The organism is Acetobacterium wieringae (assembly GCF_026646375.1).
In the GTDB taxonomy this organism is placed as follows: domain Bacteria; phylum Bacillota; class Clostridia; order Eubacteriales; family Eubacteriaceae; genus Acetobacterium; species Acetobacterium wieringae_A.
On sequence record NZ_JAIPPU010000018.1, the window covers coordinates 1 to 57,671 of the forward strand.

The following is a 57,671-nucleotide window of genomic DNA, read 5'->3' on the forward strand; positions in this document are numbered from 1 at the left end:
TATATTCGATAAACTTCTTCTTGTCTTTTGAAATTCGCTTAACTTAATGACATTGTCTCTTTGAGGTGGTTTTTTTCTAAGCTGATTGTACTTTCATTTTGAGGGTATAATGGGAATAGAATAATAGAGAGGTGAATAAAAATGGTATTTAAAGAGAGGGTTATTAGCTGGCTTAACTGGATTAAAACAACGGTTATGGAGAATAAACTTAGAACCGGGGCTTTACTTTGCACACTGTTGGCGTTGGCAGGTTTTTTCTTGCCATTTATGAGTGCAAAAATGAGTGCTTCTGTCACCGGAATCATGAATAATACCCTGGAAATCATTAGTCCGGAGTATGACATGATCAATTTTTCTCTAAGTGACTTTGTATTCCAGGAGCCCATTGACGCATTTGAGGTTTATGGGGTGCCCCTCGGAAATATCAAAGTATTGGATCAGTCGGTGCTTGATATTTTAAGAAGTCCACTGCCTGATAAAGGATATATCAGTCGTGTAAATGAAGCTTTAGCAAGTCCGGCATTGGACTATTTGGTCGATCCTCAGGTTCAACAGATTGTGATAACCAATTTTAATAATGGCGAGACGATCAATGGGATTCTCAAAGATTTATGGAGTGTTATCCAAAGTGCCCGAAACATTGCCAGCCAGGTTAATGATATCACCATTCAGGCCCGGCAGTCCATGGATCAGGTCAATGCGACCATGGCCACCATTGATTCATATAAGGCCACTGCGAATGGCGTAATCTTGATTCTTTTCCTCGTTGTCATTGGTTTAATGGCATTGATTCTGTATAGACGGGCCAGTATTAAACTATCAATTTTTATATCCGGGGTTCTTTCGGTATTATTTTTAGGTGCTGGGATTGGTACGGCGGTTGCTAATAATCGGATTAATGAACAGCTCAGTAGTTTGGCCAGTCAGATAAATAATGGTATGATGGAGGCCTTGAGAGCGATATTAGTTGGAACTTTTGGTGATGTGGGGTCATTTATCGCAAATTACATCAGTAGTCAGGCAAATTTTGTGGCCATGGCATTTACCTTGCAGTTAGAGGTCGGGTATTGGATTATTCTTCTGGGATTGTTGGGAGCTTTGGTACTATTGATCGTGCTCGCTCGAAAAGAACGGATGATCACAGATGAAATGGAAATAGTCCTTGATGAATTGGCATTGGCGGTAAAAATTGATGAAGCCATCGAAGACCAGAATGCTGAGCAGGCAATAGCCTTGTTAAATGAAACAACTGAATAGGATACGGTACAGATAATGAAGGATGAAGCATAAATTAATTACCGGTAAAAAACAAGGATGATCCGAAAATCATCCTTGTTTTTTATTCGACTAATTGTGAGATCTTAATACTTTTGGTATGTTCGATGGGTTCCCAGATTTCAATCGGTTTGATAAAACATAAAACATTAATGGGAATCCAGGAAGCCAGATATAACCAGAAAGAAAAAACTGAAACATTATTAATCTGACGAATTTTTTTACCTTCCAGCCATAATACCATGGCGGTAAAGATCACGCTGAAGATGACACCTCCAACTGAAAACAGGATGGCAAAGGTTAAAGCGTTGGACCAGACAGAGGTGGTGACAAACAGCATACCCAGAATGATAAATGAACAAATGGTATAGATGCAGGTCAACACCTGCATAAAGGGCGAAACCAGAAACATCAGCATATCCAGGGCACAGCGGTTTTTATCTTTGACTACCGCATCGATGAGCTCTTGGGAATACTGGTTAAAACATTGAATGGTACCAGTCGACCAACGCTTGCGTTGGGACCAGGATTGATCAAAGGAAATCGGGTGCTCGTCATAGGTAATGGCTTCAGGTACCCAGGCAACGCGGTAACCCTTAATAATGCACTGGGTGGTAAATTCAATATCTTCAGTCAGACTGAACGTTTTGAATCCTTCTTTTTTGATGACGTCCGCATGCATCATAAATCCGGTGCCATTTAAGGTGGCTGACCAGCCCAGTTTGTGACGGGCCAGATTCATAAAGCGGTTCAAGGTCCAGTAAAACACTGACTGACAACCAGAAATCCAGGAATCATCCGGGTTCTTGCTGTCCCGGTAGCCTTGGGCAATTTTTTCGCCTGATTCAAGAACATTATTCATGGTCGAAACAAAGTGTTTATCGACCAGATTATCAGCATCGAAAATGCAGAAAGCGTCATAGATATCATTTTCGGTGAAAATATAATCAAAAAACTGGGAAAGGGCAGCTCCTTTTGATTTGACTTCTGCTGTACAGGTCATGATTTTAGCACCATGTTCAAGGGCGACTTCCCTGGTATTGTCAGTGCAATTATTGGGAATCACATAGACATCCATCAGTTCTTTGGGATAATCCTGTTGGTGAAGACTTTCAATGAGGTTTCCAATCACCGCAGCCTCATTTCGGGCGGCAACCACTACAGCAATGCGGTTTTTGGGAGGGGAGAGGGTATATTTATTGTGTTTGGTATAGCCAAATAAGCCAATTCCGAGATAATAGATACCATAAATAAAAAACGGGATACCTAAAATAAATAACAGAGTAAAAATTTGTGAAACCATCTCTCTTTAATTTCTCCTTTATATTATGTTACATCGATTGTTTTGAGAATCGAAAATAAGTTGTGTTGTTCGATTCAAATAACTACTTGATATAGTATAAATGCTTTTTTATCATGACACAACCACCAGGAATGGTTATTCATGGTGGTTGTGTGAGTTTATGTTCGTCGCATTTAAGTTGTCTCATTTTAACATGAAACAGACTTTTTATCAAGGATGGGGAGTACTTCCTGAAAACGAGATCATCAATATTTTAAGGTTATTCAAAGGTTTGTATCGGTTATTCGGCTTGTATATCCTCTAAATTATCTTTGATCAGTCGAGTACGGGGCATTTCATTTTTATGCATATTGGCATAATAGCCCCAAACCATTAACAATCCAATTGGCCAAAGCAGAAGGCACCACAGTAACAACCACCATTTAGAGTAATAAAAGGGTTTTTTTTCTGAGTTATCATCGGGTATGTTTTCTTCCATCATATCTAATTTATCATCTAACATTGTCACATCCTCCTTTAATTTCTTTTATTAACGTGTAAATACCCAAAAACTGAAATAAACAACATACAAAATAAAATCAAAGGGTTCATTTTTAATTCATATTGATTGGTTAAAATGCCGATACTCAATAAATTCAGTAAGTGGAGGGTCGACGTGAAAAAAGGAAGTATAAAGAAGATCGTGATTGGTAGTATCATTGGGGTGTTGACGATTGGAGGAGGATTTCTGGGCTATCAGGTGCTGGCAGACTCGGCAACGACTCCATACACGGAAACTGTCGTTACAGTGGGTACGATTATCAATGATAACCGTTTTACAGGCGTAATTGAGAGTCAGTCCCGGGAAGCGATTGTCGCAACCAGTGCCTTGGAAATAAGTGATCTATATGTTAGCGAAGGCGAGCTGATCACAGAAGAAACGGATCTTTATGAACCAGTCACTGGTGATATTGTCACATCATCTGTGGCCGGGGAAGTCGCTGAGATTTTTTATGAAGTTGATGATACGGTGGCAGCCGGGGAGAAAATTATGGACATCGTTGATTTTAATAACCTTCAGGTCAGCATCAAGGTCGATGAGTATCAGTTGTCAACCCTGAGCGTTGGGGCTCCGGTCACCATTAATATTGACAGCATCGGGCGTAGTGTTCCAGGTACTGTCAGTGAAATCAGCCGGGAAGCCAAAAATGAAAATGGCGTGGCTTATTTTACTGCAATTGTAGATTTTCAAGGGGATCCGCAAATTCGCATTGGCATGAATGCCGAGGTGGTCATTGTCAAGGAGCAGGTCGAAAACGCCGTGATGGTTCCGGTGACGGCCATTTTATTTGGGGATGATAAAGTGACTTATGTTCTGGTCAAGAGCGAGTCAAAGGAGCCCGAGCAGCGCCTGGTAACCACCGGGATTACCGATGGTATTCAGATTCAAATCATCACCGGTTTAAACGAGAATGAGGTGGTTTGTGTGCCCGTCCTCGACACTGTCGAGACAGCAACTTTCCAGCGGCCACAAACCGGGGGTGAACTATAATGCCGGAAAAAATATTGGAAATGAAGAACCTGGTTAAAACCTATCGGATGGGAGACGAGGAGCAGGTGGTGTTAAAAGGTATTGATCTGGAAATCAATCGCGGCGATTTTTTATCGGTACTGGGCCCATCAGGCTCGGGCAAATCCACCTTGATGAACATTATCGGTTGCCTGGATGTGCCCACCAGTGGTAGCTATTATCTGTCCGGAGAACGGATTGAGGATCTGCCAGAGACGGTACTTTCCCATATCCGCAACCGGGAAATTGGCTTTATCTTTCAGCAGTTCCAACTACTGCCCCGGTTATCAGCTCAGAAAAATGTCGAGTTGCCACTGATTTATGCCGGTGTCCCGGAGAAAGAACGACAGCTTCGCAGTGCCGATATTTTAAAACGGGTGGGACTGGCCGAAAAAATGAAAAACCGGCCCAATCAGTTATCTGGGGGTCAGCAGCAGCGGGTGGCCATTGCCCGGGCGCTGGTTACTGAACCGACAATTTTGCTGGCCGATGAACCCACCGGTGCCCTGGATCAACAGACCGGTCATCAGATTATGGAACTGTTTAAAGAACTGTATCAGGAAGGAAAAACGATTGTGATGATTACCCATGATGCCGATGTTGCTAAAAATGGCAGCCGGATTGTGCGGATTGTTGATGGTAATCTCAGCGAGGGGGTATACAATGCTTAAGGAAAGTATTAAAATGGCTTTAGAAAATATCATCAGCAATAAAATGCGCTCTTTTCTCACTATGCTGGGGATTATTATCGGGGTGGGATCGGTGATTGCCCTGATTACCATTGTTTCGGGGGCGACCAGCACTGTCACCGATCAGGTGGCCTCGATGGGGGCCAATACAGTGACCATTCAGGTTCAGGGAACACCGTTGAAACACGGACTGACCCAAGGAGATGTCAATAAAATTGCGGAGCTTTCAAATATCGAAGGAATTGCCCCAACCATTTCCGGGCAAACGACGGTGGCTTTCGACGGCAACTCCATGGATGAGATCAGCCTCCAGGGAAAAAATGATGTTTACTTTGAAAATACCGAGGATGTCATTTCGGCCGGGCGAATCATCAATCCGATTGATACTGAAAACAAAAGCCGGGTGGCTTTAATCGGAAATGATATTGCCAACGAACTCTATGTGGGGGAAAACCCCATTGGACAGGAAATAAAAATCGGTGGTATTACCTACCAGGTCATTGGAATCTTACAGGAATCGGACAGCTTTGCCCAGGCGAATACCAATAAGGCAGTGATGATACCCTACACCACTGCCATGGGGGTCGTTGGTGCCAAATACATAAACAGTCTAACTGTTTATGTTGCGGATGAGGCCCAGGCAGATACAACCACCCGGCAAATCGAAGGGGTTTTGACCAAAGCTTTTAACGGTGATGATGATGGTTACTCGATTGTCAACATGCAGAGTATTTTGGAGACCATCGAAGAAATGACCAGTATTCTATCGATGATGCTGGGTGGCATCGCCTCAATATCGCTGGTCGTCGGGGGGATCGGAATTATGAACATGATGTTGGTTTCGGTCACTGAACGAACCAGTGAAATCGGCTTGCGCAAGGCCCTGGGTGCAGAGCCGAAGCAAATTCAGCTCCAGTTTCTGATTGAATCAGTGGTACTTTGTCTGATTGGTGGTATCATCGGCTTTGGGCTGGGGGTCATTCTGGCCTGGGTCGTAGCGAATCTGATTGGAACCAGTTTTGCTTTGACGGCATCCACCGTTTTACTGGCAATCGGCTTTTCTGCTGTCATCGGTGTTGTTTTTGGCTTCATGCCAGCCCGCAAGGCGTCCCGACTGAACCCGATTGATGCCCTGCGCAGTATTTAGGAGAAAAACAGGAGAAGGAAATGTTTCGTATTTTGATTTGCGAGGATGACAACCATATTCGCCGACTGTTTCGGGATGTTCTGGAAAAAGAAGGTTATTCAGTGTTTGAAGCGATTGATGGAGTTATGGCGTTGGAGCAGCTGGAAAAAAACCACATTGATCTGTTAATCACCGATGTGATGATGCCCCACATGGATGGTCATGCCTTAACCAAAACCCTGCGGGACGGTGGCCTGGAGCTGCCGATCCTGATGATCACCGCCCGGGAAAGCATCGATGATAAGAAATCTGGTTTTAAAGCCGGAACCGATGATTATATGGTTAAGCCGGTGGACATGGATGAAATGCTGCTGCGGGTCTTTGCCTTGTTACGGCGAGCCAAAATTGCCAATGAACAGCGGCTGGTGGTGGGAAAAACAGTTCTGGATTATGAAGCCTTGACCTTGAACATCGGAGATGAAACCATCACCCTCCCCAAAAAAGAGTTTCTGCTGCTGTTTAAATTATTGTCGGCTCCGAACCGGATTTTCACCCGGGCACAGATTATGGATGAAATCTGGGGCTATGAAAGCGAAAGTGATCACCGTACGGTGGATGTTCATATCAAGCGGTTACGGGAAAAACTGGAACACAACCGGGATTTTGAAATTATCACCGTGAAGGGCCTAGGTTATAAGTCCTGGGTTTTATAGTTGAGATTAAGGAGTTATATGAAAAACAGGATTTTTCATTCAATCTATACAAAATTTCTGGTGACCTTTTTAGGGGTGCTTTTCTTCTCCTCAAGTCTTACCTTTGGCTTGATTTATTGGTCGCAACTGGGCAATATTCTCGAACAGCTCCGGGTGGAACTGGTCAATCAGGCTCAGGCGGTTCAGGTCCTGAAGCAGGAAAAGCTGGAGGATGATGTCATTGTTAATTTATATAGCCAGGGCATTGTGGTGTCCCGGATTGTTGCCAGTTTGGATGAAGTGGGGGTAACCTTAACTGACGAGGAGCAAAAAAAAATCGAGGCCGGGGAGATCGTTTTTCTCAATACCCACCAGGCGCAGGATTTACCAATGGCATTGGGGAAACTGACGGATGGTTATGTGGTCAGTCGGCCGAATCTGGAAAAAAATCAGGTCACAGGCTTTATGGAGCTCCAACGCGCCACCATGCTGGTAACTATATTAATTGGGTCGGTGCTGATTGTTATTGCCGTCGCAATGATTGCCAGACCGATTAAAGCGGTCTCCGAAGCCACCAAAAAAGTGGCGAATGGTGACTTTGATATCAGGTTAACGGTTAGAGGGAAGGATGAACTGGCAGTGTTGGCGCAAAATTTTAATATCATGACAGCTGCGCTTTCCCGCAATGACTATATTCATCGGGATTTTGTCAGCAATGTGTCTCATGAATTCAAAACCCCGATCGCTTCGATCAAGGGATTTGGCAAGCTGTTAAAAGATCCCAATCTTTCAGAAACCCAGAGGCAGGAATATATTGATATTATTGTCGACGAAAGTGACCGGCTATGGAAACTATCAGCTAATGTGTTGAAACTCTCGGAGCTGGAGAATGGCGTTCTGGGTTTAAAAAAAGAAGCCTTTGCCCTGGATGAAGCCATCCGGCGGGTGATCTTGCTGCTGCAGGAAAAGTGGGAAGCAAAAAATATTGAGTTGGATATCCTGTTGGATGAAACAATCTACCAGGGTGATCCGGAGCTGATGGCTCAGGTTATTATCAATCTGTTAACCAATGCCATCAACCATAGTCCTACAGCTGGTCGGATCAGCATTGAACTGCACAAAACTGCCAAAGAAGTGGTGATTGAAATAGCCGATACCGGAAAGGGTATCGCTAAGGAAGATCAGCAAAAAATATTTGATCGCTTTTATAAGGCCGATCAATCCCGGAGTACTCCTGGCACCGGTCTGGGACTCACCATTTCCCAGCGGATTGTGACGCTTCACGGGGGCACCATTGGGGTGGAGAGTGAACCGGGAAAAGGCAGCCGTTTTTTTGTCAGATTGCCCCGATAAACTGTTTAAATAAGCCAGTCATCGATACTTGAGTAGACGTTCCAACGGCTCTGCGGTTGAAACAGTTTACTTAGAGGTCTAAGACTGGCTTTTCTTCGTCGTCAGGAGCAGCAAAAACGTCAGAATAACAGCTCTTTTTAAGATGAACAGGGATTTAGTAATAAATTTTATTGAAGTTAACAAAAAAATAATATATCATGAAATTAGTTTTATTCAGATTACAATAAAGGATGTTCACTGATATGACACTCTATGATTCGCTGTTTCTTTTATATTCCATTGGACTGGTTATTTCAATCATCTGCATTATTGGTGTGGCGCTTCAAAAACCGTCCGATGAGCAGAAGCTGATGCTCCTGATTGCTTTTTTTGCGTTTTTGATATCGCTGGGATATTGGTTGGGGATTCAGGCCAATTCGGCCGAAGCTATCATCATTGCTTATAAACTGATGTATTTGGGTGGCTGTAGTCTTTATTTTTTGTTTGTTCTGTTTTTTGTCCGTTATTATAAGATTAAGGCTCCTATCCTTTTTTTTCCGCTCTTTGGCATGCTTTGTATGTTGCTGATTGGGGGAACTCTGACCATGGATCTACACCACTTGTTTTATCAGAGCTATATCTTTGTTTACAAAACCGGTGTGCCGGTGCTGATAAAAGAATACGGAATCCTTCATACCATCTATATGATCATGGAAGCAGCTGTGGTCGTGGGGCTGATTGTGGTGGTGATCGATCAAAGTCGCAAACGGAAAGATAAAAAAAGGTGGGAGCCATTATTATTGGTGGCGGTGCCGTTAATTCCCGCAGCCATTCATCTGAGTAAATTATATCTGCCGATTCAAATTGATATGGCAGCCATTGGTATTTTGATTTCCGAACTGTTGTTGATTGTGCTGATCTATCGACTCAAGATTTATGATATCAACGATACGGCAAAACAATTGATCATTGATTCGATGGATGATGCCATTATCGTGGTTGATCACAATTACCGGTATAAGGAAGTCAATGAACAGGCTATTGTATTGTTTCCGGATTTTGCCAAAGCTAAAAAGGACACCGGTCTGGCAGAGATCTCTCCGGATCTCGATCAGATCCTCAGAACGCAAGAAACCGGCTTACTCTATCGTGAAAATCGGATTTATGAACCTCGGATTAGAACGATTCGCCGTAATACTCAGAGCAGAGGATATGTGATCTGGTATCAGGATGTCACAGAAGCGGAAAAACGCAAAGAACTGATCCTTAATTACCAACAGGATCTAGAACAGGAAGTGGTGCAGAAAACCGCTCAAATCAAGGAGATTCAGGAACAGATCATCATCAGTTTTGCCAATATTATCGAAATCCGGGATACCATTACCGGGGAACATGTCCGCCGAACTAGTCTTTATGCCGAAAAAATTGCGGCAGTACTGCTTCAAAATGGCGACTATCCGGAGACGGTTAATCAGCAGTTTATCCGGTTGCTTTATGCGGCGGCACCGCTGCATGATGTGGGAAAAATTATGGTTTCTGACAGTATCTTGAACAAGCCGGGAAAACTGACGGAAGCAGAATGGATACTGATGAAAAAACATGCCGAAAATGGCCAGAAGATTTTAGAAAATGCCCTGGCGAAAATTGAGGATGTTGATTATTATAAGATGGTTTGCGAGGTTGCCAGGTATCATCATGAACGCTGGATTGGCAGTGGCTACCCGGAAGCCTTATCTGGCGAAGCGATTCCCCTAAGCGCACGAATTATGGCCATTGCCGATGTCTTTGATGCCCTGACGTCAGCCCGACCCTATAAAGAGATCTATGATTTTGATACTGCCTTTGATATTATCAAAAACGAACGGGGCCTGCAATTTGATCCGATTCTTGTTGATGCCTTTTTATCGATTCGGGATGAAATTGAAGCGATTGCGATTGATCAGGATAACTAAAAAACGTTATATTAAAACAGGGAGCTGTTTGGATCGGTATATCGATCCGGACAGCTCCCTGTTATTTGAAAGAATCGGTAGCGATGAATTAACTGAGTAGCGGACTCGTTGCCAATAAGTCTTCGGCCAATTCGTTTTCCAGTTCTTCAGCTTTTTCAAACTGGGAGTTGTAAAGATTGGCGTAAAAGCCATTTTCTGCCAGCAGACCTTCATGGTTGCCCTGTTCCACAATATCGCCTTCATTCATAACCAGAATCAGGTCGGCATTTTTAATGGTTGACAAGCGATGGGCGATGACAAAGCTGGTTCGTCCTTCCATCAGGTTATCCATGGCTTTCTGGATCAGCACTTCGGTACGGGTATCCACCGAGCTGGTGGCTTCATCGAGAATCAGGATTTTAGGATCTGCCAAAATGGCCCGGGCAATGGTCAAAAGCTGTTTCTGACCCTGGGAAACATTACTGGCTTCTTCGTTTAAGCACATGTTATAGCCATCTGGTAGGGTGTGGACAAAATAATCCACCTGGGCGGCTTTGGCAGCAGCTTCAACCTCGGCATCAGTAGCCTCGAGACGGCCATATTTGATATTGTCCCGGATGCTGGCATTGTATAGCCAGGTATCCTGGAGGACCATTCCAAAGAGGCTGCGCAGATCACCCCGGCTGAAGTCCTTGATATTGTGGCCATCAACCAGGATAGACCCGGATTCGACATCGTAAAAACGCATCAATAGTTTGACAATGGTGGTTTTGCCAGCGCCGGTAGGGCCAACAATGGCGACCTTCTGGCCCTCTTTAATGTGGGCTGAAAAGTCTTTGATAACCGGTTTGTCGGGATGATAACCAAAGTTCACGTGGTCGAAGTCGACCCGGCCGGAAACGCCTGCCAGATCAAAAGCCGTAGCGTTTTCTTCCACTTCTTCCGCTTCGTCCAGAAAGGCGAAGACCCGTTCGGCGGCAGCGGTGGTTTGCTGCAGAATGTTTGAAATATTGGCAATCTGCATAATCGGCTGGGTAAACTGGCGGACATATTGGATAAAAGCCTGGATATCACCAACGCTGAGACGTCCATTGACGGCCAGATAACCGCCAAGAATACAAACCGCCACATAGCCCAGGTTACCAATAAAATTCATCATCGGCATCATCAGTCCGGATAAAAACTGGGACTTCCAGGCTGAGCTGTAAAGGGTGGTGTTATAGTGATCAAAGGTTTCAAACGAAGCTTCTTCGCCGTTAAACGCCTTAACCACGTTGTGACCACCGTACATTTCTTCGACATGGCCGTTAATGTGGCCCAGATAGGTTTGCTGTTCACTGAAATGTGGCTGGGACTTTTTAACAATGTTGACCACCACCACAAATGAAATTGGCACAATCAACAGTGCTACTATGGTCATTTGCCAGCTGATTGAAAACATCATAATCAGAATACCCGCTAGGGTAGCCACTGAGGTAATGATTTGGGTGACGCTCTGGTTCAGGGTCTGATTGACCGTTTCAATATCGTTGGTTAGAAAAGAAAGCACTTCGCCATAGCTAGTTTTGTCAAAGTATTTAAAAGGCAGACGATTAATTTTGGCAAAAATATTGCGTCGCAGTTCATAGGTGACTTTCATCGAGATGCCCGTCATGATATAGCCCTGAATATAGGAAAACAGCGCTGCAATGACGTAGAGGCCAAGGAGCAGTAGCAGAATCTGGCTGATGTAGCCAAAGTCGATGCCCTTGCCATTATCGGCAATCAGATTCATAACCCCTTCAAAAAGAGCGGTGGTGGCATTTCCAAGGATTTTTGGTCCGACAATCATAAAGACAGTTGAGGCAACGGCGAAGATCAGCACAAAGAAGAGTCTGATTTTATAGACCGACAGATAACGGGCCAGTTTTTTAAGGCTACCTTTAAAATCTTTGGCTTTTTCGCCGGGCATCATGCCAGCGGGGCCACCGGGACCTCGGCCCATTCCGCCGCCCATATTACCTCGTTTGGGTATTTTAATGTTTTTTTGATCGCTCATATGTTTAGTTCCTCCTCTGATAATTGTGAGGATGCAATTTCCTGGTAGGTGGCACAGCTTTTTAAGAGTTCATGATGGGTTCCCTTGCCAACGATTCGGCCATGATCCAGAACGATAATCTGTTCCGCTTGCATAATCGTGTTGATTCGTTGGGCGACAATCAGTACGGTACTGTTGCCGGTATATTCTTTTAAAGCCCGGCGTAGCGCCACATCGGTTTTATAATCCAAAGCCGAAAAGCTGTCGTCAAAAATATAGATATCCGGTTTACGGACCAGTGCCCGGGCAATCGAGAGCCGTTGCTTCTGACCGCCGGAAACATTGCTGCCACCCTGGGCGATTTCCCGCTCGAAACCATCAGGACTGCCTTCGATAAAGTCGGCGGCCTGTGCAACTTGAGCAGCAAGGGCCAGATCGTCATCACTGGCATTTTGATTGCCATAGCGCAGATTGGAAGCGATCGTGCCCGAAAAAAGCACCCCTTTTTGAGGAATGTAACCAATTTTTTCCCGCAGATCATGTTGGGTAACCTCCCGGATGTCAAGACCATCGATTTTGATCACACCCGCAGTCACATCAAAGAAGCGGGGGATCAGATTGATCAGGGTTGATTTACCCGACCCGGTGGAGCCAATAAAGGCTGTGGTTTCGCCGGGATTCGCAATAAAGCTGATATCATGAAGGACATCTTCCTCGGCACCTTCGTAGCGGAACGAGACGTGGTCAAATTCGAGGGTAGTCTGGGCCTTCAGCGGCAATTCTTTGGGGGTAACCGGATCGACAATGCTGGGTTTGACCGCCAGCACTTCCTGAATCCGATCACCGGAAACAGCTGCCCGGGGAATCATGATAAACATCATCGACATCATCAGGAAGGAGAAGATAATTTGCATGGTGTACTGCATAAAGGCCATCATATCACCAACCTGCATGGCGGCATCGGCGATTTGTTGGGCACCGACCCAGACAACCAGAAGGGTCACACCATTCATGATAAACATCATGGTTGGCATCATAAAGACCATCACCCGGTTGACAAAAAGATTATTGGCAGTAGTATCCTTATTAACCTGATCAAAGCGGTTTTCTTCAAATTTCTGGTTACCGAAAGCCCGGATGACCATCAAACCGGTCAGGCTTTCCCGGGTGACCAGATTCAATTTATCAACCAGTTTCTGAATCAGTTTGAAACGGGGCATGGCAACGGTAAAAACGACCCCAATCAGGAGCATAATCGCCACAACGGCGACAACGATAATCCAACCCATTGAGGTGGTTCGACGCAGTGCCATAATAATCCCGCCAATGGCCAAAATCGGTGAATAGATGAGAATCCGGATACCCATAATCAGCATCGTCTGGATTTGGGTGATGTCATTGGTGTTTCGGGTGATGAGTGAGGCGGTCGAGAATTTATCAAATTCGGTATTAGAGAAGCACTGGACTTTTCGAAAAACATCCCGGCGGAGATTTTGGGAAACCCCGGCTGCGGTGCGGGCCGAAAAGAAGCCGATTAAAATTGATGCCAGAGCGGCAATTAGCGATAACAGCAGCATCAGCGCACCGATTTTTAAGATATAAAGGTTTTGTATGGCACCAACATCAACACCAAGTTCGATATAGAATTGTTTGGTGAATTGAACGGCGGTCTGGATCTGCATCGATTCTGGAGTTTGGGCAGCCTGTTCCCGGGCCTCGTCAAAAGTGGCAGGAGGCAATTTAGTGAGCATCGGCAGAGCTCCATAAATCTGAGTAAAATCCAGATCAGTCATGCTTTCGGTGGCGCTGGCATCGGTCGCTCCGGTATCCAGAGAACGCATGTAATTAATAAAGGTCCAGGTAGCTTCGCCAAAAATCGGGTCTAGCGTAGCAAACGTTTCTGCAGCAGGATCGGTCAGCACATAGATGCTTTCGGTTGCCAGTGCGGGAAATTTTGCCAGGGTGCTCTCATAATTGGGATTACTGGTATCCTCCGGGCTCATCAGCAGATAATTATCGGCCACTGTTTGCTGATCATCCTCGGTCATGAAGGTTGTCATCAGCGCATAGCCGTCTTCACTGATGGCTTCCGGTGTGGCATGCTCGATCCCGTTTTGCTGGATGCCGACATTGACAATATCAGACATAAAGTTTGGCAGATTCAGATCGGATATTGCTTGCACAAAAAGCAGCACCAGGGTAATGAAAAGCACCCCCAGATAGGGTTTTAAATAACGTGAAAGCTTGATCATGTTGTTTTCCTTTCGGCTTTTTCATTTTGATTCTGGTCACCTTGTTTTCGATCAATCTGATCAAAGGCGACCGTTAACTTGTCTAACAAAAGTACCAGGGCGCGGGTATCTTCTTCGCCCAGCAGGGTGGCGGCTTCGTCATAGATTTGGAAGCAGGATTTTGATACATCGGTTTCCAGCTGACGCCCAGCATCAGTGAGATTAACGTAAACCAGACGGCGATCCTTGCTGGAGGCGATCCGCTGTACATAGCCATGTTTTTCCAGAGTAGAAATGGTTTGAGAAACACCGGGCATGGAAATGGCGGTTTCCCGACTGAGCTGGGAAATTTTCACCCCAGGGGCCAGTGGAAGCTTGTTGTTCAGAGCGGTGTTCTGTTCCTCATCATACATTTTTTTAAGGGTTTTTAGCATAAAAAACTCATGGGGTTTGAGATCCTGCATAAATTCTTTATGAATCCGCCCCATACTTGATTTTTTAATACGATGAAATGCCTTAAAAAGTTCGTGTCCATTAAAATTCAATGATAACTCCTTTCGCAGATTAATGATTAATTGAAATAACAGTTAATCACCATAATAGTTAATTTAGTTAAGTAAACATATTATAAACAAAGTTCAGAATTATGCAAGGCAAAAAACTTTTGAAAAGCATTAACACCAAAAATTATGCTATAATAGTTCAGTAACTTAAGGAAAATTAAGATAAGGAGCAGATAATTTGAACACAACCAAGAAAAAAGAAGCATTTAAAGAGACGTTAAAGTTTGCCTTCATTCAAACTGTGCCGGTACTTTTCGGCTATGTTTTCATGGGGATCGCCTTTGGCATCCTGCTGGAAAAAGCGGGATACAATTTCATCTGGGCATTCTTTATCAGTCTGATTATATACGCCGGTTCAATGCAATTTGTGTTGATTGGATTACTGGGTGGCGGGATGGGTTTATTGTCGCTGATTGTCCTGACTCTGTCGGTTCAGAGCCGTCATATATTTTATGGATTATCTTTTATTGAGAAATTCAAGGCGATGGGAAAATGGGGCTGGTATATGATTTTTTCGTTGACCGATGAAACCTATTCGCTGCTTTGTGGCATGAACATTCCCAAGGAACTGAATGAGAAACAGGTGTTTTTTACTGTGGCGGCCCTGGATCAGAGCTACTGGATTATTGGCTGTACCCTTGGGGCAGTTATCGGCAGCTTTATCGGCTTTGATACCACCGGCATTGATTTTGCCATGACTGCCCTGTTTGTGGTAATTTTTATTGAGCAGTGGTATAGTTATCAATCTCATCTGCCGGCGCTGCTTGGGACGGTTTGCGGGGTGGTATCGCTGTTTATCTTTGGGCCCGGCGCTTTTATTCTGCCAGCGCTGATTGCGGCAGTATGCTTGTTGTTGATTTTTAAAAACAGCATAAAAATTGGGGAGAATCAGGAGGTGTGTCAATGAGTTTGGAATTTCTAACACCACTATTAGTAATTTTGGTGGTGGCTGCCTGCACCTTCCTGACCCGCTTTCTGCCCTTTGCCCTGTTTGGCGGGGGGAAGGAGGTGCCAGCCCTGGTTAAAACGCTGGGCGATCTGCTGCCGCCGGCGGTTATTGCTATTCTGGTGGTTTATTGTTTGAAAGGAGTTAGTGTGATGGTGGCACCACATGGTTTTCCCGAGTTTATAGCAGTTGCCATTGTGGCGCTGTTGCACATTTGGAAGCGTAATAATCTGCTTAGTATCGGCGGGGGAACGCTGGTCTACATGGTGTTGATCCAAATGGTGTTTGTATAGATAGTCACCAGAATCAAAGCAGATGATAAGAGGTAGAAATGTTTAAAATTGGTGAGTTTTTCAAGCTAACCCAGGTATCGATTCGGATGCTCCGTTATTATGACGAAAACAACTTGTTAAAACCGGCGAAGACGGATCCAAATACGGGCTATCGTCTGTATTCGGGGAAATAAATTCCGCAGCTACAAAAGATTGTTTTCTCGCGAGATATCGGATATACTGTTTGGCACCGTTCGTATTTGGGGGGAGGAAATCTTTATTGAACTGGAAGAGGCTTATCGTGAAGGACTCGACGGGTTCTCGCACATCAATGTTTTCTGGTGGTTCAGTGAGTTTGATACTGAAGCAGCCCGGAAGGTTCTTTCCGGCCCTCAGCCCTATAAACAGTCGCCGGCGGTGATGGGCGTATTTGCCACCCGCTCACCGATTCGGCCCAATCCCATTGCCTTGACTCCGGTTTCAGTGCTGGAAATTGACTACCACAAAGGGATCATCCGGATTCCTTACATTGATGCCAACGATGGAACCCCGGTGCTGGATCTCAAACCCTATACTCCTAGTCTGGATCGGATTGAGAATCCCGGAGTGCCGCATTGGTGTGCACATTGGCCCAAAAGTGTGGAAGCATCTGGTGATTTTGATTGGGCAGCGGAGTTTAATTTTTAAGTTCAGAACGAAGCTAAGCTGGCAATTAAAAATTTTATCTTAATCCCCTGATCACTAAACATTTTTTCATGTTCGGTTTCAATATTATCCGGATAGTCTGAAGCGTGAAGATCATTTATCAAAGTTGTGATGGTAAAGCCAGCGGATTCAAAATACTTGATGGAATCCCGGAATAAATCATCACTGTCAGTTTTAAAATAAATCGCGCCATTTTCAGCTAAGAGTTTTTTATACTTTTCCAGTTGTTTAGTGTGCGTCAGCCGCTTTTTATGAAAGCGGCGGCGGGGCCAGGGATTACAGAAATTAATGTAAATCCGCTCGACCCCATCCTCGGGGGCAAGGATCATGTCGATCCGTTCAATGTCCCAGGACATAATCTGGACATTGTCAATGGCCTGATTCGTGTCAACGTAGGCTGCCTGGATGTTGCGTTTTGTCAAACCCAGCACCGCATCAATCAGATCAATGGCCAGATAGTTGAACTCCGGATGGCGGCTGGCCAGCGCCGAGATAAAGGTTCCTTTACCGCAGCCCAATTCAATATGAAGGGGCTGCTTTTTTTTAAACAGTAGTTGCCATTGGCCGCGATGAACCGGCGGTGTGGCCTGAAAAAAGCCACAGGCTTCAAGTTCCGGGCGGGCCCAGGGTTTTGGTCGTAGATGCATTGGTTACTCCTTTGGTAAATTCTTTATAGATAATTGCGAAACTGCCGTGAGCTTTGCGTCCAGTTTCGTACGAAACAATTGTTACACTGTACGGCGGACAGTTCTCTGAACTGTTCGCCTACACGTTACAAAATTGTTTGTGGAAACTGCACTCAAAGCAACCATTGTTCGGTGTTTTTTCATTTCGCAATGTATAAATTGTTGTTATAGTTCGATAATTTTTGTCGCTACATGGTCAATGAAGGATCGGTCATGCTCCACAAAAATCATCGTTGGCGGGGTTTGTAGCAAAAGCTCTTCAATCTGCACCCGGGAGAGGACGTCGATATAATTAAGCGGTTCGTCCCATAAATATAAGTGGGCTGACTGACAAAGGCTGCGGGCTAAATAGACCTTCTTTTTTTGACCTTCACTAAAGGTAGATAGATTTTTCTCAAATTGCTCCCGGTTAAATCCCAGCTTTCGCAAAATGGTTTTAAAGAGACTTTCGTCAATTTCTTCACTGTGGCAGAAATGACGGAGATCACCGGTTGGCAAGTCAGTGTCCTGGGGAATATGCGATAGCTGCAGCTGGCTGCCCAGCGTCAGATTGCCGGAAAAGCTGATTGGCTCGCCCAGTATCAGCTTAAGTAAACTGGATTTTCCCGAACCATTCGGGCCAACAATGGCAATCCGGTCGCCCTGGTTGATTGTAAAACTTAAATCTTTCAGAATCGGGCGGTCATCATAGTAAAGAGACAGGTGGTTGGCTGAAATCAGCCGGTCTTTTTGGTAAGTTCGTGGTCGGATCTTGAGACTGTCGTTCCAGTCAATATTTTTCATTAACTTTTCTTTTGACTCAATATTTTTTTGCTGACGCTTTTCCAGCGATTTGGAGCGTTTCATCATTTTTGCTGACTGATGACCAATATGGCCCCGATCAGGGCGAAGACCGGAAATCCGTTGACCGTTTTTAGACTTCTCAACGGCATTTGACCAATTTTCGGTGCGTTTGGCAGCGGATTTTAATTGGACGATTTCCTGTTTCAGTTTCTTAGTCTGATTGCATTCAAACTGATCCTGACGTTGTTTATTAAGAAGCCAGGTGGAATAGTTGCCTTTCTGAATCTCAATGTTCATTTTGTTAATTGATAAGACGTGATCGACACAATTATCCAGGAAGGTGCGGTCGTGTGAAACCAGAATAAAACCCGGTTTTTTTTTCAAATACTGACTGACAACTCGTCGACCTTCCAGATCGAGATGATTGGTTGGCTCATCAATTAACAGAAATTGATTTGGTTTTAAAAACAAGGCGGCCAGTAAGATCTTGGTTTGCTCGCCCCGGCTCAAGGTGCTAAATGGCCGATCCAGTAGCTCTGGACCCAGGTTCAGTAGCGACAATTCCCGCTGTAGTTCCCAGAGCGGATAATCAGGATAAATCCCATCGACAAGAGTGCGAGTCAGTTGGGAAGGGTTCTTGATCGCAAAAGGAAAATACTCAAAATCGACCGTTGTGGCGATCACGCCGGTATAGTCATAAAGACCCATCAGAAGGTTTAAAAAGGTCGTTTTGCCGCGGCCGTTGCGGCCGATAAAGCCCAGCTTCCAGTTTGTGTCGATGGTAAAGGAAACATCTTCAAAAATATTTTCACAACTGTTTTCGTAGTTAAAGCTTAAATGTGATATGGAAATTTGTGACATCATTGTACCTCTCTTGCCAAGCCGGATAATAACAGCTTGGACAATAAAAAACCGCAAGAAAACTATCCTGCGGCTCAATGATTGACAGCACAAAAAATCCATAGATAAGGAGTTGATGGTGCTAGAGAGGCAGTGCTTTTCTTGTAATTTTCTTGCTTAAGCGCACCAAAACAAGCGGTTTAACCGCGGGCTTTGAAAACACTTTCCAATTGTTGGTTAGCAAGATAAATTACGCATCCTCTTAACTCCTTTTTGTATTTTGATTATAGTCTAACATTTTTCTAAAAAGAATTCAATCCCAAACCGTGCGATTAGCCTTTAATGCCGGATTTAATTAGGGTGTTAAAAACGAAACCTGTTCTTCTGCCGGGGGATAAACCTTCAGCTTTTCCTTAATTGGTTTGCTATAGCTATTGGACAGACCAAAGGCCTGGCGCAGGGGATTGAGTCGGCCATAAAGCTCGTCCTTATATGCTTTAGGAGCACCGCCTTTTTTGTACAGGTTCCAGAGGGTGTCGTATTTTTCGGAATAACTGGTTTTAATAAAGTCAAAAAACGCTGGTTTGGTGGCTCCCCGCAGATACAGAGCGCCAGGCAGTACATAATCGATACCGGCATCCTGGCCAGCAGCAAACAAAGCAGACAGGGTTTCAGAATCATCGGTCAGCGTGGGAATAATCGGCATCAGATGGTGACCGACAGAGGCATTGGTTTTTCGAAATTGTTTGAGCATCGCAAAACGGGCAGAACTGGAGACAGCGCCGGGCTCGATTTTTTTCCGGACGGCTTCATCTAAAGTTGTCACCGTGGCGGCCACATTAATATAGGTAATCCGGGACAATTCATCAATCAGGTCATAATCCCGGAGCACCAGATCCGATTTGGTGGAGATAATGGCCGGGGTCTTATATTTGATCAGCAACTTTAGTATTTCCGGCATCAGCTGATACTGGGCTTCCGCTGGCTGATAGCTGTCAGTAACGCCACCAATATTGATGATTTCCCGTTTCCAGTTTGGCGAGGCGAGTTGTCTTTCCAGCACTTCGACGATATTGGTTTTGACCGAAATAGTGGTTGTGAAATCGGAAAAACCGCTAAAACCATGGGTTCCCATCGCATAGCAGTAACGGCAACCATGGCTGCAGCCCCGATAAATATTTAAATCCCAGCCATAGGGAATTTTTCGCTTTAATTCATGCAGAGCCGTTGTACAGGTGATCGGGTAATACGTTGGCATAGCAGCCTCCTTATGATTTCTTTATCCTTACTTAAGTATATGTCATAAAAGTTTAGGGTGTCCATAAGAATTTGTGGTAAAATTATTTACTGTTTGGCATAAATCACTGGATAATAAATGCAGATGTTTAAAATAAAGGGTAATAAAGAAAAGAGATCATACAAGGGGGCAACAGGCATGAGCAATCATAACGGAAGAAAAGTAGTTGCAGTCATCATTATTTCAATGTTGATTATTTTACTGGTAGCAGCCGGGGCCTATCTGGCATTAGAAGATCTGGTTGGAAGCATGGATTTCCAGTCTTTTTTTGAGGATACCAAAGCTCAGCAGAATGAAGAAATCACCGCCAGTCAGCAGCAGGCCTTTGATGGATATGCTTTTCTTGAGGATAATGAAAAACAGGCCTATGCCAGAGTTGTTGGTATGCTCACCGATTTTGAGACCGAGGTGAAAGTCAGTGGAGTCAATACCGAAGAAATCGAGCGGGTTCTGGCGGCCATCGATTATGACTATCCGGAAATATTCTGGACAGGGGAGTTTTCCTATTATTTTGATGAGGGCAATCAGAAGGTCAGCAAGGTTATGGTTGAATATCCCTATGATGAAGCCGAGAAAGAAAGGCGACAGGCCGAAATTGAAGCGGCTTTTCAGGAATACAGCAGGGGCATAAAAAGCGGCATGAGCGACTATGACAAAGTCAAATATACCTATGAATATGTAATAAAAAACACCGTGTATCAGGAAGACCTTCAGGATGATCAGAACATCTACAGCGTCTTCGGGAAAAAGGGCTCGGTTTGTGCCGGATATTCCAAGGCCATACAATATCTGCTAAAACGCACCGGGATTGAGTGCTCCTATGTAGCCGGTGAGGCCATCGGCCAGGGGGCCCATGCCTGGAATTTGGTGCGGGTTGATGGGGAGTATTATTACCTGGATGCGACCTGGGGGGAATTCAACATTGCCGATAACGCAGAACCGGAAAAGAGTATTTTTTATGACTATTTCTGTGTCACAACGGCGGAACTGCTTAAATCGCATCAACCCGATCAGACCTTGATTGCATACCCGGAGTTTACCGCAACGGCAGCTAATTATTTTGTCAAAGAAAACAAGCTTTATGACCTCAACAAAAAAAGCGAGGAAAACCGTTTTGTCAGCGATCTGGAAGTAGCCCTGAATACCGGAGAAAAGTATTTTCATTATGCCATAACCGATGCCAATACCATCGGCGTTGCTGAAGATCTCATGGATGATGTGCTGGGATCCTATTACTGGTTTTCCAGTGAGGACAGCTTATCAAACACGATCGAGCTTTATTAAAATAGAAACATTTTTTGAGTTATCAAAAAGCCCCATTCTGATTTTTCAGAATAGGGCTTTTGTTTATTCCATCGCAATCAGATGAACACCGTGAACGCCATCCAGAGCTTCCAGTATGGCCATTAATTCATCGATGGTCAGAACCAGATCTTTACCGTCGAGGGTTACGATCACAATGGCGGCCTGGTTAATGGGGATATCCTGATGAATGGTGATGATACTGGTCTGGTGATCCCGAAGAATATTTAAAATATTGGAAAGGATTCCGGGCTGGTCATCCAGTTTAAAAGAAAGGGTGAACTTCCGACCATAGTTTTCTGAAGGGGTAAAAATATAGTCTTTGTATTTATAATAGGTACTGCGACTGATGCCCACCTTTTTGACCGCATCGCTGACCGATTTGCACTGAGAGGATTCCATGAGGATCCGGGCTTCCACCACTTTGGAATAATAATCGGGCAGGATTTTTTTATTGACAATCAGATAATCTTTAATCATTGGCTTAACCTCCCAAAATCTGGACACCCGTATGATCGGGGGCCAGAGAAATGAGTTGCCAGCCCGGTGCTTTTTCTGCTAAATAGGCTTGCATATCCGGCTTAAAATTATGGTTATCCACTGAATTAATAGCCAGAATGGTGGGCCCGGCCCCGCTGATACAGGTGTTGAGGCAACCCATTTCCCGGGCTTTTTTGGTAATCACATCATAGTGGGCAATCAGCTTCTTGCGATAGGGTTGGTGCAGGCGGTCCTTCATGCACAGCTTTAAAATATCGGCTGATCCGTTGGCCAGGGCCAGATAGGTCATGGTGGCCCGGGGCAAATTATGGGTGGCATCGGCAAAGCTGATTTTTTTCGGCAAAACCTGTCGGGCATCGGCTGTCGATAAAGGGAAGTCCGGCACTAAGGCATAAAACTCATAACTGGGATGCACTGAGCTCTTAATATAGATGTTTTTGCCGTGATCGTTCATTGATACCACCAGGCCGCCGAAGATCGCCGGGGCGACATTGTCGGGATGGCCTTCCAGTTCCACTGCCATATCAAACAGCTCCTCCACTTCCAAGGGTGATCCAATCAGGGCATTGGCACCAAAGAGTCCCCCGACGATACAGGTGGCCGAACTGCCCAGACCCCGGCTGATGGGGATATCCACGGCAGTGTGGATATAGAGACCTCGGGGACGGTAGCCCACTTTTTTAAACACCTTCTGCATCGAACGGTAAACTAGGTTGGTATCGCTTTGATACTTCCGCTCCACTCCCCGGATTGTCAGTTTGCCGTCATTTTTTTCTTCAAAACTGAAGTTATTATAAATCGATAGTGCCAGACCGAAGGCATCAAACCCCGGGCCAATGTTGGCACAGGTACCGGGAACCTGAACCTTAATCATTTTTGGTCACCTGATCGTTTAAAAAATCAAGAACGGCCTGGGACATGTCGGTTTTATCACATTGACCCTGATGCTGATTGGCTTTTTTGTCCAGATCTTTTAATGGTTGTGGAATGGTGGTGCCGGTTTTTTCTGCCAGAATCGTTAACAGCTCATAATCGTTGCAGTCGCACTCACCGAAAATGCTTTCATAAACTGAACGGCCAAACTTGTAGGGGCTGGCGGTGGAGACAATCACCGTTTTGGTGGTATCCCCGGTTTCACTGAGATAGTCTTCATAAACCTTATTGGCTACGGCGGTATGGGGATCCATCAGATAATGACTGTCATCAAAAATGGCTTTGATGGCTTGGGCGGTTTCGGTCTCGTTGGCAGTACCGGCATAAAAAAGGCCGGTTTTTTCCATCAGGGTTTGTGAAGCCTGATAAGCACCCTGATTTTTTAGCTGCGCCATCAGATCACTGACGGCATCGGGATCCGCACCGGAGATATCGTAAAGCAGCCGTTCCAAATTGCTGGAAATCAGAATATCCATGGACGGTGACGAGGTTTTATAAAAATCCCGATTGCGGTCATAGTTGCCGGTTTCAAAGAAATCGGTTAAAACCTTGTTGGCATTGGAGGCACAGATCAGCTTGTTAACCGGCAAGCCCAGTAGCGCAGCATAGTAACCGGCCAGGATATTGCCGAAATTCCCAGTCGGGACGACGAAATTTATTTTTTCATCCGGCTGGATTTCACCCCGCTTAAGCAGTTCATAATAACTGTAAAAATAATAAACGACCTGAGGCAGCAGCCGGCCGATGTTAATCGAATTAGCCGAGGAAAAGATCACATTGGCTTGTGCCAGTTCAGCGGCCAGTTGGGGGTCGTTTAAAATCATCTTAACACCATTTTGGGTATCGTCAAAATTGCCGTCGACACCGACCACACAGGTGTTATCACCGATTTGGGTCAGCATTTGTTTTTCCTGAACGGTGCTGACCCCATCCTTGGGGTAGAAGACGATGATGCTGATGTCCGGGACATTGGCAAAACCTTCCAGGGCCGCCTTACCGGTATCTCCAGAGGTGGCGGTTAAGATCATAATTTTCTGTTGGTTATTGACGTTTTTCATGGACTCTACCATCAGATATGGTAAAATAGTCAGAGCCATATCTTTAAAGGCACAGGTGGGTCCGTGAAAAAGTTCCAGAAAATAGCGGTCGTTGACTTTTTTTAGCGCAACTGGTTCCTGTTCTTCAAATTTACCGGAATAATAAGCGCCCTGAATCGAATCATCAATTTGCTTGGTACTGAAATCATCAAGAAAAGCCGAAAAGATCGCGTGGGCCATCTCGCCATAGTTTTTTCCGATAAACTGGGTTGGATCTAAATTAATCGTATCAATAAAATTGGGGACGAAAAGTCCACCATCCGGGGCCAATCCTTGCAGGATGCCCTGGGATGCGGTAACGTTGATGTCTTTGGATCGCGTGCTGTTGTAGCCTTTTTTCATGTAATTCCTCCAAAAAAATATGGTGTGCCGGGAAAAATCGGAAAAATTTATTCCCGGGAGGGTATTGAATAACCCCTAGCTATATGATAGAATGTTTTCACTGAAAAAACAAGTGTTTTTAGAATAAATACATATACGAGGTGAATTTTATTGAATATCGCACTTTTAGGCTTTGGAACCATTGGTTCTGGCGTCTACGAACTCATCAATTTAAATAAAGGCAAGTTTGCTGGTAATTTTACCGATGTGGAGTCCCGCAGGTCAAGTCCGGTCATTACCAAGGTACTGGAACGGGATGCAACCAAGGATCTGGGCGATACCGTTGGAAAAATTGTGACTCACCCCAGTGAAATTCTGGAAGACGAAAGTATTGGCCTGGTGATTGCCCTGATGGGTGGCATGGACTTTGAATATGAAATGATCAAAGAGTGTCTCCGGGCGGGAAAACATGTTGTGACCGCCAATAAGGCTGTCATCTCCGAGTACTTTCAGGAACTATTGACGCTGGCTGAAGAAAATGGCGTGGTTCTGCGTTACGAGGCATCTGTCGGCGGTGGGATTCCGATCATCGGCAGTTTAAAAGAAGAAATGAAAATCAATCGGGTTACCGAAATCAAAGGGATTCTTAACGGAACCACCAATTTCATCCTGTCGAAAATGACCGAAGAAGGAGCGGATTTTGGCGATACCCTGGCCCTCGCCCAATCCATTGGTTTTGCTGAAGCGGATCCGACGGCTGATGTGGAAGGATACGATGTCTCCCGTAAGCTATCGATTCTCTCATCGATGGCCTATGAAAGCATTATTCGCGATGAAGATGTTTATAAACGGGGGATCACCGACATTCGTGCCGCCGATATTGAGATGATTGGATCGATGGGTTACGTGGTCAAGTATCTGGGACACTCCATTCTGGATGAAAAAAATGTCTATACCACTGTCGAGCCGGTACTGTTTAAGGAAGCCTCGATTATGAGTAACGTCAACAGTGAATTCAATATCATTTCGATCACCGGGGATATCATCGGTGAGCTGCAGTTTTATGGCAAAGGTGCCGGAAAAGACGCGACGGCCAATGCCGTTGTCGGCGATGTCCTGTATATTCTCAATATTGTCGGAGAACAGAATTTGCCCAAACCGCTGCGGCTTAATCGTCAGCTCAATAAAATGGGTACTGACATATTTAAAGGTAAATATTATTTACGGGCAAATCTGAGTGACAAAGAAATGCTTGATCAGGTGCTGACCGCCGTGGAAACAGTGGCCGCCCGAAAAACCGTCATTGTTAATGATAATCAGGTCTATGTGGTGACAAACGCCATTGCCGCCAATGATTTTAATAGAATGGCAGAAAAATTAAAAGAAACGGTGCCTGAATGTTTTTATGCCCGGATCTATGAATAAGGAAAGAGTGACTGAGGTAAATGCAAGATCTAATCGTACAGAAATATGGCGGCTCCAGTGTCGCCAATGTGGAAAGAATAAAGCGTGTTGCAAGTCGGATTATTGAGACTAAGGAAAAAGGAAAGAAGGTAGTGGTGGTGGTCTCAGCCATGGGCGATACCACCGATGACCTAATTGAACTGGCTAAAAAAATAAATGATCATCCTCCCAGCCGGGAAATGGATATGTTGCTGGCTACCGGTGAGCAAGTTTCGATATCGCTGCTGGCGATGGCGATTCAGGCCATGGGGCATGACGTGGTCAGTTTAACCGGTGCCCAGTGCGGAATCGTTACATCCAATGTTCACAAACGGGCCCGGATTAATGATATTCACACCCATCGGATTGAGAAGGAACTGGCCGCCGGTAGGATTGTTATTGTTGCCGGTTTTCAGGGTATCAACGAAAACAAGGATATTACCACCCTGGGTCGGGGCGGTTCCGATACTTCGGCAGTGGCCGTGGCGGCGGCATTAAAAGCCGAACTCTGCGAAATCTATACCGATGTTGATGGGGTGTACACCGCTGATCCCCGGATTGTCGAAGAGGCCTCAAAAATTGATGAAATCTCCTATGAAGAAGTTTTGGAGATGGCCAGTACCGGAGCCAAGGTATTGCATCCTCGGTCGGTGGAAATGGCCGAAAAATTCAAGGTACCGCTGGTGGTACGATCAAGCTATAATCATAACGAAGGAACCATTATTAAGGAGGACGTTATTATGGAAAAAGTGTTAGTTCGAGGGGTATCTCTTGATGAAAATATCGCAAAAATCTCAATCTTTGAAGTGCCGGATCAACCGGGGATTGCCTTTAGACTGTTTTCTGCTCTGGCAAAAGCCAATATTCATGTGGATATGATTGTTCAGAATGTCAACCGGACATCGGTTAATGATATTTCGTTTACCATTGATGTGGATGAACTGCAGGAAGCCGTTTCGGTGGCTCAGAAATTTGCCTTTGAGGTCAATGCCCAAAAAGTCGAATATGATCAGGGTGTTGCCAAACTTTCTGTGATCGGCACCGGCATCGTCGCCAATGCCGAAATTGCCTCCAAGTTCTTTGAAGCGCTGTTTGAACTGGGAATCAATATCCAGACCATCAGCACCTCGGAAATCAAAATTTCCTGTCTGATTGACAAGGAACGGGGCAAAGAAGCAATGGTTCATATCCACAAAAAATTCGATATGTAATAAATTAAAAGCTCTGAGATCGTTTGATAAAGCGGTTTCAGAGCTTTTTTGATTTAAGGATATTCTGTTTTTCCATTGATCTATCTTAGAGGACATCATCAAATTGAACTTTAGTGGGTACAGTGGCAATGAAACAGGTAGGTTTTCGTCCGGCGGTGCTTATCAGTAATGATTTTTTTAATGAAGAGGTGAACAGGACAAGCATTTTTCCGATATGATATCGACGCGATCAATTTGTGAAGCATCGGGAGAAATTCCAGCTTTGGTTGATTTGTATGGATATTTATGGGCAAATCAGCTATACTGCAAGTATTGAGATGAACGAATAAGTCTGACGGAGGAGACGAGATGAAGGAGAATAAGTTGGTTCTGGAAATACTTCTCAAAAACCAGATAATCACCCGAAAAAACATAGCTGAACGAATTGATGAAGCAGAGCGATCCGGGAATTCCGTTTTAGATATATTGATTAAGGATCGGATTGTTGCCCAGGAGCGTTTAGTGACTATATTTCACAATGAATGGGGATTTGAGTTATATAATCCACAAAAAGATCGATTGGAGCTTCGGGCTATAAAATTCTTTTCAAGAGAACAGGCAAAAAAATATTTGGTTTTTCCGCTGAATCAAGAGCATGAAGATCAGCTGACGGTTTTGATGGCCGATCCTACCGATGAGGAAATACTGCGTCAGGTGAAACGAATCGCGGATAAACGGCTCAAGATATTAGTTGCGACCCGGGATTGTATCCTGGGTTTGATTGGCAAATACTATCACCAAAAACCTGTTTATCGGGATAACATGGATTTAATGAACGTGGGGGAAAACAAAGAAACGGCCCCGGAACCGACTGTCGTCACCTTAGTTAATGATCTGATCGATGAAGGTGTTTCCCGAGGTGCCAGTGATATTCATGTGGAAGTTTTTCCGCAGAAAATTCAGGTTCGTTTTCGAATTGATGGTGTCTTAATACCGGTTGGGCTACTGAGTAAAGAAATCTGGAAGGGAGTAATTACCCGGCTGAAAATAATGGCTGGTTGCGATATTGCCGAGCAACGCCATCCTCAGGATGGCGCTTTCACCACTACGTATGAACATCGGCAAATCGATGTCCGGTTGTCGATTATTCCGACCATTCACGGGGAGAAGATTGTTCTGCGCCTTCTGGATCAAAAGAATTTTCTTGTTGGTGTAGATGATCTGGGTTTTTCCAGTGAACAAAAACGTTTATTGAAGGAAATATTGGAAGCCCCCCATGGCATGATTCTGGTCTGTGGACCCACGGGAAGCGGAAAGTCAACCACACTGTACAGCCTGCTAAATGGTATGGATCCCCGAACACAAAATATTATCACCATCGAAGATCCGGTGGAGTTTCAGATGGACGATATCAACCAGATTCAGGTGAACGAAAAAATCGGCCTAAACTTTGCCAATGGCCTTCGGGCGATTTTGAGACAAGATCCCAATGTGATTATGGTTGGTGAAATTCGTGATGAAGACACTGCAGAAACGGCTATTCGGGCGGCGATTACCGGGCATTTGGTATTATCCACCATTCATACCAACAACGCCATTGCGTCCATCAATCGGTTGATGGACATGAAGATTCCCCTATACCTGTTGTCGGCAGCGCTCCGAGGGGTAATTTCCCAAAAATTGATCAAACGTCTGTGTCCAAACTGCCGGAAAAAAGCGCTGGCAGGTGAAGCAGAAAAAAAGCTACTGGGCATTACGGATCAGGATGTTGCGCTTTTCTATCCAGTGGGCTGTTCGCTTTGTCATGGTACCGGCTATCAGGGGCGCATCGCGGTACAGGAAGTGTTGAAAATCACCAGAAGAATCCGGGAAGTAATTGGTCAAGGCGCGGACTATGATACAATTCGTAAAGTAGCCATTGAAGAAGGGCTTCAGCCCATCGAAGAATCCCTGAAACGCCATCTCCTGTTGGGAAATACATCCATCAACCAGGGGTTGGAGATTTTAGTATTCGAAGAAGCGTGGCATCGTTAGGGTGGAGCGATGGAAAGATGGTATAATTATAAAGCAAAGGATAGGCAGGGCGAGGACGTCACTGGAACGGTGTCAGGCTCAAACCGGCGGGAAGCGGCCCGGGTTCTTCAGGCTCAAAACTTGATTGTACTGGAAATCAGAGAAAAAAAGAAATGGGATGAGTTGTTTAAAAAAGAATTCAATATTCGGGTTTGCACAGTAACCGGCAGCGACTTCAGCCGTTTCTGCCGACAGTTTCATATCATGTTAAATGCCGGAATCCCAATTTTGACATGTTTGGAACTCATTGGTGGAGAGACTTCAAATACCGGCTTTTCTCGGGACATTTTGGGAGTCCGCCAACGCATTCAATCCGGAGAAAACCTCTCCCAGGCGATGGCCGCCTTTCCCAAGTCATTTCCGCCGTTATTTATTTTTATGGTGGAAGCAGGAGAAACGAGTGGACATCTAAATGAGATCCTGTTAAAAATGGCAGAGCATTACGACACGGAAGAAAGGAATCGGCGACAGCTCCAACAGACGCTTTTTTATCCAATGGTTTTGAGTATGGTGTTTGTAGTGGTTCTGATTTTTCTAATCACCATGGTACTGCCAACCTTTGCTGACATGTTTACAGTGATGGATGCCGAACTGCCGGGTCCAACCCGGTTTCTGATGGGACTGAGTCACAGTTTAAGTGTCCGGTGGCCAATCGTTCTATTAAGTCTGATGGGGCTGGCAGGCGGATTTGTGTTTTTAGGCGAAATTGAAACGGTGGCAAAGCTGAGGGATCGTTTGAACATAAAAATCCCGCTTTTGGGAGTCCTGAATCATAAAGTCTGTTTGGCCAGAGTGGCCGCAATCCTGGGTATGTTTCTGGAAAGCGGAGTTGATTTGCTGGTGGCATTATCACGACTAGAAGGTGTAGCGGATAATCGATACATTAAAGCAGAGCTGAGGAAACTTCGCAATAAGGTAACAAATGGAGTAAGTTTAAGCCAGGGAATGGCCGAAAGCGATGTTTTTCCCAGACTTTTTTGTCAATTGGTGGCGACCGGGGAAGCATCGGGATCCTTACCGGAAGTTTTGGAAACCCTAAACCGTATTTATACAGATGAGGTTCGATCTCGAATTCAGCTCCTTCATACATCATTGGAGCCGCTTATTCTGCTGGTGTTTGGAGGGCTGGTGCTGTTCATTCTGGCGGCCATTATGTTGCCAGTATTTGATATATATTCGGCATATTCCAGTATGTAGGTAAAACGTGTAAAAATAGATATGAGGAGATGAATATGGCAAAAAAAGCAGGGAGAAGCTTTGCATCGGGAATTGATTTTTATAAGCTGTTTTGGGTATTTATGATCGGCTGTTTTTTGGGAGTGGTCGTTGAAACCTTATATTGTCTGTTGACAAATGGATACATTCAAAGTCGTCAAGGGCTGATCTATGGCCCCTTCAATCCCGTTTATGGTTTTGGTGCAGTGTTGATGACGCTCGTACTTCACCCGATTGCGAATCGGAAATGGTGTATTATCTTTGCATTGGGGATGGTATTAGGTGGCGGTTTTGAATTTATCAGCAGCTTTGTGCAGCAGGCAACCACTGGAACGGTGTCATGGCAGTATCATCAGATGCCTTTTAACATTGGAGGGCGAACCAGCCTGCAGTACTCGTTCTATTGGGGGGCACTTAGTTTGCTCTGGGTAAAAGAAATTTATCCCTTGATGTCAAAATTGATTGAAAAGATTCCCAGAAATATCGGGGTGCCCTTGACTTGGCTTCTGGTTGTTTTTATGGTTTTTAACATGACCATGTCAGCCTTGGCCGTAAACCGCTGGAATGAGCGAATTCAGGGTATTCCGGCAAGTGGCGGCTTTGAGCAATTTTTGGATTCAACATATCCAAATAACTTTATGGATCAGATTTATCCGAATATGGTTCATGTCGGACATTGACCGTATCAAAAAAGGGCTTTCTCTGTAAGTAGGAGAAAGCCCTTTAAACAATGTGCTAATTAAATATGATTGCGCCCGGATAAAATGGCGTGACATTCGTTGTAATAGAATTTTTTTGCATCGCCGACGGTCAATTCATCGAACAGATGATAAAGGGTGATCGCCAGGGTTTGGGTCGTTTTGATGTCCAGATTGGTGCGTTGGCAGGTTTTTAAAAAGTATCCCATGCAAGCTTCCTTACTCCAGTCATCTCCCCCCAGAAATAATCGACGCAACTCTTCTTTGATTTCTTTTTCGGTCCATTGTGAATCAGTTGAAGAGACGGAATCTCGTGTTTCAGTCATTTAACCAGCTCCTTTCACTTCAGATAAATGCTTGATCGAATTCATTATAGCACAGCTTCAAAAAAACTGTAATGAGAATGGAGGGTAAAAATTTTTCTAAGTTTTTGTTAAGCAACGAAGGCAATAAATGAAAAATAAATTAAAATAATGCATAAAAAAATTAAAAAAGCACTGGATTTTTAAAATGTAATCGGTTATAATAAACCCATGGTGTGAAAACGTTTTAATTTCCTTTCTTAATTTTCTTAAAAAAGAGGTGTGCATGCATCTCTTTTTTATTTTTGGCCACTTGTTTATTAATATCAGCCGAGCTTAATTTTGGCTTATTCTCTAGATCCATTCCGGATTATCTGTTTTTTTTCTCTTGAAATATTTTCTATTTAAGGTTATATTTAACTTCGAGAGAACATCAGGAAAGTGGGGAATAAAATGAATGCAGTAAAAATTAAAGACGATATTTTTTGGGTCGGTGTGAATGATTATCAAACATCACTTTTCGAAGGGCTTTGGCCAATTGATCAGGAAGGGGTTTCCTATAATGCTTTCGTGATCAACGATGAAAAAGTCGCCATTATCGATACGGTAAAAACCATCAAAGCTGATGAATACATAAAAAAAATCAAATCCCTGATTGGTGATAAAAAGGTAGATTACCTGATTGTTAATCATATGGAGCCGGATCATTCCAGTGGGATTACTGATCTGCTGACAGAGTATCCGGAAATGGTCATCGTTGGGAATAAAAAAACCTTCCCGATCATGAACAATTTTTATAAGATAACCAAAAATCTTCACGAGGTTGGTGAAGGTGATACCCTTTGTCTGGGAAAACACACCCTCCAGTTTTTTATGACGCCGATGGTTCATTGGCCGGAATCGATGGTTACCTACGATGTCACGGATAAGGTACTCTTCTCCATGGACGTCTTCGGTAGCTTTAAAGCGCCAGTCGGCAGTATTTTTGACGGCGATAATGATTTGGACGCTTTTGAAGAGCCAACCCGTCGTTACTATGCCTGTATTGTTGGTAAGGTGGCCGGACAGGCATTAAAAGCACTTAATAAGCTGGGTGGTATTGAAATCAGTACGATCTGTCCTTCACACGGATTGATCTGGCGGGATAATCCCAAACATATTTTGGATATGTATGTAAAAATGAGTGCCAAAGAAACTGATCCTGGGGTTGTCATTGCCTATGGTTCGATGTATGGCTGTACCCAGAAGGCAGCAGAAATGTTAGCGATCGCCTTAAAGAACGAAGGTGTCAAAGAAGTGAAGCTTTATGATGTGGCTAAAACCGATATTTCGTTTATTATTTCTGATATCTGGAAATATAAAGGGCTGTTTTTAGGTGCCCCATCCTATTATGGACAAATTTTTCCCAAAATGGCCAATCTGCTTTATAAATTGGGTGAAATTAGAGTTGATAATCACAAAGTCGGTTTTTTTGCCGATTTCAGCTGGAGCGGTGGTGCAGATAAAAGCTTTAATGAATTTATTGAGCATGCCAAGGTGGATACCCTTAATGAAATCTTGATGATTAAGGGCACCCCAGACGAACAGGATGTCGCAGATTTAAATGAATTAGCAAAAAAAATGGCGAAAGAAATAATCCAGTAGAATAAAGCGTGAATTCGGTAGAAAAAACGGAGGGAGAAAACATAAATGAAAATCGTTGTGGGCATGTCAGGTGGGGTTGATTCATCGGTTGCAGCATTATTGTTAAAAGAACGTGGTTACGAGGTCATCGGGGTCTTCATGAAAAATTGGGAAGAACAGGATGAATCGGGAGTATGTACGGCCACAGAAGATTATGATGATGTGCGACGGGTGTGTGATGCCATTGATATTCCCTATTATACAGTGAATTTTGCCAAAGAATATTACGACTCTGTTTTTTCTTATTTTCTGGAAGAGTATAAAAAAGGGAGAACGCCCAATCCGGATGTTCTCTGTAACCGAGAAATAAAATTCAAGCGCTTTTTGGATTATGCATTGAAGGTTGTTGGGGGTGATTACCTGGCCACAGGTCACTATTCACAAATTGATTTTGTCAATGAACAGTATCGTTTAATACGAGCCTTTGATCATAACAAGGATCAAACCTACTTTCTTTGTCAATTGGGACAAAAAGAGCTGGCTGATGTGATGTTTCCGATTGGACATCTTTCAAAAGAAGAAGTGCGACATATCGCAGAAAAAAATAATCTGGCTACTGCCAGAAAAAAAGATTCCACCGGTATCTGTTTTATTGGCGAACGCAATTTTACCAAGTTTCTTAGTCAGTACCTACCTGCTCAGCCGGGCCAAATCGTTGATCTGGCCGGTAATGTGAAGGGGACGCATCAGGGGCTGATGTATTATACTCTGGGTCAACGAAAAGGTCTTGGAATTGGCGGCGAAGGAAGCGGCGAACCATGGTTTGTGGTCAGTAAAGATTTGGAGCGAAACGAATTGGTGGTCGTTCAGGGAGAAGACCATACAGCACTGTATTCAAAGTCGCTGGAAGCCACCGAAATGAATTGGGTGGGCGGGTATCCGCCAGCAAAAGAGTTCCGGTGTACGGCAAAATTTCGGTATCGCCAAGCCGACCAGGACGTAATGGTTCGGGTAGCTCCAGATCGGATTTACGTTGAATTTGACCAACCTCAAAAAGCAGTGACCCCGGGACAGGTTGTGGTTTTATACCAGGATAATATCTGTCTTGGCGGTGCAACCATTGAATCAATCGAAATGGTTTAAACAGGCAAAATAAATTAGTAAAAGAGCAATCTTAAATTAGCTTGCTCTTTTATTTTTTTTGAGTAAAAACCACGGTTTTATGGTAAACTATATTCAGTGATATTTGTATAATGGTGAAGCTTGTGAAGAGACAAGTGAAATTTGTAAATATAGAGAAAAGATAGCAGGATGACAGGGAAGGATTGTAGAAAATGAAAACGCCGTGTAATAAGTGTGGGAAAACAATCGGTTTTTTTGATAGAAGTTATAAGATTGAAAATGAAAAGTTAAATATAAAGTATGAAGGCCTTTGTAGCGATTGTAATAATGTTTTGAAAAAGGGCATTGAAAAACTGGATGACATGTATCAATGGATGATGAACAACCTTAAAAAAAACAAGGATGTTCAAAAAAATGGATTGGTTTCGGTCGAGGCAGATCTGCTGATATTATTGGCAGTTGAAGCACTCTTTTCGGTGGCTCCGGACTATTATCAATTAGATTCGCCTCTTAATCAAACTTTTATTCGCGCCAAAGAAAGCCGGGGTGTTGACCGGCAGCGGGACATTGTCCGGATCGTCCACATTTTGTTGCTTTATGGCTTTGAAGCCAATTTAAAAGAGCAGGGTTTGGACACCACCCGAAATTTTATTGCCTACATGATTCAAAATGAGCAATTTTTGGAAGAAGTGGAAGTCAATTGCGGTGTTGAGGAAGAATTGATCAAGGCGAACGTCTTTTTAAGCCGTCGGGGTTTGATCATTGATACGCTTGACAACCCCAAGCTGATCTATATTTCGATCCCCAGTGATTTATTGGTGGATTATCAGGTGCAATCTTCGGAAATTATAAACGAAGTAATTTTTAAAAATGTGTTTTATCCTTGGGATCGCAAAAAAAAGGTGGTTCTGACTCTTGTTTCCGAAAGTGTATTGTTTTCCGTGGCCAACGCCATTGATCGTTTTAACCAGAAGACCAGTAAACTTCAGGATAAGCTTAAAAAAGACAGTCTGGAGTATTTTAATGACCGGGTTGTGGAAGATTTGGAAAAAATAAAACCCGGCGAATTCATTGAGGCAATCCATTTGGATTGTTTGCTTTTGTGTATTGTCAAAAATCTAAAAAGTCAGAAAATGTTTTCGATGGAAGCTCTGTTTGATCCGAAGGGGACTGCAATTGAGTTGCTTTGGGCTTACTATCGACAGAACCTGCGAAATATGGGTATCGACAATAACGAAAAGATTGTCACCTATTTGTTGAAGAACTGTCTTTATGCCGAAGGCTTTAATATCAAACACGGCAATAAACCGAGTGACAAAGGCTGGGGATTTTTCACCACCAAGGGGTATATTATCTATTTTCGACGTAGTCGTCAGGTATTTTTCATCTATACCGAAACATTCCCCAATCCGCTCTATCATCCCTGCAACCGGGTGACTTATGAGGATAAACAGTATTTACAATTGATTATGAATAACGGCCGCAGTTTGGGAGAAGAACAGCGGGAACTGGATGAACTGATCTTTTATAGCGACGAACCGGAAACCATCACCCAGATGGAACGTTTTTTTGAACGACATAACCTTTATTATCAAATGGAAACATTTCTCAAGAAGCAGAAAGAAGTTCAGCGGAAACGGGAGAAATATCTGCAGGTCCAGCGGATTATCAACCACATTTTCAATGATTTCGGATTTTTGCCCTACTGTATCTATGACGAGTGGTATGTCATTCAAAATGAGCTAAAAAAAGATGATATCCTACTCAATAAACTTATTGATACGGATGCTGGTCTGAGAAAAAACTATACCCTGGGACAGATCACCTACGCTCCCAAAATCATCGAAGCTTTCAATCGGGGGGCCGAAGCCGTTCAAAACTCACTAAATATCGTCGAGGATTCAGTAGCCCGGGCAATCCTCTGGGTGGCCTTCAAGGAGGCTGTTACCGAGACATTGTCTCAAGAGTGGGTACGAATTGCTGGCGAAATTCTGGATAAGGACGATAATGCTCTGTCAGCCTTTTTTAAATACGTAAATCTTAAAAATATCGAGCCGGATAAGGTTTATTTTATGGGATTGTTTATCTACCATCTGATGGATCGGGAAATCCTGCAGGCAGATAATTTTCTGGAGAACTATGAGGGTGCTGTACGGATTTTCCTGGAGTGTCGTCGGGTTATTGAAGAGCCCCAATTAGCTGGGGATATTCTGCCAATGGATGAACTGTTGGAAGAGGTATTTCCGGAGAAGAAGAACGAAAGCAATCTATAAGGAGAAAAACCATGCGTGTTCTTTTAGTTGAGGATGAAAAACCTTTGGCGGCGGCGTTAGGAAAGATATTCGAGAAAAACAAAATCCTGGTTGATGTTGTCAATGATGGGATTGAAGGTAAGCTGCTCAGCGAGAATGATGTCTATGATGTGATTATCCTGGACATTATGTTACCGGGAATGACTGGGCTGGAGATTTTGCGTTCGATCCGGGAGGCGGGCAAAAATGTTCCGATTCTTTTATTGACCGCCAAAGACGATACCAAGGATAAGGTGAATGGACTGAATATGGGCGCCGACGATTACCTGGTCAAACCCTTTGTTACTGAAGAGTTGATTGCCCGGGTAAGGGCTTTGGGCCGACGACCTTGGGAGGTTTATCAGGACAATGTGATCCACTTTTCAAATATTTCGCTGAACATTAATTCCGGGGAACTGTATGTTGATGAAGTCTTAAACCGACTCACTGCCAAGGAAGCTCAATTATTGGAAATGTTTATCCGAAATCCTGGAATGACCATCTCCAAAGAGCAGATTTTGGATCGGATCTGGGGAATTGAGAGTATGGCAATGGAAAATAGTGTGGAGATTTATGTCCACTATCTGCGAAAAAAGCTGGACACCTCCCAGGCTTACATCAAAACCATTCGGGGGTTAGGTTATGTTTTAAAGGAGAAGGAGAATGTTAAGTCTTAACAAGCTTCGGATCAACCTTACCCTGATGAATACAGGAGTCCTGATTGGACTCCTATTATTTATTTCCATTTTTCTGTATGTCGTTTTAAGTATGGATGTGGAGACAAATGTCAATAACAATCTAAAAATATATTGTTCTCAACTCGCCAACGAAATTGAATATCTGGAACGTCAGGAAGCGGGAGAAGCAGTTACCGAGGAAGAAAAACAGGGGTATTTTGAATATACCCGAAGTCTCGTTCAAAATAATATCGCTTATGTAATTTTTGACCAACAGTTTAGTGTTTTGGATCAGTCCTATTCGTTACCGCTTGAAGAAGCAAAACTGGTGGAGATATCGAAACATTATTTTGCCGGGAATAAAGAAAAATATCTGATCAGCAATTACAAACAGGGTGACAGAGACTATAAAATTTGCACCTATGCAGTAGTCAATAAAAATGGCGAATTAAAAATGATTCAGGCGATAAAAAATATGGCTTCGGAACGATCACTACTGGGGAATGCCCAGGAAATGGTGGGATTTACCATTCTGATTGGGGCGTCACTATCCTTTTTAGGTGGTTATTTTTTGTCCGGGCGATCCCTGATTCCGATAAAAAAGAGTGTTGAACGACAGCAGGAATTTTTAGCTGATGCTTCCCATGAGCTGCGGACGCCAATCGCGGTGATCCAGACAAATCTGGAAGTGGTCAAGGCCAGCACCGATGAAAGCGTGGAAAGCCAGCTGACCTGGATCAATAATGCCTATGACGAGATCCGATGGATGCAGCATATTGTTGAAGATCTGATGTTTCTAGCCCGGGCCGATTCCGGGGATATGGTGATACAGCAGGAAGCGGTCGATTTGACCTATACAATCAAGGTGGTCTGCGAAAAAATGGCACCCTTAGCTGGAAAAAAGGGTATTGCTTTGATCAATAAGCTGGATGAGACTCTTTTCATCACCGGAGACGAAAAACAGATTACTCAGCTTCTGGTAATTCTTTTAGATAATGCCATCAAATATAGCGGTGAAAATACTATTATTCGGATTATCGGAAAGCAAACTCTCCAAGGCGTAGCGGTGGAAGTCATCGACCAGGGGATTGGGATTCCCAAAGATGAGATCAACAAGGTCACCCAACGGTTTTATCGGGTTGACAAAGCCCGTTCCCGAACGGAGGGGGGCACTGGTCTGGGTTTATCGATTGCCAATTGGATTGTTGACGAGCACCATGCTGGGATGATTATCGAAAGTGAAGAAAAAAAAGGAACCAAGATTACGTTGAATTTTGATAAGGGGGTAGAGAAAAAATGAGCAGTTTAAAATTTTGCGGTGATGAGATTATCACCGGGCCAGGCACCCTGGATGCCATAAAAAAGATCGATGGACAGCGGTTCTTTTTAGTAACCGGAAAGTCAGCCTTATTCAGAAATGGAACAATCAAACGGGCCGAAGGGCTACTAAAAGAAAGGGCCAAAGCTTATGATATCCTCAGTGGGGTCGGAGCGAATCCCAGTGTCATTGATGTGGAAACGGGTTTGATTAAGATGAAAGATTTCGATCCGGATGTGGTCATTGCCATCGGCGGTGGTTCAGTGCTTGATGCGGCCAAGGTGATGACGCTGATGTGCGAATACCCGGGATTAACAATTGAGGCAATCAAAAATGGTCAGACACCGGAAAAACGGGAACGGATTAAACTGGTCGCGATCCCCACAACCTCGGGGACTGCCTCGGAAGTCACCCGGGCAGCGGTGATTACCTTCCCGGAAGAGAACATTAAAATCGGACTTAAGACCAAGGCCTTTATTCCCGATCTGGCGATTCTGGATGGGGAGCTGGTGCTATCAATGCCGACCTCCGTGATGGTTGAATCGGGAATGGATGCCTTGACTCATGGCCTGGAAGCGATGATCAATAAAAACGCCGATGACTTTACCAAAACCATGGCCAGAGGGGCAGTAGAGGGGCTGCTTGGGCACCTGCGCCCGTCTTTTGAAAATGGGGATATCGAAAGCCGCCAGCATGTCCATAACTTTTCCTGTCTGGCCGGGTTTGCTTTTCAGAATGCCGGATTGGGAATGGATCATGGGATTGCCCATGCTTTTGGGGGGCGTTTTGGAACCAGTCACGGGCTCCTCAATGCGATTGCCCTGCCCTTTGTTTTGGAATATAATCAGCGGGATCTTCAGGTAGCTGAGGATCTGGAGAAGTTATCCCAGTTAATCGGTAAAAACATCATTGACGAAATCAAAACGCTAAATCATAGCTTTGGTATCCCTGGTTCATTTCAGGCCGCCGGGATCCCGGAAGAACAATTTAAAGCACACTACGAGGAGTTATTGAAAAATTCACTGCTGGGCTCCACTCAGCGGAATCCTGTGAAAATGGATGCGGCTGAAATGGATAAGGTTTTAACCAGCATTTATTATGGAAAAAGGCAATTTTAGTCATGAAAAAATGCGGTAGTTGGAAAATTTGTAAAGGCCCAATCAAGGCAGTAGAGCTTTCTCATCTACCAGTGAAATAAATTAGTTAATTGCAAAATGAAAAGACATCAAACAATCATTGCTTTGGATGCAGTTTCCACAAGTGATTTCGTAACGTGTAGGCGAACAGTTCATCGAACTGTCCGCCGTACAGTGTAGAAATTGTTTCGTGCGAAACTGGGCGCAAAGCTTACGGCAGTTTCGCAATTATCTAGATGAAATAAATATTTAGGAGAACACATGAGTTTATTAGACGGGTTAAACGCTCGACAACGAGAAGCAGCAGAAACCATCGATGGGCCGCTATTAATACTAGCTGGGGCCGGATCGGGAAAAACACGAACCATTATCCATCGCATTGCCCATATTATTGAAACCGGACAGGCATGGCCTTCGCAGATTCTGGCTATCACTTTTACCAATAAAGCCGCTGGTGAAATGCGGGAACGAATTGCCAAAATGAATATAGAAGACAGTAAACGGATCTGGATGTCGACTTTCCATGCCATGTGCGCCCGGATCATGCGATCCCATGCCCAATGGCTGGGTTATGATGACAATTTTGTTATATATGATATGGACGATCAAAAACGACTGTACAAGAGCTTGATTAAAGAATTGGGTCTCAATGACAAATATTTTACCAATCAGTTTTTAAGTGGTGAAATCTCCACTGCCAAGAATAACTTTGTTAGTCCTGACGCCTATCTGAAAGAAAATTCTGGAGATTTCAGGAAAGAAAAGGTGGCCATTTATTATAAACGCTACCAGGAGAGTCTCAAAGCCAACAATGCCATGGATTTTGATGATCTGATCTATAATACCCTGGTATTATTTAAAGGCTTTCCCGAAATTCTCGAGCAATATCAGAATCGTTTTAAATACATTATGGTCGACGAATACCAGGATACCAATCACAGCCAATATGAGCTGGTCAATCTGCTGGCTGCCAAATATAAAAACATTTGCGTCTGCGGTGATGACGACCAGAGTATTTATGGCTGGCGGGGTGCAGATATCAATAATATCCTTGACTTTGAAAAAGACTATGCCAATGCCCGGGTCGTTAAACTGGAAGAGAATTATCGTTCCACACAAACCATCCTGGATTGTGCCAACAGTGTCATCGCCAGAAACACTGGTCGCAAGGAAAAGGCTCTGTGGACGAATAATGACGGCGATGAAAAAATCATGATTGCCTCGTTTAACCAGGGCTATGACGAAGCCCGTTTTATTGTGGATGAGATTAATGACACGATCAATAAGGGACAGGGTATTTATGGCGATTTTGCCATTCTTTATCGAACCAATGCTCAGTCCCGATTGTTTGAAGAAGCCCTGATGCGGGCCGGTCTACCTTATCAGCTAATCGGCGGAACCGGATTCTACTCGCGAACCGAAATCAAGGACATCATTGCTTATTTGAATGTCCTCAGTAATCCCAAAGACAATATGGGCTTTATGCGGATTGTCAACGTGCCTAAGCGGGGAGTCGGTTCAGCAACCATTGAAAAAATTGCCGAATATGCCAATTTTAAAAGCTTCAGCCTGATGCAGGCCTTTCATCACGTCGAAGAAATTCCGGAACTGAGCCCCAGTGTCAAAAACAAGGTTCGGGCCTTTAGTGAGCTGATGAAGGAACTGGCAGCGATCCAGGAGACGGCCAGCTTAAGTGAGCTGATTGCAGCGGTGATTGAAAAAACCGGTTATCTGGAAATGCTGGAAACCGGAAAAATGGACAAGGGCGAAAGTCGGCTGGAAAATCTTCAGGAACTGGTTTCCTCGGCCACCGACTTTGAAAAGAACAGTGATGATCAAAGCCTCAGTGCCTATCTGGAAACCGTGGCCTTATCGTCAGAAACCGATAAGTACGATGGCGATCAGGGTAAGGTGCTGCTGATGACCCTGCATAATGCCAAGGGCCTGGAATTCCCGATTGTCTTTATCCCCGGTCTGGAAGAAGGAATCTTCCCCCATGGTCGTGCCATGGATTCCCCGGAGGACATCGAAGAGGAACGGCGCATCTGTTATGTGGGTATTACCCGGGCGATGAAACGGCTGTATATTTCCTGGGCTGCCGAAAGAACCCTTTACGGTCGCCGTCAATTGCAAACCCCGTCGCGATTTTTAAAAGAAATGCCGGATCAGGTATGCGTCGAAAATAAGCAGCGCTACGAGCGGAAGCCGGAAATCGACATTGAAAGCAAAAAGAATAAAACCTTTTCCGAACGGGTAACTCAGTCGAAAGTGGCGATCCGCAGAAATAATGCCAATACCGTTAACTTGAACAACAGTTCTTCGGAAAATAATTTTGGGCTGACGGATAAGGTCAAGCATAAAAAATTTGGCCTTGGTACCGTGGTGGAAGTCAAAAATAACATGATTTCGGTGGCCTTTCCGGGGGTCGGGATCAAAAAAATGGATCCGACCTTTGTGGAAAAAGCATAGTTAATAAGCAATTAAGGATAGGAAATGCGTATGAGTAAAATCCGAATTGAAAACTTAAAAAAAGAAATTGAAGCTCATAACAGAGCCTATTATCTTGAAGATGCCCCCCTGATTTCGGACTATGACTATGATCAGCTGATGAAGGAACTGATTGATTTAGAAACCCAAAACCCGGAGTTAATTACTCCGGATTCCCCGACCCAGCGGGTTGGCGGCAGTCCTTCTGAAGGTTTCGAGAAGGTGGTTTATAGCCGTCCCAAGCTGAGTCTTAGTAATGCCTTTGATGCCGGGGATCTTAGGGATTTCGACCGCCGGGTGCGGCAAACCTGTCCTGAAGCCACCTATGTGGTGGAGTATAAATTCGATGGGTTAACGGTCGTGCTCAATTATGAAAATGGTTTATTTGTTCAGGGGGCCACCCGAGGCGATGGGGAAGTCGGAGAAAATGTCACCAGCAATCTCAAAACGATCCGGTCGATTCCGTTACGTCTTACGGAGTCGGCAACCCTGGAAGTCCGGGGCGAAGTGTTTATGGGCAAGGCCGATTTTGAAAAGCTGAATCAGCGGCGCCAGGCTGAAGCGGAAAGCTCTTTTGCTAACCCGAGAAATGCCGCCGCCGGCTCCCTGCGGCAATTGGATCCCAGGTTAACGGCCTCCCGTCCGCTGGATATTTTTATCTTTAATCTGGAAGCGGCGACAGGGTTTGAACCCAAAACGCATCGGGAGACGTTGATCTATTTAAAAAAGCTGGGTTTTAAAACCAGTGCGGTTAAAACTTTTAATGATATTGAAGCGATCATTGACTATTGCTGCGAGATGGAAGTGGAACGACGAGAGCTGCCCTTTGAGATTGACGGTTTGGTGATAAAAGTGGATGAATTATCCTATCGGGAACAGTTGGGTAACACCTCAAAGAGCCCTCGTTGGGCGATGGCTTATAAATTTGCCCCAGATCAGGCACTGACTACCGTCGATGCCATCACCGTTCAGGTCGGCCGAACGGGCGCTCTGACCCCGGTGGCTGAACTTAGGCCGGTATCATTGGCGGGATCGGTGATTGCGCGGGCGACCCTCCATAATGAGGACAATATCCGCAATAAAGATATTCGGATTGGCGATCAAGTGGTAATCCAGAAAGCCGGTGATGTAATTCCGGAAGTGGATCATGTGGTGTTTGAAAAGCGATCGGGCAACGAGGTGGTTTTTCAAATGCCAAAACGCTGTCCAGTATGTGATGAACCGACCTTTCGAATTGAGGGAGAAGCGGTAACCCGATGTCTGAACATGGCATGTCCGGCCCAGGTGTTTCGCAAACTGGTGCATTTTACCTCCCGGGATGCGATGAATATCGAAGGATTGGGGCCGGGGGTGTTGCGATTGTTGATGGACGAGCAGCTGGTGAGCAACCCGGTCGACATCTATCATCTCGATCACAAACGAGCGCAGCTGGTTACCCTGGAAAAGCTGGGCGAAAAATCGGTAGACAATCTTCTGGCCGGGATTGAAGCCTCTAAAAAGCGGGAACTGTCACGGCTGATTTTTGGTTTGGGGATTCCCCTGGTGGGTGCCAGAGGGGCGAAAATTTTGGCCGAGCATTTTAAGAAAATGGACAATCTGATCTTGGCCCAAGAAGACGATCTCAAAGCGATCTTTGAGATCGGTGAAAAAATGGCTGCCGAAATCGTCGATTTTTTTCAGACCCCCACCAATCTTGAAATTATCAGCGGGTTGGCAGCGGCTGGGCTCAATATGGTTCAGGAAACCCATCAGGAGTCTCAAACCCTGGTTGGCAAGACCTTTGTACTCACTGGCACTCTGCCCACCCTGGATCGCCGGGAAGCCAAAGCCCTAATCGAAGCCAATGGTGGCAAGGTAGCTGGCAGCGTCAGCAAAAAAACTGATTTTCTTCTATCCGGGGAAAAATCCGGGTCAAAATATGCCAAAGCACAGGAGTTGGGAATTGCAATAATTGATGAAGATGCGTTTTTGGCTCTTGTCAGGGGTGGTAGGTTTGATCTATAATGAAGGGTGATTTTTAGAATCAGACTGACAGCTTTGGCTGTTAACATAGAAAATCAGTGCATTTATGCTAAATGAAGTGCGAAAAAAGTGACCAAAAGAATAAGATTGAAAGTCAGCAGCAAAGAAAGGATACGAACTATGAGTTTAACACGAGAAGATGTCACCTACGTGGCCAATCTTGCCCGTTTGGAATTTTCCGAGGATGAAGTGACCGCTCTGGCCGACCAACTGGGAGCCGTGCTGGATTATGCCGAAACCCTCAGCGGACTCGATACCTCCCATATTAAAGCCACCGAACATGTGTTGGCGGTTCAGAATGTGTTTCGGGAGGACGAAATCAAGTCCTGCCTGACTAATGAAGAAGCATTGGCTAATGCGCCAGAGAGCGAAGCCGGGTGCTTTAAGGTTCCCCGGGTTATGGAATAGGAGGCAATAATGGAATTATATCAAAAAACCATACATGAAATAAATGACCTTCTGGATAAAAAAGAAGTCACGGTTACGGAGGTCACCCAGGCGGTGGTTAACCGCATTAACGCCGTCGAAAAAAATACCGATGCCTATCTCAGTCTCCAGACCGAGGAAGCATTGGAGGCGGCTCAGGGGCTGGATACCGAGCTGTCCGGGCGAACCCAAAGAACCCCGCTGGAAGGGATTCCTTACGGACTCAAAGATAACATGTGCACCAGAGGGATCTTGACCACCTGTGCGTCAAAGATGCTGTATAACTTTAATCCCCCTTATAATGCCGAGGTTTATGATCGGCTAAGCGAAGCGGGGGGGATTTTGTTGGGAAAAACCAATATGGACGAGTTTGCCATGGGTTCTTCCACCGAAAACTCTGCTTATAAAAAGACCCGTAACCCCTGGGATTTAAATAAGGTACCTGGTGGTTCCAGTGGTGGATCAGCTGTTGCCGTAGCTGCTGATACCGCCTTTTATACGCTGGGATCGGACACTGGCGGATCGATCCGTCAGCCCGCCTCGTTTTGCGGCGTGGTGGGGATGAAACCAACCTATGGTCTGGTCTCCCGTTATGGTCTGGTGGCCTTTGCCTCATCACTGGATCAGATTGGACCGTTCACCAAGGATGTCGAAGACTGCGCCCTGGTGCTGAACGCCATTGTTGGTCATGATGCCAAGGATTCCACCTCTCTCAATCTGGAAAAAATCGATTATACGAACAACCTCAAACAAGGAGTTAAGGGGTTAAAAATTGGCGTGGCCAAAGAATTTTTCGGCGAAGGTCTGCAACCGGAAGTCCGCAAAAGTCTGGAAGAGGCCATAGCCATCTATAAAACTCTGGGGGCCGAAATTGTCGATGTGTCTTTTCAGCATCTGGACTATGCCTTGTCCGCCTACTATATGATTTCGTCGGCTGAAGCTAGCTCCAACCTGGCCCGTTATGACGGTATCCGTTATGGTTTCCGGGCCGAAGAATACAGCGATCTGGTTGATCTTTATAAAAAAACAAGAAGCCAGGGTTTTGGCGACGAAGTAAAGCGACGGATCATGTTGGGTACCTATGCGCTTAGCTCGGGGTACTATGACGCTTATTATAAAAAAGCCATGCAGGTGCGAACCATCATCAAAGCCGATTTTGATCAGGTCTTTGGCGGCTGTGATGTATTGCTGACGCCAACGGCACCGACCACGGCCTTTGGGATTGGCGAAAAAACCAGCAACCCGTTGGAGATGTATCTGACCGATATTTATACCGTACCGGTTAATATTGCCGGGATTCCCGGGATTTCAATTCCTTGTGGTCTGGACAATAGCGGAATGCCGATTGGGATGCAGCTGTTAGGGCCGATTTTAAGCGAAGAGACGCTGTTAAAAGCCGCTTGGGCCTTTGAGCAGGAATCCGGTCTGACGAATTTAAAAGCATCATTGGGAACGGAGGTCTAAATCATGGAATATGAAATTGTCATTGGAATGGAAATCCATGTGGAGTTAGGCACAAAAACAAAGATATTCTGTTCGTGTCCAACCGAGTTTGGTCAGGATGAAAACACCCATACCTGTCCGGTGTGTTTGGGGATGCCGGGAGTCTTGCCGGTACTTAATGAAAAAGTGGTTGAGTATGCCACCCGGGCCGGTTTAGCACTGAATTGTGAAATTGCTCATTTTAGCAAGATGGATCGAAAAAACTATTTCTATCCGGATTTGCCCAAAGCTTATCAAACCTCGCAATTTGATTTGCCGATTTGTACCGGTGGTGCAGTCGGCATTGAAGTCGACGGAGTTAAAAAAGATATTGGGATTACCCGCATCCATATCGAAGAAGATGCCGGTAAGCTGCTTCACGAATCGGCTGATGGAACTCTGTTGGATGTCAACCGTTGTGGCGTCCCCTTGATTGAGATCGTCACTGAGCCGGACCTGCGCAGTGCCGAGGAAGCGCGGGCCTTTGCTGAAAAGGTTCGGAATATTCTGGAATATACCGGGGTTTCTGACTGTAAGATGGAACAGGGCTCGATGCGTTTTGACGTGAATCTGTCAATTCGTGAAAAGGGCACCGAAGTGTTGGGAACCCGAACCGAAATGAAAAACCTGAACTCTTTCCGGGCATTGATCCGAGCTGTTCAGTATGAAAGTAAACGCCAGATTATCGAACTTAAAAAAGGACGGGAAATCATCCAGGAAACCCGTAAATGGGATGATACCAAAGGGGTTTCCTCATCGCTTCGAAGCAAGGAAGAAGCCCACGATTATCGGTATTTTCCGGAACCGGATCTGGTACCGATTGTGTTGGAACCGTCCTATATTGAAAGAATTAAAAGTAAACTGCCGGAATTGCCGGAAGCTAAAAAGAAGCGTTATGTGGAAGAATATAAACTGCCGGAATATGATGCCGGGGTGCTGACGACCACTGGTGTTACCGCCCGCTTCTTTGAAGAAGCAGTGGCTTTGTATAACGAACCTAAACAGATTTCGAACTGGATGATGGTGGAAATTCCGCCACTGTTAAAAGAAAATGAACAGAGCATGGAAACCATCACCATTACCCCGGCGCTATTGGTGGAACTTTTGAAACTTGTCAGGGACAAAGTCATCAGTGGAACCAGCGGCAAGGAAGTTTTAAAAGAAATGTTTGTTTCCGGTAAAAATGCCGGTGATATCGTAAAAGAACAGGGACTGGCGCAGATGAGCGATACCGGTGAGCTGGAAGCGATCATCGAAAAAATTGTTGCGGATAATCCCAAATCGGTTGAAGATATCGGGGCTGGTAATGAAAAAGCGTATGGTTTCTTAACCGGACAGGTGATGAAGGCCACCAAGGGAAAGGCGAATGCTCAGGTTGCCAACGAAATTATTCGGGCGGTTGTTGCCAGACATTTGGCTTAAGATGCGTTAACGGGGATAGTATTAAAAACGAAAATTTTGACTAAGGGATTATTGCATCGTTGCAGTAATCCCTTAAAAAATAATTAACAAAAAAAGGAAGAATATGGAAAATAGTGAGATAATAGAAATGGAACAACAACGAATCGACGGTCGGGCGGCCAATGAATTACGACCGATGCGGGTGACCCGCAACTTTATTAAGCATGCCCAGGGGTCAGTACTGATCGAAGTGGGTGATACCAAGGTTATTTGTACTGCAATGGTGGAGGATAAGGTGCCGCCATTTTTAAAAGGCCAAAAAAAGGGCTGGGTTACTGCCGAGTATGAAATGTTGCCAGCGTCGACCAATACCCGCAAAAGCCGAGATCGAAATCGCGGTAAAATTGATGGTCGAACCATGGAAATTCAGCGCTTAATCGGTCGGAGTCTGCGATCCGTCATTGATCAGACCATGCTCGGGGAACGAACCATCTGGATCGATTGCGATGTGATTCAGGCCGACGGTGGAACCCGAACGGCAGCAATTACCGGCTCATTTCTGGCGCTTCATGATGCCCTATCAGGGTTGATCGAGGCCGGGAAAATTGCCGAAATGCCGATTACCAATTATGTTGCTGCCACCAGTGTGGGAATTTATCAGGGCGAAGCCGTTGTTGATCTGTGTTATGTAGAAGATTCAAATGCCGAGGTGGATATGAATATGGTGATGACCGAAGCTGGCGAAATCATTGAAATACAGGGCACTGGTGAAGAACGGCCCTTTAAAAAGGAAGAACTGCAAAAACTATTGGAGTTGGGTGAAGCGAGCATCAAAAGAATCATCGCCTTCCAGAAAGATACATTACAGGATTAACGGGTAAATGATAATGAGAACGATACTGTTAGCGACTGGAAATCAGGATAAGGCCAAAGAGTTAAAAGCAATGCTGGGCGACGATTTTGAAGTCATGACGATGAAAGATTTAAATATTGATCTGGATATTATTGAAGATGGGCTGACCTTTGAAGCGAATGCGCTGATCAAGGTACGGGCCTTGCAGCCCTATGTTCAGGGCAAAGAGCTGATTATTATGGGAGACGATTCCGGTTTGTCGGTAGACTGCCTTGGTGGAGCCCCGGGAATCTATTCAGCCCGTTATGCTGGCGACAATGTCAGTTATGAAGACAATAATAATAAACTCCTAAAAGAAATGGCCGACGTGCCGGACTGGCAGCGGGGCGCTGCCTTTATCACAGTCATTGCGATGATTTTGCCGGATGGTCGGGAGTTGACCTGTGAAGGATTGGTTCGGGGAAAAATTGCCAGCAACTATTGTGGCAGCGGGGGATTTGGCTATGATCCACTTTTTATTCATGAGGCATCCGGACGTTGCTATGGTGACATGAGCAAGGAAGAAAAAAACCGCCTCAGTCACCGGGCCGTTGCCATTAAAAAGGCCCGGGAACTGCTGAATCAGGCACTATAAAAAAACTCGACAATGGAGGGTTTTTATTTACACGGAAAGAATAAGGGATGGGGGATAAAATGAAAATTGGCGTAATGAGTGACAGCCACGGCAATCTGAAAGCTGTAAAACAGGCCGTTGAAGAAATGGGTCCGGTGGATGTCATTATCCATTTGGGGGATTATGTGGAAGATGCGCTGTATCTGCGAACGATCACGAACGCCCCCGTTCACATCTTAAAGGGCAACTTGGACTCGTTTGCTGATCAGGGTAGTATGTCACTGGAAACCACATTAGGTGGGTTTAGAGTGTTTGCCTGTCATGGTCATAAACACGGGGTCAAGAATGATCTGCATCATCTTTACTATGCCGGGTTGGAAAAGAGTGCGCAAGTGATTCTCTATGGACATACCCACCACGCTTACATTGAAGATGATGGACAGGTGTTGCTGATGAACCCCGGTTCAGTAGGGGCACCCCGCTTGGATGATCCCGCAAGCTATGGGCTGATTACCATTGAAGCGGGGGAAATTGAGGCTAAAATCATCCCGCTTTGGAATGATTGACCATAACAGAAAAAGGAGACAAGCGATGCTCAGTGTAAGAGATGTATCAATGACCTATCAAAAAGGAAAAAAAGAGGCTTTAAAAAACATCAATTTAGAAATTGCTGAAGGGGAATTCACAGCCCTGTTGGGACAAAATGGGGCGGGCAAAAGCACTTTAATCAATATTCTGGCCGGCAATGTGAAAAAGACCCGGGGAAGTGTCAGTATCGGTGGTTATGATCTTGATAAGAAGGAACTGGAAACAAAAAAGATTATCGGCATCGTGCCTCAGGATACGGGTTATGATTTTGTATTTACTGTTGATGAAGCCCTGAAAAAGCAATCCGGTTACTTTGGGATTAAAAACAACAAGGCCTATATTGATGAAATTCTGGAGGCTCTGTACTTAACTGAAAAACGTAGTGCCCGCATCCGTGATTTGTCTGGGGGGATGCGCAGACGGTTTCTGATTGCCAAGGCGCTGGTTCATAAGCCCAAAATCCTGATTCTCGATGAGCCAACAGCGGGTGTTGATATTGAAATGCGACATACCTTATATGATTTTCTGGTCAAGCTGCATCAGTTTGGAACCACGATTATTCTGACCACCCACTATATTGAAGAAGCCGAAAAGCTGTGCAAACGGATTGTAATTATTGATGGCGGGAAAATTATTGCTGATGAACCCAAAGAAGAACTGATGGATGCCTTTTCCCGGGAGTCGATCATCGAGGTTCACTTTGATCAGGTGCTTAATCTGGCCGACTTTGATTTTTTAAGTGACTATCATCCGCATATCGAAGATAAAACCAGGCTGCAGCTGAAAGCCTCAAAAAACGACTTGTCCAAAGTCTTTAGGCAATTATCAGAGAAAAATATGGAATTCACTAATCTGGTGGTGGAAAGACCAAAACTGGAAGATATTTATTTAAATATTATTAAACATTAGGAGGGCAGATGAAAAGTAGAATTTTTTATAACAGAGTTGGATTTACAACCCTCTTAAATAAAGAAATCCATCGGTTTATGAAGGTTCCGGTACAGACAGTACTGGCGCCACTGATTTCGAATATATTATATATGCTGATATTCGGGGGAATGCTGCAAACCAGAGAAGTCGGGATTGATGGAATCAGCTATCTCAATTTTTTGGTTCCGGGTTTAGCGACGATGGGAGCAATTTTTGCGGCTTTTCAAAATCCGGCTTTTTCAATGATCTCACAAAAATTTCAGAACACCATACAGGATTTAAACAGCTACCCCATCTCACTGGCAGAAAAGATTCTGGCCTTCGTCTTTGGCGGGATGTTTCGTGGGGTACTGGTTGGTATTCTGACATATGTGGCGACGATATTTTTCGTAGGTTATGAAGTTGCATATCCAATCTTTTTTATCCTCTCGCTGACAGCAACGTCCTTTGTTTTTGCTTCGGTGGGTTTAATTGCCGGTCTTGTTTTAGATAATTTTGAAAAGATGAATTTTGCTTTAGCAATTATTATCACGCCACTTACCTATTTAGGTGGGGTCTTCTTTGAGGTTTCAAAATTACCGGGATTTTTGGCCAATCTAATCTATTTCAATCCGATCTTTCCGCTGGTTAATGTTTCCCGATACGCCTATATTGGCGTCTGTGAAGGCAATATTGTGATCCATGTTCTTTTGACAATGGGATTGCTGATCAGTTCATTTTTTGTAGCGGCCTATATTTTCAAAAAAGGTGTTGGGATTAAAATAGTTTAAGCTTTTTTTGGGTTCAGATTGATCGGGTTTTGAGAGCGCAAAAAACAAAAAATAATTAAAAAAGAGTTGACAACACTTGATATTTCAAGTATACTAACACTTGTCTCTAAGAGAGGCAATGCGGGTGTAGCTCAGTGGTAGAGCCCTGGCCTTCCAAGCCAGTCGCGAGGGTTCGATTCCCTTCACCCGCTCCATTTTTGCGAAAAGGATTGAGCGCCTGTAGCTCAGTAGGATAGAGCAACGGCCTTCTAAGCCGTGTGCCAGGGGTTCGAATCCCTTCAGGCGCACCATTGTTTCATATTGTTTTTATATCGTGGTGGGTATAGTTCAATCGGTTAGAGCGCCAGATTGTGGTTCTGGATGTTGTGGGTTCGAGTCCCATTATCCACCCCATTTTTTATATCGTCATTGTTTTTATAGGGGTATAGCCAAGTTGGTAAGGCACCAGATTTTGATTCTGGCATTTCGTAGGTTCGAGTCCTGCTACCCCTGCCATTTTTATTACGCAGAGAAGAGAATAACTTTATCTGACCCATTAGCTCAGTTGGTAGAGCATCTGACTTTTAATCAGGGTGTCGGGCGTTCAAGTCGCCCATGGGTCACCATTTAAAAACACAACCGCAGTGATTGCGGTTTTTTTATTTTTTGAAAAATTAAAATGATGAAATGTTGTTTTATAAGGGGTTGGGGGTATAAAAGTGAGATCAGAAGCAACAGTCAACATCAGTAAGGAGCAGCGATGAAGGAAAGAATAACCGTTAAGAAAATTGTAAAAATAATCGGAATTACATTGGTAGCTTTGGTCATCGGGTTATTGACGTATTTGGGGGATTACTATCATGCTGACCAAACGGCTCATGACGCTCTGGTTTCAAGTGATCAGGTCAATGTTCGAGAGGAAGGTAATTTGACAATCTTTATGCCAACAGCAGGTCAGTATGAAACAGGTTTTATTTTTTATCCCGGGGGTAAGGTGGAAGACATCGCTTATGCACCGTTAGTGCGGACATTGGCAGAACAAGGCTACCCGGCAGTGATTGTTGGCATGCCCTTTAATCTGGCCGTGTTTAATATAAATGGAGCTGATGCGGTGATGGAAGCAATGCCGGAGATTAAAAATTGGATTATGGTTGGGCACTCACTGGGCGGGGCGATGGCCTCAGACTATTTGGCTGGACACGAAGATCAGGTATCCGGGTTGGTGCTCTTAGGCGCATATCCGAATGAACCGCTGACACGGAGCAGTCATCCGGTTCTAAGCCTCTATGGCAGTGCCGATCAGATTATTAATCAACAGGGTCTGGCCAAAGGCCGGGATAAGATGCCGCAAGAAGCCAGCTATTATGAAATTGCTGGGGGTAATCACAGTGGCTTTGGTAATTATGGATTACAGGCTGGCGATGGCGTAGCATCGATCACCCCGATTGAACAGCAAGCCATCACGGTCAAAAAAATGTTGGAAATCTGGAAAGGAAACTGATATGATAAAAGATAATTCAAACAAGAATGTCAGAGAAATCACCTTGGCTGGCGGCTGTTTCTGGGGAACGGAAATGTATTTTAAAGCCATTAGAGGAGTCGTTAAAACCGAGGTTGGTTATGCCAATGGTAAAACCCAAAATCCCACCTACGAGGATGTCTGTCATCACAATACCGGACATGCCGAGGTGGTTAAGGTAACCTATGACAATCAGGTGATCAGCCTACCATTTCTGCTAGGTATGTATTTTGAAGTCATCGATCCGGTTGCCGTGAATCGTCAGGGAAACGATGTGGGAATTCAATATCGCACGGGTATTTACTATTCGGATCCTGCCGATAAAGCAGTGATCTTAGAGTCAGTTCAGGCATTAAGGATGGAATATGGGGTGCCGCTGGCCATCGAAGTGCTGCCACTGGAAAATTACAGTGCAGCAGAGGTCTATCACCAGGAATATCTAAAAAAGAATCCCGGAGGGTATTGTCATATTGGCAATCGTGAGTTTAAAAAGGCCGCCGTAGCTCGGGATCCATCCATAAATAACGAATGAAAAGAGAAGAGCATGAGTATTATTGGTAATATTATCTGGATTATTTTTGGGGGCCTGATTATGGCAATTGGCTGGTTTTTAGCTGGAATTCTTTGCTGCATCACGATTATTGGGATTCCTCTGGGATTGCAAGCCTTTAAAATGGCCCAGCTGGTGCTCTGGCCATTTGGAAAAACGGTCGACTATTCACAGATGGGAACGGGTTCGGTGATCCTGAATATTTTATGGATCTTGATTTTTGGCTGGGGACTGGCGGCGGCATCGGCGATTCTGGGGATTATCTATTGCATTACCCTGATTGGGATCCCATTTGGACTGCAGTGGTTTAAGTTTGCCAAGCTGGCATTGTTTCCCTTTGGCGCACAAATTACCGATATTTAAGGTAGGGATTGTGCTATTGGGCTTGACAAGAAAATCAAATCGAGACTATAATAAACGGTGGGTGTGTTTAAAACCCACTGTTTTTAATAGGACTTATGTTATTGTGACGATCGGCAACGGCAATGTGTAATAGGCAAAACGATTGACGGAGTGACTGTCAGAAAATGGCGGACAGTTTGAAACTTTCGTGTTGTCAAGTAGCTAAACAAAGCCGGAATGACTGATGGTAATTAAGTTTATTAAAACGAATAAATTTATTAGGTGTAGGAGGGGTAGGAACATCGAAACAGAAAAGACGTCCCTGAAACCCATCATTGAAATAAAAGATCTGGGGAAAACCTTTCGTCCTAAAAGTGGCGAAGTAAAGGCTTTGGATGGGATCAACCTAAGCATTAACCAGGGCGATATTTATGGGATTATTGGTATGAGTGGAGCTGGCAAAAGCACTCTCGTTCGTTGTATCAATCTTCTTGAAAAGCCCACCAGTGGTAGCGTTTTCATTGATGGACAGGATATTTCAAAAATTAGCGAAAAAGAACTGCGAACCGTGCGTTATTCAGTAGGCATGATTTTTCAGCAATTTAATTTGCTGATGCAACGCACCGCCGAAAAAAACATTCTCTTTCCTCTGGAAATTGCCGGAGTGGATAAAGAAACGGCCAAAAAAAGAGCGGCTGAATTGTTGGAACTGGTGGGCCTGCCCGATAAAGCCAAGGCGTATCCGGCGCAGTTGTCCGGAGGTCAAAAGCAACGGATTGCCATCGCCCGGGCGTTGGCCAATAATCCCAAAATTTTGTTGTGTGATGAGGCCACCTCGGCCCTGGATCCCTCGACCACCAATTCAATTCTTAAGCTGTTAAAAGAAATTAATCATAAATTGGGGATCACGATTGTGATCATCACCCATGAAATGAGTGTGGTGGAGCAGATCTGCAGCCATGTGGCGATCATCGATAAAAGCCGGATTGCTGAAGATGGCGAAGTTGAAGAAATTTTTAAAAATCCGAAAACCGAGATTGCCAAAAAAATGATTTATTCCGAGGGTGATCAAGGGCCGGTAGTAATGGGTAAGAACACCTATCGGGTCGTATTTGATGAAAAATCATCCAGTGACTCGGTGATGGCAAAAATGGTTCTGGAAACAAAATGCCTGGTGAATATTCTCCATGCCGATATGAAAAATATCGATGGTTTCGCTTTTGGACAAATGGTGATTCAATTGCCCGAGGATGAGTTGAGTGCGGCCCGGGCCATTAATTATTTGCGATCGCATCAAATTACGGTTGAGGAGGTGAGCGCTCATGTGGGATAGTTCAATGACTGGCCTCATTGCTCAGGGAACATTGGAAACCCTCTATATGACCTTGGCCTCAACACTCTTGGCCTATCTGATCGGATTACCCATGGGGGTTTTGCTGGTCACCAGCGATTCCGAGGGGATTGTGCCAATGAAGGTACTCAACCAGGTGCTTAATATTGTTGTTAATATTACTCGATCGATTCCGTTTTTGATTTTACTGATAGCGGTGATTCCGCTGACTCGGATGATCACCGGAACCACTATCGGATCTACGGCTACGATTGTCCCGCTGGTGATTGCTGCAGCTCCGTTTATTGCCCGGCTAGTGGAGTCGTCCATTAAAGAGGTGGATTACGGCATTATTGAGGCCTCTTTGTCAATGGGAGCCAGCCCGATACAAGTGGTGACCAAGGTGATGATCCCTGAAGCAAAGCCGTCTTTGATTATTGGGGCGGCGATTGCGACGACCACCATCTTAGGCTATTCAGCGATGGCCGGGATTGTTGGTGGCGGTGGTCTGGGGGATATCGCCATTCGTTTTGGTTACTATCGCTATGAAACCGGAATGATGGTGATTACCGTGGTGCTACTCGTTTTAATTGTTCAGTTGTTCCAGGAAGTGGGGATGAAAATTGCCCAGAAACAGGATCGCCGAAAATAACGAGTCGGATTCGATGATCAGCAGCTGATTATGGTTGACAGCAGATGAACTTCGTGCTATATTACATATTATTCAACTAGGGATTATATGAAAAGAAATGAAAAGGAGAAGATCATGAAGAAATTAGGTTCAGTATTATTAATTAGTGTTATCGGTTTGGCCCTATTTACCGGCTGTTCTGCAAAGGGAACAGATGAAAAAACCATTGTAGTCGGAGCGAGTCCGGCGCCACATGCCGAAATTCTGGCTGTTGCCGGCGACGTGTTAAAAGAAGACGGGTATACACTTGAAATCAAAGAATTCACCGATTATGTTCAGCCGAATTTAACCCTGGAAAATAAAGAGCTGGATGCCAACTTTTTCCAGCACCTCCCTTATCTGGAAGATTTTAATGTGAAAAACAACACCAAACTGGTAAGTGCAGGCGTGGTTCACTATGAACCATTGGGCTTATATCCTGGGAAGATCAAGAGCTTGGATGCGATCGCCAATGGTGCGACCATCGCCATTCCCAACGATACCACCAATGAAGCCCGAGCGCTACTGTTGTTGGAGACCATTGGTTTGATCAAGGTTGATCCCAATGCCGGTTTGGAAGCAACACCAAAAGATGTTATTGAAAACCCGAAAAACATTGTCTTTAAAGAACTGGAAGCAGCACAACTGGCCCGATCATTACCAGATGTTGATTTAGCCGTCATTAATGGTAATTATGCCATTGAAGCCGGATTAAACGCCGGAACTGATGCCATTGCCAAAGAAGAAAAAGATTCACTGGCAGCTCAGACATATGCGAATATTGTTGCTGTTCGAGCGGGCGATGAAAAAAGTGAAAAAACGTTGGCACTGATGAAAGCATTGCAAAGCGAAAAAGTCGTCAACTTTATCGAAAGCAATTATCAGGGTGCCGTCGTACCAATGTCTTAAGTCAAAATATCCGGGAAACGTCTCTAATTGAGGCGTTTCTTTTTTGTTTAAAAATAATCTTGCATCGGTCAAATAAATTGTGATATTATTTTAACGCTGTTGTAAAATTACAGCACTCTGGAGAGTCTCAAAGATGAGCGCCGAAGGTGTACCCCTGAAAAATAAATTTGGCAACGATTGATATTTCAGGCTATCTCTCAGGCAAAAGGACAGAGCAACCCATTGGAGTTGTTCTCCCTCTTCACAATTAAGAGAAGGAGGAACAAAATGTTTCAACAAGTTAATGAATTTTTAGTATGGTTTGACGACCTCGTATGGGGTGTGCCATTGATTGTGCTGATTCTGGCGGTGGGTATTTTCCTGACGATCCGTTTGCATGGGCTTCAGATCCGCTACCTACCCAAAGCGTTGAAGTACATGCTGAAAAATGAAGAAGGTGGTAAAGGGGAGGTAACCAGTTTTGGAGCCCTGTGCACGGCCCTTTCAGCGACCGTCGGAACCGGGAATATTGTAGGTGTTGCCACTGCCATTGTTGCCGGAGGTCCAGGTGCGTTGTTTTGGATGTGGATTGCCGCTTTATTCGGGATGGCAACCAAATTTGCCGAAGGTGTCTTGGCGATTAAGTACCGCGTCATCGAATCGGATGGACATGTTCTGGGCGGTCCTTTTTACTACATCGAAAACGGAATGGGACTCAAGTGGCGCTGGCTGGCAAAAGTATTTGCTTTTTTTGGTGCTGGGGTTGGATTGTTGGGAATTGGAACCTTTACCCAGGTTAATGGAATTGCCAGTGCGGCTAATAATTTCTTTGATCCCAATAACCAATGGACAGTCAATCTCTTGGGAATGGATTATTCCTGGAGTGTCGTGATTACCGGAACCATTGTTACGGTTTTTGTGGGACTGGTGGTAATTGGTGGTCTGAAACGAATTGCCAATGTTTCCCAGATTATTGTCCCATTTATGATGGTTATTTATGTTTTATGTTGTGCGTTAATATTAATTACCAATGCTGGATTAATACCGGCAGCCATTACTGAAATTATTGCCAGTGCGTTTGGTTTTCGTGCGGTAGCTGGTGGAGCCCTGGGAGCGGTACTTGTTGCCATGCAGAAAGGGATTGCCCGGGGAATCTTCTCCAATGAGGCAGGCCTTGGCAGTGCGCCGATTGCTGCTGCCGCAGCCAAAACCAATGAGCCGGTACGGCAGGGGCTGGTTTCAATGACCGGAACCTTTTTAGATACCATTGTGGTCTGTACCATGACAGGATTGGCGATCGTTTTAACCGGATCCTGGAACATTGGTTTAGAAGGAGTAGCGG

The 57,671-nt window shown here is 44.6% G+C and carries 51 protein-coding genes, 5 tRNA genes, 1 pseudogene and 1 riboswitch (1 of these 58 running past the window's edge); of the genes and pseudogenes, 45 read left to right on the forward strand and 12 right to left on the reverse strand.

The features are described from left to right. Positions 1–141: 141 nt before the first annotated feature. Positions 142–1,257 (forward strand): hypothetical protein, encoded by a 1,116-nt coding sequence (locus tag Q7P33_RS14900; protein WP_303871523.1) that lies wholly within the window; start codon positions 142–144, stop codon positions 1,255–1,257. 82 nt (positions 1,258–1,339) lie between these two features. Here the strand turns inward: Q7P33_RS14900 and Q7P33_RS14905 are convergent, their stop codons facing one another. After that, positions 1,340–2,578, reverse strand: coding sequence for a glycosyltransferase family 2 protein (locus Q7P33_RS14905; RefSeq protein WP_303871524.1), 1,239 nt, complete (start codon positions 2,576–2,578; stop codon positions 1,340–1,342). 280 nt (positions 2,579–2,858) lie between these two features. Next, on the reverse strand, positions 2,859–3,080 hold the full coding sequence (locus Q7P33_RS14910) for a hypothetical protein (RefSeq protein WP_303871526.1): 222 nt from the start codon (positions 3,078–3,080) through the stop codon (positions 2,859–2,861). A gap of 153 nt (positions 3,081–3,233) precedes the next feature. Here Q7P33_RS14910 and Q7P33_RS14915 point away from each other — a divergent pair, with 153 nt between their 5' ends. From Q7P33_RS14915 to Q7P33_RS14940, 6 genes are all read left to right on the forward strand, one after another. Further along, the gene (locus Q7P33_RS14915; RefSeq protein WP_303871528.1) at positions 3,234–4,109 is read left to right on the forward strand and encodes an efflux RND transporter periplasmic adaptor subunit; all 876 of its coding nucleotides are present in this window, start codon (positions 3,234–3,236) and stop codon (positions 4,107–4,109) included. After that, positions 4,109–4,798, forward strand: a complete 690-nt coding sequence (locus tag Q7P33_RS14920) for an ABC transporter ATP-binding protein (RefSeq protein WP_303871529.1) — start codon at positions 4,109–4,111, stop codon at positions 4,796–4,798. Before Q7P33_RS14915 ends, Q7P33_RS14920 begins: the two co-directional genes overlap by 1 nt. Continuing rightward, positions 4,791–5,963 carry an ABC transporter permease gene (locus tag Q7P33_RS14925; RefSeq protein WP_303871530.1) on the forward strand — a complete coding sequence of 391 codons (1,173 nt, stop codon included), beginning with the start codon at positions 4,791–4,793 and terminating at the stop codon, positions 5,961–5,963. The genes Q7P33_RS14920 and Q7P33_RS14925 overlap by 8 nt, the downstream gene beginning before the upstream one ends. Positions 5,964–5,983: 20 nt before the next feature. Continuing rightward, positions 5,984–6,655 (forward strand): response regulator transcription factor, encoded by a 672-nt coding sequence (locus tag Q7P33_RS14930; RefSeq protein ID WP_303871531.1) that lies wholly within the window; start codon positions 5,984–5,986, stop codon positions 6,653–6,655. Between the two features lie 18 nt (positions 6,656–6,673). Continuing rightward, positions 6,674–7,987, forward strand: coding sequence for a HAMP domain-containing sensor histidine kinase (locus Q7P33_RS14935; protein ID WP_303871533.1), 1,314 nt, complete (start codon positions 6,674–6,676; stop codon positions 7,985–7,987). Positions 7,988–8,229: 242 nt separating this feature from the next. Further along, positions 8,230–9,918 carry an HD domain-containing phosphohydrolase gene (locus Q7P33_RS14940; protein ID WP_303871535.1) on the forward strand — a complete coding sequence of 563 codons (1,689 nt, stop codon included), beginning with the start codon at positions 8,230–8,232 and terminating at the stop codon, positions 9,916–9,918. A gap of 88 nt (positions 9,919–10,006) precedes the next feature. Here Q7P33_RS14940 and Q7P33_RS14945 read toward each other — a convergent pair whose 3' ends face one another. The 3 genes from Q7P33_RS14945 to Q7P33_RS14955 are packed head-to-tail and all read right to left on the reverse strand — an operon-like array spanning position 10,007 to position 14,690. Beyond that, complete coding sequence (locus Q7P33_RS14945) at positions 10,007–11,935, reverse strand: ABC transporter ATP-binding protein (RefSeq protein WP_303871537.1); 1,929 nt, start codon at positions 11,933–11,935, stop codon at positions 10,007–10,009. Further along, a complete protein-coding gene (locus Q7P33_RS14950) occupies positions 11,932–14,166 on the reverse strand; it encodes an ABC transporter ATP-binding protein (RefSeq protein WP_303871538.1) in 2,235 nt (744 codons plus the stop codon). Before Q7P33_RS14950 ends, Q7P33_RS14945 begins: the two co-directional genes overlap by 4 nt. Further along, positions 14,163–14,690 carry a MarR family winged helix-turn-helix transcriptional regulator gene (locus Q7P33_RS14955; RefSeq protein ID WP_303871539.1) on the reverse strand — a complete coding sequence of 176 codons (528 nt, stop codon included), beginning with the start codon at positions 14,688–14,690 and terminating at the stop codon, positions 14,163–14,165. Before Q7P33_RS14955 ends, Q7P33_RS14950 begins: the two co-directional genes overlap by 4 nt. A 196-nt stretch (positions 14,691–14,886) precedes the next feature. Between Q7P33_RS14955 and Q7P33_RS14960 the strand changes: the two genes are divergently transcribed. The 4 genes and pseudogenes from Q7P33_RS14960 to Q7P33_RS14975 all read left to right on the forward strand — a co-directional run bounded on the left by Q7P33_RS14960 (position 14,887) and on the right by Q7P33_RS14975 (position 16,613). After that, complete coding sequence (locus Q7P33_RS14960) at positions 14,887–15,615, forward strand: AzlC family ABC transporter permease (protein WP_303871540.1); 729 nt, start codon at positions 14,887–14,889, stop codon at positions 15,613–15,615. Next, positions 15,612–15,947: a branched-chain amino acid transporter permease gene (locus Q7P33_RS14965; RefSeq protein WP_303871541.1), complete on the forward strand. Its 336-nt coding sequence runs from the start codon at positions 15,612–15,614 to the stop codon at positions 15,945–15,947. The genes Q7P33_RS14960 and Q7P33_RS14965 overlap by 4 nt, the downstream gene beginning before the upstream one ends. 38 nt (positions 15,948–15,985) lie before the next feature. Further along, positions 15,986–16,117 (forward strand): annotated as a pseudogene (locus Q7P33_RS14970) (MerR family DNA-binding transcriptional regulator); the annotation flags it as partial. 67 nt (positions 16,118–16,184) lie between these two features. Continuing rightward, the gene (locus Q7P33_RS14975; protein ID WP_303871605.1) at positions 16,185–16,613 is read left to right on the forward strand and encodes an SAM-dependent methyltransferase; all 429 of its coding nucleotides are present in this window, start codon (positions 16,185–16,187) and stop codon (positions 16,611–16,613) included. A 2-nt stretch (positions 16,614–16,615) separates the two neighbouring features. On the opposite strand, the gene trmB is transcribed toward Q7P33_RS14975, so the two are convergent. The 3 genes from trmB to Q7P33_RS14990 form a co-directional block, all read right to left on the reverse strand. Next, positions 16,616–17,278 (reverse strand): tRNA (guanosine(46)-N7)-methyltransferase TrmB, encoded by a 663-nt coding sequence (gene trmB, locus Q7P33_RS14980; RefSeq protein WP_303871542.1) that lies wholly within the window; start codon positions 17,276–17,278, stop codon positions 16,616–16,618. Positions 17,279–17,482: 204 nt separating this feature from the next. Next, entirely contained in the window at positions 17,483–18,961 is a 1,479-nt protein-coding gene (gene abc-f / locus Q7P33_RS14985) for a ribosomal protection-like ABC-F family protein (protein WP_303871606.1), read from the reverse strand. A gap of 334 nt (positions 18,962–19,295) precedes the next feature. Beyond that, entirely contained in the window at positions 19,296–20,198 is a 903-nt protein-coding gene (locus Q7P33_RS14990; RefSeq protein ID WP_303871543.1) for a radical SAM protein, read from the reverse strand. Positions 20,199–20,375: 177 nt separating this feature from the next. On the opposite strand from Q7P33_RS14990, the gene Q7P33_RS14995 reads away from it, so the two are divergent. Further along, on the forward strand, positions 20,376–21,521 hold the full coding sequence (locus Q7P33_RS14995) for a transglutaminase domain-containing protein (protein WP_303871545.1): 1,146 nt from the start codon (positions 20,376–20,378) through the stop codon (positions 21,519–21,521). 63 nt (positions 21,522–21,584) lie between these two features. Here the strand turns inward: Q7P33_RS14995 and Q7P33_RS15000 are convergent, their stop codons facing one another. The 3 genes from Q7P33_RS15000 to thrC are packed head-to-tail and all read right to left on the reverse strand — an operon-like array spanning position 21,585 to position 24,412. Further along, positions 21,585–22,019, reverse strand: a complete 435-nt coding sequence (locus tag Q7P33_RS15000; protein ID WP_303871546.1) for an ACT domain-containing protein — start codon at positions 22,017–22,019, stop codon at positions 21,585–21,587. Positions 22,020–22,023: 4 nt separating this feature from the next. Then, positions 22,024–22,914 carry a homoserine kinase gene (thrB, locus tag Q7P33_RS15005; RefSeq protein ID WP_303871548.1) on the reverse strand — a complete coding sequence of 297 codons (891 nt, stop codon included), beginning with the start codon at positions 22,912–22,914 and terminating at the stop codon, positions 22,024–22,026. Further along, positions 22,907–24,412, reverse strand: a complete 1,506-nt coding sequence (thrC, locus tag Q7P33_RS15010) for a threonine synthase (RefSeq protein ID WP_303871550.1) — start codon at positions 24,410–24,412, stop codon at positions 22,907–22,909. Before thrC ends, thrB begins: the two co-directional genes overlap by 8 nt. Positions 24,413–24,562: 150 nt before the next feature. On the opposite strand from thrC, the gene Q7P33_RS15015 reads away from it, so the two are divergent. The 5 genes from Q7P33_RS15015 (at position 24,563) to Q7P33_RS15035 (ending at position 30,992) form a co-directional block, all read left to right on the forward strand. Next, complete coding sequence (locus tag Q7P33_RS15015; protein ID WP_303871551.1) at positions 24,563–25,816, forward strand: homoserine dehydrogenase; 1,254 nt, start codon at positions 24,563–24,565, stop codon at positions 25,814–25,816. A 20-nt stretch (positions 25,817–25,836) separates the two neighbouring features. Then, positions 25,837–27,045: an aspartate kinase gene (locus tag Q7P33_RS15020; protein ID WP_303871553.1), complete on the forward strand. Its 1,209-nt coding sequence runs from the start codon at positions 25,837–25,839 to the stop codon at positions 27,043–27,045. A 348-nt stretch (positions 27,046–27,393) separates the two neighbouring features. Further along, the gene (locus Q7P33_RS15025; protein WP_303871555.1) at positions 27,394–29,058 is read left to right on the forward strand and encodes a GspE/PulE family protein; all 1,665 of its coding nucleotides are present in this window, start codon (positions 27,394–27,396) and stop codon (positions 29,056–29,058) included. Positions 29,059–29,067: 9 nt separating this feature from the next. Continuing rightward, positions 29,068–30,294: a type II secretion system F family protein gene (locus Q7P33_RS15030; RefSeq protein ID WP_303871557.1), complete on the forward strand. Its 1,227-nt coding sequence runs from the start codon at positions 29,068–29,070 to the stop codon at positions 30,292–30,294. A 35-nt stretch (positions 30,295–30,329) separates the two neighbouring features. Further along, positions 30,330–30,992, forward strand: a complete 663-nt coding sequence (locus Q7P33_RS15035) for a putative ABC transporter permease (RefSeq protein WP_303871559.1) — start codon at positions 30,330–30,332, stop codon at positions 30,990–30,992. 59 nt (positions 30,993–31,051) lie between these two features. Here Q7P33_RS15035 and Q7P33_RS15040 read toward each other — a convergent pair whose 3' ends face one another. Further along, a complete protein-coding gene (locus Q7P33_RS15040) occupies positions 31,052–31,336 on the reverse strand; it encodes a hypothetical protein (protein ID WP_303871561.1) in 285 nt (94 codons plus the stop codon). Positions 31,337–31,765: 429 nt separating this feature from the next. Between Q7P33_RS15040 and Q7P33_RS15045 the strand changes: the two genes are divergently transcribed. The 28 genes from Q7P33_RS15045 to Q7P33_RS15180 form a co-directional block, all read left to right on the forward strand. Then, entirely contained in the window at positions 31,766–32,956 is a 1,191-nt protein-coding gene (locus tag Q7P33_RS15045) for an FprA family A-type flavoprotein (protein WP_303871562.1), read from the forward strand. A gap of 45 nt (positions 32,957–33,001) precedes the next feature. Beyond that, positions 33,002–34,078, forward strand: a complete 1,077-nt coding sequence (mnmA, locus tag Q7P33_RS15050) for a tRNA 2-thiouridine(34) synthase MnmA (RefSeq protein WP_303871563.1) — start codon at positions 33,002–33,004, stop codon at positions 34,076–34,078. A 311-nt stretch (positions 34,079–34,389) separates the two neighbouring features. After that, positions 34,390–36,330, forward strand: a complete 1,941-nt coding sequence (locus Q7P33_RS15055) for a hypothetical protein (protein ID WP_303871564.1) — start codon at positions 34,390–34,392, stop codon at positions 36,328–36,330. An 11-nt stretch (positions 36,331–36,341) separates the two neighbouring features. Then, a complete protein-coding gene (locus Q7P33_RS15060; protein WP_303871566.1) occupies positions 36,342–37,025 on the forward strand; it encodes a response regulator transcription factor in 684 nt (227 codons plus the stop codon). Further along, positions 37,012–38,325 carry a cell wall metabolism sensor histidine kinase WalK gene (locus tag Q7P33_RS15065; RefSeq protein WP_303871568.1) on the forward strand — a complete coding sequence of 438 codons (1,314 nt, stop codon included), beginning with the start codon at positions 37,012–37,014 and terminating at the stop codon, positions 38,323–38,325. The genes Q7P33_RS15060 and Q7P33_RS15065 overlap by 14 nt, the downstream gene beginning before the upstream one ends. Further along, entirely contained in the window at positions 38,322–39,461 is a 1,140-nt protein-coding gene (locus Q7P33_RS15070) for an iron-containing alcohol dehydrogenase (protein ID WP_303871569.1), read from the forward strand. Before Q7P33_RS15065 ends, Q7P33_RS15070 begins: the two co-directional genes overlap by 4 nt. 279 nt (positions 39,462–39,740) lie before the next feature. Further along, entirely contained in the window at positions 39,741–41,948 is a 2,208-nt protein-coding gene (pcrA, locus tag Q7P33_RS15075; RefSeq protein ID WP_303871571.1) for a DNA helicase PcrA, read from the forward strand. Positions 41,949–41,972: 24 nt separating this feature from the next. After that, complete coding sequence (gene ligA / locus Q7P33_RS15080) at positions 41,973–43,970, forward strand: NAD-dependent DNA ligase LigA (RefSeq protein ID WP_303871572.1); 1,998 nt, start codon at positions 41,973–41,975, stop codon at positions 43,968–43,970. Positions 43,971–44,108: 138 nt separating this feature from the next. Next, positions 44,109–44,396, forward strand: coding sequence for an Asp-tRNA(Asn)/Glu-tRNA(Gln) amidotransferase subunit GatC (gene gatC / locus Q7P33_RS15085; RefSeq protein WP_303871573.1), 288 nt, complete (start codon positions 44,109–44,111; stop codon positions 44,394–44,396). 9 nt (positions 44,397–44,405) lie between these two features. Next, positions 44,406–45,878 (forward strand): Asp-tRNA(Asn)/Glu-tRNA(Gln) amidotransferase subunit GatA, encoded by a 1,473-nt coding sequence (gatA, locus tag Q7P33_RS15090; protein WP_303871574.1) that lies wholly within the window; start codon positions 44,406–44,408, stop codon positions 45,876–45,878. Between the two features lie 3 nt (positions 45,879–45,881). Then, entirely contained in the window at positions 45,882–47,318 is a 1,437-nt protein-coding gene (gene gatB, locus Q7P33_RS15095) for an Asp-tRNA(Asn)/Glu-tRNA(Gln) amidotransferase subunit GatB (protein WP_303871576.1), read from the forward strand. A 103-nt stretch (positions 47,319–47,421) separates the two neighbouring features. Next, entirely contained in the window at positions 47,422–48,171 is a 750-nt protein-coding gene (rph, locus tag Q7P33_RS15100; protein ID WP_303871578.1) for a ribonuclease PH, read from the forward strand. Between the two features lie 13 nt (positions 48,172–48,184). Then, positions 48,185–48,784 (forward strand): RdgB/HAM1 family non-canonical purine NTP pyrophosphatase, encoded by a 600-nt coding sequence (gene rdgB, locus Q7P33_RS15105; RefSeq protein ID WP_303871579.1) that lies wholly within the window; start codon positions 48,185–48,187, stop codon positions 48,782–48,784. Between the two features lie 59 nt (positions 48,785–48,843). Then, positions 48,844–49,329: a metallophosphoesterase gene (locus tag Q7P33_RS15110; RefSeq protein WP_303871580.1), complete on the forward strand. Its 486-nt coding sequence runs from the start codon at positions 48,844–48,846 to the stop codon at positions 49,327–49,329. Between the two features lie 25 nt (positions 49,330–49,354). Continuing rightward, complete coding sequence (locus Q7P33_RS15115) at positions 49,355–50,260, forward strand: ABC transporter ATP-binding protein (RefSeq protein WP_303871581.1); 906 nt, start codon at positions 49,355–49,357, stop codon at positions 50,258–50,260. 8 nt (positions 50,261–50,268) lie between these two features. Then, on the forward strand, positions 50,269–51,051 hold the full coding sequence (locus Q7P33_RS15120) for an ABC transporter permease (protein ID WP_303871582.1): 783 nt from the start codon (positions 50,269–50,271) through the stop codon (positions 51,049–51,051). A 120-nt stretch (positions 51,052–51,171) separates the two neighbouring features. Next, positions 51,172–51,245, forward strand: a tRNA-Gly gene (locus Q7P33_RS15125). 19 nt (positions 51,246–51,264) lie between these two features. Further along, positions 51,265–51,341: transfer RNA gene (locus tag Q7P33_RS15130), tRNA-Arg, on the forward strand. A 26-nt stretch (positions 51,342–51,367) separates the two neighbouring features. Next, positions 51,368–51,444, forward strand: a tRNA-His gene (locus Q7P33_RS15135). A 25-nt stretch (positions 51,445–51,469) separates the two neighbouring features. Further along, positions 51,470–51,546 (forward strand) — tRNA-Gln (locus Q7P33_RS15140). Between the two features lie 34 nt (positions 51,547–51,580). Continuing rightward, positions 51,581–51,656, forward strand: a tRNA-Lys gene (locus Q7P33_RS15145). 134 nt (positions 51,657–51,790) lie between these two features. Then, the gene (locus Q7P33_RS15150; protein ID WP_303871583.1) at positions 51,791–52,531 is read left to right on the forward strand and encodes an alpha/beta fold hydrolase; all 741 of its coding nucleotides are present in this window, start codon (positions 51,791–51,793) and stop codon (positions 52,529–52,531) included. Between the two features lies 1 nt (position 52,532). After that, positions 52,533–53,081, forward strand: coding sequence for a peptide-methionine (S)-S-oxide reductase MsrA (gene msrA / locus Q7P33_RS15155; RefSeq protein WP_303871584.1), 549 nt, complete (start codon positions 52,533–52,535; stop codon positions 53,079–53,081). A 12-nt stretch (positions 53,082–53,093) separates the two neighbouring features. Continuing rightward, a complete protein-coding gene (locus Q7P33_RS15160; RefSeq protein WP_303871585.1) occupies positions 53,094–53,462 on the forward strand; it encodes a YccF domain-containing protein in 369 nt (122 codons plus the stop codon). Positions 53,463–53,685: 223 nt separating this feature from the next. Further along, positions 53,686–54,774, forward strand: coding sequence for a methionine ABC transporter ATP-binding protein (locus Q7P33_RS15165; RefSeq protein ID WP_369693320.1), 1,089 nt, complete (start codon positions 53,686–53,688; stop codon positions 54,772–54,774). Continuing rightward, positions 54,764–55,423: a methionine ABC transporter permease gene (locus Q7P33_RS15170; protein ID WP_303871586.1), complete on the forward strand. Its 660-nt coding sequence runs from the start codon at positions 54,764–54,766 to the stop codon at positions 55,421–55,423. The genes Q7P33_RS15165 and Q7P33_RS15170 overlap by 11 nt, the downstream gene beginning before the upstream one ends. A 114-nt stretch (positions 55,424–55,537) precedes the next feature. After that, the gene (locus Q7P33_RS15175; protein WP_303871587.1) at positions 55,538–56,350 is read left to right on the forward strand and encodes a MetQ/NlpA family ABC transporter substrate-binding protein; all 813 of its coding nucleotides are present in this window, start codon (positions 55,538–55,540) and stop codon (positions 56,348–56,350) included. A gap of 107 nt (positions 56,351–56,457) precedes the next feature. Continuing rightward, a riboswitch (glycine riboswitch) is annotated at positions 56,458–56,573 on the forward strand. 44 nt (positions 56,574–56,617) lie between these two features. Further along, positions 56,618–57,671: the 5' portion of a sodium:alanine symporter family protein gene (locus Q7P33_RS15180; protein ID WP_303871588.1), read on the forward strand. The gene runs 362 nt beyond the window's last position; only the first 1,054 of its 1,416 coding nucleotides appear in the window; the start codon lies at positions 56,618–56,620; the stop codon falls past the right edge of the window.

What these genes read in the sequence shown, in the direction of transcription:
- Q7P33_RS14900 (WP_303871523.1), top strand. Translation starts at nt 142, where the DNA reads ATGGTATTTAAAGAGAGGGTTATTAGCTGGCTTAACTGGATTAAAACA.
- Q7P33_RS14905 (WP_303871524.1), bottom strand. Translation starts at nt 2,578, where the DNA reads ATGGTTTCACAAATTTTTACTCTGTTATTTATTTTAGGTATCCCGTTT.
- Q7P33_RS14910 (WP_303871526.1), bottom strand. Translation starts at nt 3,080, where the DNA reads ATGTTAGATGATAAATTAGATATGATGGAAGAAAACATACCCGATGAT.
- Q7P33_RS14920 (WP_303871529.1), top strand. Translation starts at nt 4,109, where the DNA reads ATGCCGGAAAAAATATTGGAAATGAAGAACCTGGTTAAAACCTATCGG.
- Q7P33_RS14925 (WP_303871530.1), top strand. Translation starts at nt 4,791, where the DNA reads ATGCTTAAGGAAAGTATTAAAATGGCTTTAGAAAATATCATCAGCAAT.
- Q7P33_RS14930 (WP_303871531.1), top strand. Translation starts at nt 5,984, where the DNA reads ATGTTTCGTATTTTGATTTGCGAGGATGACAACCATATTCGCCGACTG.
- Q7P33_RS14935 (WP_303871533.1), top strand. Translation starts at nt 6,674, where the DNA reads ATGAAAAACAGGATTTTTCATTCAATCTATACAAAATTTCTGGTGACC.
- Q7P33_RS14940 (WP_303871535.1), top strand. Translation starts at nt 8,230, where the DNA reads ATGACACTCTATGATTCGCTGTTTCTTTTATATTCCATTGGACTGGTT.
- Q7P33_RS14945 (WP_303871537.1), bottom strand. Translation starts at nt 11,935, where the DNA reads ATGAGCGATCAAAAAAACATTAAAATACCCAAACGAGGTAATATGGGC.
- Q7P33_RS14950 (WP_303871538.1), bottom strand. Translation starts at nt 14,166, where the DNA reads ATGATCAAGCTTTCACGTTATTTAAAACCCTATCTGGGGGTGCTTTTC.
- Q7P33_RS14965 (WP_303871541.1), top strand. Translation starts at nt 15,612, where the DNA reads ATGAGTTTGGAATTTCTAACACCACTATTAGTAATTTTGGTGGTGGCT.
- trmB (WP_303871542.1), bottom strand. Translation starts at nt 17,278, where the DNA reads ATGCATCTACGACCAAAACCCTGGGCCCGCCCGGAACTTGAAGCCTGT.
- abc-f (WP_303871606.1), bottom strand. Translation starts at nt 18,961, where the DNA reads ATGTCACAAATTTCCATATCACATTTAAGCTTTAACTACGAAAACAGT.
- Q7P33_RS14990 (WP_303871543.1), bottom strand. Translation starts at nt 20,198, where the DNA reads ATGCCAACGTATTACCCGATCACCTGTACAACGGCTCTGCATGAATTA.
- Q7P33_RS14995 (WP_303871545.1), top strand. Translation starts at nt 20,376, where the DNA reads ATGAGCAATCATAACGGAAGAAAAGTAGTTGCAGTCATCATTATTTCA.
- Q7P33_RS15000 (WP_303871546.1), bottom strand. Translation starts at nt 22,019, where the DNA reads ATGATTAAAGATTATCTGATTGTCAATAAAAAAATCCTGCCCGATTAT.
- thrB (WP_303871548.1), bottom strand. Translation starts at nt 22,914, where the DNA reads ATGATTAAGGTTCAGGTTCCCGGTACCTGTGCCAACATTGGCCCGGGG.
- thrC (WP_303871550.1), bottom strand. Translation starts at nt 24,412, where the DNA reads ATGAAAAAAGGCTACAACAGCACGCGATCCAAAGACATCAACGTTACC.
- Q7P33_RS15020 (WP_303871553.1), top strand. Translation starts at nt 25,837, where the DNA reads ATGCAAGATCTAATCGTACAGAAATATGGCGGCTCCAGTGTCGCCAAT.
- Q7P33_RS15025 (WP_303871555.1), top strand. Translation starts at nt 27,394, where the DNA reads ATGAAGGAGAATAAGTTGGTTCTGGAAATACTTCTCAAAAACCAGATA.
- Q7P33_RS15030 (WP_303871557.1), top strand. Translation starts at nt 29,068, where the DNA reads ATGGAAAGATGGTATAATTATAAAGCAAAGGATAGGCAGGGCGAGGAC.
- Q7P33_RS15035 (WP_303871559.1), top strand. Translation starts at nt 30,330, where the DNA reads ATGGCAAAAAAAGCAGGGAGAAGCTTTGCATCGGGAATTGATTTTTAT.
- Q7P33_RS15040 (WP_303871561.1), bottom strand. Translation starts at nt 31,336, where the DNA reads ATGACTGAAACACGAGATTCCGTCTCTTCAACTGATTCACAATGGACC.
- Q7P33_RS15045 (WP_303871562.1), top strand. Translation starts at nt 31,766, where the DNA reads ATGAATGCAGTAAAAATTAAAGACGATATTTTTTGGGTCGGTGTGAAT.
- mnmA (WP_303871563.1), top strand. Translation starts at nt 33,002, where the DNA reads ATGAAAATCGTTGTGGGCATGTCAGGTGGGGTTGATTCATCGGTTGCA.
- Q7P33_RS15060 (WP_303871566.1), top strand. Translation starts at nt 36,342, where the DNA reads ATGCGTGTTCTTTTAGTTGAGGATGAAAAACCTTTGGCGGCGGCGTTA.
- Q7P33_RS15065 (WP_303871568.1), top strand. Translation starts at nt 37,012, where the DNA reads ATGTTAAGTCTTAACAAGCTTCGGATCAACCTTACCCTGATGAATACA.
- Q7P33_RS15070 (WP_303871569.1), top strand. Translation starts at nt 38,322, where the DNA reads ATGAGCAGTTTAAAATTTTGCGGTGATGAGATTATCACCGGGCCAGGC.
- pcrA (WP_303871571.1), top strand. Translation starts at nt 39,741, where the DNA reads ATGAGTTTATTAGACGGGTTAAACGCTCGACAACGAGAAGCAGCAGAA.
- ligA (WP_303871572.1), top strand. Translation starts at nt 41,973, where the DNA reads ATGCGTATGAGTAAAATCCGAATTGAAAACTTAAAAAAAGAAATTGAA.
- gatC (WP_303871573.1), top strand. Translation starts at nt 44,109, where the DNA reads ATGAGTTTAACACGAGAAGATGTCACCTACGTGGCCAATCTTGCCCGT.
- gatA (WP_303871574.1), top strand. Translation starts at nt 44,406, where the DNA reads ATGGAATTATATCAAAAAACCATACATGAAATAAATGACCTTCTGGAT.
- gatB (WP_303871576.1), top strand. Translation starts at nt 45,882, where the DNA reads ATGGAATATGAAATTGTCATTGGAATGGAAATCCATGTGGAGTTAGGC.
- rph (WP_303871578.1), top strand. Translation starts at nt 47,422, where the DNA reads ATGGAAAATAGTGAGATAATAGAAATGGAACAACAACGAATCGACGGT.
- rdgB (WP_303871579.1), top strand. Translation starts at nt 48,185, where the DNA reads ATGAGAACGATACTGTTAGCGACTGGAAATCAGGATAAGGCCAAAGAG.
- Q7P33_RS15110 (WP_303871580.1), top strand. Translation starts at nt 48,844, where the DNA reads ATGAAAATTGGCGTAATGAGTGACAGCCACGGCAATCTGAAAGCTGTA.
- Q7P33_RS15115 (WP_303871581.1), top strand. Translation starts at nt 49,355, where the DNA reads ATGCTCAGTGTAAGAGATGTATCAATGACCTATCAAAAAGGAAAAAAA.
- Q7P33_RS15120 (WP_303871582.1), top strand. Translation starts at nt 50,269, where the DNA reads ATGAAAAGTAGAATTTTTTATAACAGAGTTGGATTTACAACCCTCTTA.
- Q7P33_RS15150 (WP_303871583.1), top strand. Translation starts at nt 51,791, where the DNA reads ATGAAGGAAAGAATAACCGTTAAGAAAATTGTAAAAATAATCGGAATT.
- msrA (WP_303871584.1), top strand. Translation starts at nt 52,533, where the DNA reads ATGATAAAAGATAATTCAAACAAGAATGTCAGAGAAATCACCTTGGCT.
- Q7P33_RS15160 (WP_303871585.1), top strand. Translation starts at nt 53,094, where the DNA reads ATGAGTATTATTGGTAATATTATCTGGATTATTTTTGGGGGCCTGATT.
- Q7P33_RS15165 (WP_369693320.1), top strand. Translation starts at nt 53,686, where the DNA reads ATGGTAATTAAGTTTATTAAAACGAATAAATTTATTAGGTGTAGGAGG.
- Q7P33_RS15170 (WP_303871586.1), top strand. Translation starts at nt 54,764, where the DNA reads ATGTGGGATAGTTCAATGACTGGCCTCATTGCTCAGGGAACATTGGAA.
- Q7P33_RS15175 (WP_303871587.1), top strand. Translation starts at nt 55,538, where the DNA reads ATGAAGAAATTAGGTTCAGTATTATTAATTAGTGTTATCGGTTTGGCC.